The organism is Flavobacterium sp. MMS24-S5 (genome assembly GCF_050320125.1).
Classification (GTDB): Bacteria; Bacteroidota; Bacteroidia; order Flavobacteriales; family Flavobacteriaceae; genus Flavobacterium; species Flavobacterium tyrosinilyticum.
In genome coordinates this window covers 5,481,325-5,538,995 of record NZ_CP190016.1, presented here as the reverse complement: position 1 = coordinate 5,538,995, position 57,671 = coordinate 5,481,325, and the positions used below count along the sequence as shown (strand labels likewise).

Annotated in this window: 50 protein-coding genes and 7 pseudogenes (2 of these 57 only partly in view); 21 read left to right on the top strand and 36 right to left on the bottom strand. The window is 33.0% G+C overall.

Features of this window, described 5'->3' with window-relative positions; all coding sequences use genetic code 11:
* Positions 1-323, top strand: a pseudogene (locus ACPWTF_RS25595) (fasciclin domain-containing protein) (it extends 233 nt beyond the left edge of the window).
* An 83-nt stretch (positions 324-406) separates the two neighbouring features.
* On the opposite strand, the gene ACPWTF_RS25590 reads toward ACPWTF_RS25595, so the two are convergent.
* The 10 genes and pseudogenes from ACPWTF_RS25590 to ACPWTF_RS25545 all read right to left on the bottom strand — a co-directional run bounded on the left by ACPWTF_RS25590 (position 407) and on the right by ACPWTF_RS25545 (position 10,113).
* Positions 407-1,252 (bottom strand): EamA family transporter, encoded by an 846-nt coding sequence (locus ACPWTF_RS25590; RefSeq protein WP_427873845.1) that lies wholly within the window; start codon positions 1,250-1,252, stop codon positions 407-409.
* Positions 1,253-1,311: 59 nt separating this feature from the next.
* Complete coding sequence (locus ACPWTF_RS25585; RefSeq protein ID WP_095931140.1) at positions 1,312-1,455, bottom strand: SsrA-binding protein; 144 nt, start codon at positions 1,453-1,455, stop codon at positions 1,312-1,314.
* 81 nt (positions 1,456-1,536) lie between these two features.
* The gene (locus ACPWTF_RS25580; RefSeq protein ID WP_427873844.1) at positions 1,537-2,970 is read right to left on the bottom strand and encodes a serine hydrolase; all 1,434 of its coding nucleotides are present in this window, start codon (positions 2,968-2,970) and stop codon (positions 1,537-1,539) included.
* Positions 2,971-3,011: 41 nt separating this feature from the next.
* The gene (locus tag ACPWTF_RS25575; protein WP_427873843.1) at positions 3,012-4,451 is read right to left on the bottom strand and encodes a serine hydrolase; all 1,440 of its coding nucleotides are present in this window, start codon (positions 4,449-4,451) and stop codon (positions 3,012-3,014) included.
* 5 nt (positions 4,452-4,456) lie between these two features.
* A complete protein-coding gene (locus ACPWTF_RS25570) occupies positions 4,457-4,936 on the bottom strand; it encodes a hypothetical protein (RefSeq protein ID WP_427873842.1) in 480 nt (159 codons plus the stop codon).
* A 3-nt stretch (positions 4,937-4,939) separates the two neighbouring features.
* Positions 4,940-6,325 carry a M56 family metallopeptidase gene (locus tag ACPWTF_RS25565; RefSeq protein ID WP_427873841.1) on the bottom strand — a complete coding sequence of 462 codons (1,386 nt, stop codon included), beginning with the start codon at positions 6,323-6,325 and terminating at the stop codon, positions 4,940-4,942.
* Between the two features lie 11 nt (positions 6,326-6,336).
* Entirely contained in the window at positions 6,337-6,705 is a 369-nt protein-coding gene (locus ACPWTF_RS25560; protein ID WP_095931144.1) for a BlaI/MecI/CopY family transcriptional regulator, read from the bottom strand.
* 29 nt (positions 6,706-6,734) lie between these two features.
* On the bottom strand, positions 6,735-8,351 hold the full coding sequence (locus ACPWTF_RS25555; protein ID WP_427873840.1) for a M56 family metallopeptidase: 1,617 nt from the start codon (positions 8,349-8,351) through the stop codon (positions 6,735-6,737).
* Between the two features lie 7 nt (positions 8,352-8,358).
* Positions 8,359-8,727 (bottom strand): BlaI/MecI/CopY family transcriptional regulator, encoded by a 369-nt coding sequence (locus tag ACPWTF_RS25550; RefSeq protein ID WP_427873839.1) that lies wholly within the window; start codon positions 8,725-8,727, stop codon positions 8,359-8,361.
* Between the two features lie 169 nt (positions 8,728-8,896).
* Positions 8,897-10,113 (bottom strand): annotated as a pseudogene (locus tag ACPWTF_RS25545) (MDR family MFS transporter).
* A gap of 99 nt (positions 10,114-10,212) precedes the next feature.
* Between ACPWTF_RS25545 and ACPWTF_RS25540 the strand changes: the two are divergent.
* From ACPWTF_RS25540 to ACPWTF_RS25510, 7 genes and pseudogenes are all read left to right on the top strand, one after another.
* Positions 10,213-10,812, top strand: a complete 600-nt coding sequence (locus ACPWTF_RS25540) for a DUF1684 domain-containing protein (RefSeq protein ID WP_250836216.1) — start codon at positions 10,213-10,215, stop codon at positions 10,810-10,812.
* A complete protein-coding gene (locus tag ACPWTF_RS25535) occupies positions 10,812-11,459 on the top strand; it encodes a TatD family hydrolase (RefSeq protein ID WP_427873838.1) in 648 nt (215 codons plus the stop codon). Before ACPWTF_RS25540 ends, ACPWTF_RS25535 begins: the two co-directional genes overlap by 1 nt.
* Before the next feature lie 282 nt (positions 11,460-11,741).
* Positions 11,742-12,455: a tRNA threonylcarbamoyladenosine dehydratase gene (locus ACPWTF_RS25530; protein WP_250836263.1), complete on the top strand. Its 714-nt coding sequence runs from the start codon at positions 11,742-11,744 to the stop codon at positions 12,453-12,455.
* A gap of 188 nt (positions 12,456-12,643) precedes the next feature.
* Positions 12,644-13,306, top strand: a complete 663-nt coding sequence (locus tag ACPWTF_RS25525) for an HAD family hydrolase (RefSeq protein ID WP_427873837.1) — start codon at positions 12,644-12,646, stop codon at positions 13,304-13,306.
* 70 nt (positions 13,307-13,376) lie between these two features.
* A pseudogene (locus ACPWTF_RS25520) lies at positions 13,377-14,220 on the top strand (DUF2911 domain-containing protein).
* 151 nt (positions 14,221-14,371) lie between these two features.
* Positions 14,372-14,893 (top strand): TetR/AcrR family transcriptional regulator, encoded by a 522-nt coding sequence (locus ACPWTF_RS25515; RefSeq protein WP_427873836.1) that lies wholly within the window; start codon positions 14,372-14,374, stop codon positions 14,891-14,893.
* Between the two features lie 5 nt (positions 14,894-14,898).
* A complete protein-coding gene (locus tag ACPWTF_RS25510) occupies positions 14,899-15,309 on the top strand; it encodes a DUF1348 family protein (RefSeq protein WP_427873835.1) in 411 nt (136 codons plus the stop codon).
* Between the two features lie 5 nt (positions 15,310-15,314).
* On the opposite strand, the gene ACPWTF_RS25505 is transcribed toward ACPWTF_RS25510, so the two are convergent.
* From ACPWTF_RS25505 to ACPWTF_RS25440, 14 genes are all read right to left on the bottom strand, one after another.
* Positions 15,315-15,944: an MCP four helix bundle domain-containing protein gene (locus ACPWTF_RS25505; protein ID WP_427873834.1), complete on the bottom strand. Its 630-nt coding sequence runs from the start codon at positions 15,942-15,944 to the stop codon at positions 15,315-15,317.
* Positions 15,945-15,970: 26 nt separating this feature from the next.
* Positions 15,971-16,573: a hypothetical protein gene (locus ACPWTF_RS25500; protein ID WP_427873833.1), complete on the bottom strand. Its 603-nt coding sequence runs from the start codon at positions 16,571-16,573 to the stop codon at positions 15,971-15,973.
* Between the two features lie 204 nt (positions 16,574-16,777).
* Positions 16,778-17,266, bottom strand: coding sequence for a hypothetical protein (locus ACPWTF_RS25495; protein ID WP_427873832.1), 489 nt, complete (start codon positions 17,264-17,266; stop codon positions 16,778-16,780).
* A 3-nt stretch (positions 17,267-17,269) separates the two neighbouring features.
* Positions 17,270-18,994 carry a sodium:solute symporter gene (locus ACPWTF_RS25490; protein WP_095931157.1) on the bottom strand — a complete coding sequence of 575 codons (1,725 nt, stop codon included), beginning with the start codon at positions 18,992-18,994 and terminating at the stop codon, positions 17,270-17,272.
* A 113-nt stretch (positions 18,995-19,107) separates the two neighbouring features.
* On the bottom strand, positions 19,108-21,639 hold the full coding sequence (locus tag ACPWTF_RS25485) for a PIG-L family deacetylase (protein ID WP_427873831.1): 2,532 nt from the start codon (positions 21,637-21,639) through the stop codon (positions 19,108-19,110).
* Positions 21,640-21,817: 178 nt separating this feature from the next.
* Positions 21,818-23,443 (bottom strand): hypothetical protein, encoded by a 1,626-nt coding sequence (locus ACPWTF_RS25480; protein WP_427873830.1) that lies wholly within the window; start codon positions 23,441-23,443, stop codon positions 21,818-21,820.
* A 208-nt stretch (positions 23,444-23,651) separates the two neighbouring features.
* On the bottom strand, positions 23,652-24,173 hold the full coding sequence (locus tag ACPWTF_RS25475; protein ID WP_248726894.1) for a hypothetical protein: 522 nt from the start codon (positions 24,171-24,173) through the stop codon (positions 23,652-23,654).
* Between the two features lie 187 nt (positions 24,174-24,360).
* The gene (locus ACPWTF_RS25470; RefSeq protein ID WP_427873829.1) at positions 24,361-26,193 is read right to left on the bottom strand and encodes a hypothetical protein; all 1,833 of its coding nucleotides are present in this window, start codon (positions 26,191-26,193) and stop codon (positions 24,361-24,363) included.
* A 78-nt stretch (positions 26,194-26,271) separates the two neighbouring features.
* A complete protein-coding gene (locus ACPWTF_RS25465) occupies positions 26,272-27,372 on the bottom strand; it encodes an AI-2E family transporter (protein ID WP_427873828.1) in 1,101 nt (366 codons plus the stop codon).
* A gap of 103 nt (positions 27,373-27,475) precedes the next feature.
* Positions 27,476-28,006 (bottom strand): mechanosensitive ion channel domain-containing protein, encoded by a 531-nt coding sequence (locus ACPWTF_RS25460; RefSeq protein ID WP_427873827.1) that lies wholly within the window; start codon positions 28,004-28,006, stop codon positions 27,476-27,478.
* A 10-nt stretch (positions 28,007-28,016) separates the two neighbouring features.
* Positions 28,017-28,601, bottom strand: coding sequence for a Maf-like protein (locus tag ACPWTF_RS25455; protein ID WP_427873826.1), 585 nt, complete (start codon positions 28,599-28,601; stop codon positions 28,017-28,019).
* Complete coding sequence (locus tag ACPWTF_RS25450; RefSeq protein WP_250836199.1) at positions 28,594-29,520, bottom strand: geranylgeranylglycerol-phosphate geranylgeranyltransferase; 927 nt, start codon at positions 29,518-29,520, stop codon at positions 28,594-28,596. Before ACPWTF_RS25450 ends, ACPWTF_RS25455 begins: the two co-directional genes overlap by 8 nt.
* Positions 29,521-29,604: 84 nt before the next feature.
* Positions 29,605-30,132, bottom strand: a complete 528-nt coding sequence (locus ACPWTF_RS25445; protein ID WP_248726888.1) for a KdsC family phosphatase — start codon at positions 30,130-30,132, stop codon at positions 29,605-29,607.
* On the bottom strand, positions 30,116-30,877 hold the full coding sequence (locus ACPWTF_RS25440; protein ID WP_427873825.1) for a Rossmann-like and DUF2520 domain-containing protein: 762 nt from the start codon (positions 30,875-30,877) through the stop codon (positions 30,116-30,118). Before ACPWTF_RS25440 ends, ACPWTF_RS25445 begins: the two co-directional genes overlap by 17 nt.
* Positions 30,878-31,165: 288 nt before the next feature.
* Here ACPWTF_RS25440 and ccsA point away from each other — a divergent pair, with 288 nt between their 5' ends.
* On the top strand, positions 31,166-34,381 hold the full coding sequence (ccsA, locus tag ACPWTF_RS25435) for a cytochrome c biogenesis protein CcsA (RefSeq protein ID WP_427873824.1): 3,216 nt from the start codon (positions 31,166-31,168) through the stop codon (positions 34,379-34,381).
* 293 nt (positions 34,382-34,674) lie between these two features.
* Here the strand turns inward: ccsA and ACPWTF_RS25430 are convergent, their stop codons facing one another.
* The 3 genes and pseudogenes from ACPWTF_RS25430 to ACPWTF_RS25420 form a co-directional block, all read right to left on the bottom strand.
* Positions 34,675-35,067, bottom strand: a complete 393-nt coding sequence (locus tag ACPWTF_RS25430; protein WP_427873823.1) for a DoxX family protein — start codon at positions 35,065-35,067, stop codon at positions 34,675-34,677.
* A gap of 84 nt (positions 35,068-35,151) precedes the next feature.
* A pseudogene (locus ACPWTF_RS25425) lies at positions 35,152-35,941 on the bottom strand (anti-sigma factor).
* On the bottom strand, positions 35,941-36,471 hold the full coding sequence (locus ACPWTF_RS25420) for an RNA polymerase sigma factor (protein WP_250836192.1): 531 nt from the start codon (positions 36,469-36,471) through the stop codon (positions 35,941-35,943). The pseudogene ACPWTF_RS25425 and the gene ACPWTF_RS25420 overlap by 1 nt, the downstream one beginning before the upstream one ends.
* Before the next feature lie 764 nt (positions 36,472-37,235).
* Here ACPWTF_RS25420 and ACPWTF_RS25415 point away from each other — a divergent pair.
* Entirely contained in the window at positions 37,236-37,823 is a 588-nt protein-coding gene (locus ACPWTF_RS25415) for a glutathione peroxidase (RefSeq protein WP_427873822.1), read from the top strand.
* Positions 37,824-38,029: 206 nt separating this feature from the next.
* Here the strand turns inward: ACPWTF_RS25415 and ACPWTF_RS25410 are convergent, their stop codons facing one another.
* Positions 38,030-38,527: an N-acetyltransferase family protein gene (locus ACPWTF_RS25410; RefSeq protein ID WP_427873821.1), complete on the bottom strand. Its 498-nt coding sequence runs from the start codon at positions 38,525-38,527 to the stop codon at positions 38,030-38,032.
* Positions 38,528-38,543: 16 nt separating this feature from the next.
* Positions 38,544-39,719 carry a thioredoxin family protein gene (locus ACPWTF_RS25405; protein ID WP_427873820.1) on the bottom strand — a complete coding sequence of 392 codons (1,176 nt, stop codon included), beginning with the start codon at positions 39,717-39,719 and terminating at the stop codon, positions 38,544-38,546.
* Between the two features lie 177 nt (positions 39,720-39,896).
* Between ACPWTF_RS25405 and menD the strand changes: the two genes are divergently transcribed.
* The 8 genes and pseudogenes from menD (at position 39,897) to ACPWTF_RS25365 (ending at position 48,958) form a co-directional block, all read left to right on the top strand.
* Positions 39,897-41,558, top strand: a complete 1,662-nt coding sequence (gene menD, locus ACPWTF_RS25400; RefSeq protein WP_427873819.1) for a 2-succinyl-5-enolpyruvyl-6-hydroxy-3-cyclohexene-1-carboxylic-acid synthase — start codon at positions 39,897-39,899, stop codon at positions 41,556-41,558.
* A 90-nt stretch (positions 41,559-41,648) separates the two neighbouring features.
* Positions 41,649-41,990, top strand: a complete 342-nt coding sequence (locus tag ACPWTF_RS25395; protein ID WP_427873818.1) for a DUF2853 family protein — start codon at positions 41,649-41,651, stop codon at positions 41,988-41,990.
* Between the two features lie 171 nt (positions 41,991-42,161).
* A complete protein-coding gene (locus ACPWTF_RS25390) occupies positions 42,162-43,016 on the top strand; it encodes a CvfB family protein (protein WP_427873817.1) in 855 nt (284 codons plus the stop codon).
* Positions 43,017-43,804: 788 nt separating this feature from the next.
* Entirely contained in the window at positions 43,805-44,638 is an 834-nt protein-coding gene (locus ACPWTF_RS25385; RefSeq protein WP_427873816.1) for a 1,4-dihydroxy-2-naphthoyl-CoA synthase, read from the top strand.
* A 114-nt stretch (positions 44,639-44,752) separates the two neighbouring features.
* Positions 44,753-45,716 (top strand): annotated as a pseudogene (gene menA / locus ACPWTF_RS25380) (1,4-dihydroxy-2-naphthoate octaprenyltransferase).
* A gap of 31 nt (positions 45,717-45,747) precedes the next feature.
* A complete protein-coding gene (locus ACPWTF_RS25375) occupies positions 45,748-46,425 on the top strand; it encodes a metal-dependent hydrolase (protein WP_427873815.1) in 678 nt (225 codons plus the stop codon).
* 166 nt (positions 46,426-46,591) lie between these two features.
* Positions 46,592-47,830 carry a tetratricopeptide repeat protein gene (locus ACPWTF_RS25370; protein WP_427873814.1) on the top strand — a complete coding sequence of 413 codons (1,239 nt, stop codon included), beginning with the start codon at positions 46,592-46,594 and terminating at the stop codon, positions 47,828-47,830.
* 83 nt (positions 47,831-47,913) lie between these two features.
* Positions 47,914-48,958, top strand: a pseudogene (locus ACPWTF_RS25365) (o-succinylbenzoate synthase).
* A gap of 51 nt (positions 48,959-49,009) precedes the next feature.
* Here the strand turns inward: ACPWTF_RS25365 and ACPWTF_RS25360 are convergent.
* The 3 genes from ACPWTF_RS25360 to ACPWTF_RS25350 form a co-directional block, all read right to left on the bottom strand.
* Positions 49,010-49,153 carry a hypothetical protein gene (locus ACPWTF_RS25360; protein ID WP_427873813.1) on the bottom strand — a complete coding sequence of 48 codons (144 nt, stop codon included), beginning with the start codon at positions 49,151-49,153 and terminating at the stop codon, positions 49,010-49,012.
* Positions 49,154-49,218: 65 nt separating this feature from the next.
* Positions 49,219-49,551, bottom strand: coding sequence for a hypothetical protein (locus ACPWTF_RS25355; RefSeq protein ID WP_427873812.1), 333 nt, complete (start codon positions 49,549-49,551; stop codon positions 49,219-49,221).
* Positions 49,552-49,641: 90 nt separating this feature from the next.
* Positions 49,642-50,481: an OmpA family protein gene (locus ACPWTF_RS25350; protein WP_427873811.1), complete on the bottom strand. Its 840-nt coding sequence runs from the start codon at positions 50,479-50,481 to the stop codon at positions 49,642-49,644.
* A gap of 183 nt (positions 50,482-50,664) precedes the next feature.
* Here ACPWTF_RS25350 and ACPWTF_RS25345 point away from each other — a divergent pair, with 183 nt between their 5' ends.
* Together ACPWTF_RS25345 and ACPWTF_RS25340 are read left to right on the top strand one after the other, a co-directional pair.
* On the top strand, positions 50,665-51,138 hold the full coding sequence (locus tag ACPWTF_RS25345; protein ID WP_427873810.1) for a CYTH domain-containing protein: 474 nt from the start codon (positions 50,665-50,667) through the stop codon (positions 51,136-51,138).
* A gap of 1 nt (position 51,139) precedes the next feature.
* Positions 51,140-52,108: a YpdA family putative bacillithiol disulfide reductase gene (locus ACPWTF_RS25340; protein ID WP_427873809.1), complete on the top strand. Its 969-nt coding sequence runs from the start codon at positions 51,140-51,142 to the stop codon at positions 52,106-52,108.
* 72 nt (positions 52,109-52,180) lie between these two features.
* On the opposite strand, the gene ACPWTF_RS25335 is transcribed toward ACPWTF_RS25340, so the two are convergent.
* Entirely contained in the window at positions 52,181-53,749 is a 1,569-nt protein-coding gene (locus ACPWTF_RS25335; protein WP_427873808.1) for a protein adenylyltransferase SelO, read from the bottom strand.
* A 192-nt stretch (positions 53,750-53,941) separates the two neighbouring features.
* On the bottom strand, positions 53,942-54,475 hold the full coding sequence (msrA, locus tag ACPWTF_RS25330) for a peptide-methionine (S)-S-oxide reductase MsrA (protein WP_250836174.1): 534 nt from the start codon (positions 54,473-54,475) through the stop codon (positions 53,942-53,944).
* 182 nt (positions 54,476-54,657) lie between these two features.
* Between msrA and ACPWTF_RS25325 the strand changes: the two are divergent.
* Positions 54,658-56,147 (top strand): annotated as a pseudogene (locus ACPWTF_RS25325) (aminotransferase class V-fold PLP-dependent enzyme).
* 173 nt (positions 56,148-56,320) lie between these two features.
* On the opposite strand, the gene ACPWTF_RS25320 reads toward ACPWTF_RS25325, so the two are convergent.
* Together ACPWTF_RS25320 and ACPWTF_RS25315 are read right to left on the bottom strand one after the other, a co-directional pair.
* Complete coding sequence (locus ACPWTF_RS25320; RefSeq protein ID WP_427873807.1) at positions 56,321-56,818, bottom strand: hypothetical protein; 498 nt, start codon at positions 56,816-56,818, stop codon at positions 56,321-56,323.
* Positions 56,815-57,671: the 3' portion of an APC family permease gene (locus ACPWTF_RS25315; RefSeq protein ID WP_427873806.1), read on the bottom strand. The gene runs 391 nt beyond the window's last position; the window shows 857 of its 1,248 coding nt (coding positions 392-1,248); its start codon lies off the right edge, out of view; it ends in the stop codon at positions 56,815-56,817. Before ACPWTF_RS25315 ends, ACPWTF_RS25320 begins: the two co-directional genes overlap by 4 nt.

Genomic DNA, 57,671 nt, shown 5'->3' with positions numbered 1-57,671 from the left:
ATGCCGCTTTTGATAAATTGCCAAAAGGAACTGTAGAGACGTTATTGAAACCAGAGAATAAAAAAATGCTTCAAAATATCCTGACTTATCATGTAGCATCGGGAAAATGGAGTTCTGCTGATATTGCAAAAGCAATAAAAGACGGAAAAGGAAAAGCAACGATTAAAACAGTAAGCGGTGGAACCCTTACGGCATGGATGAAAGGCAAAGACCTATATATTACTGACGAAAATGGCAGTAAAGCCAAAGTAACCATTGCAGATGTTAATCAGTCAAATGGTGTAATTCATGTAATAGATGCTGTTTTGCTTCCAAAAAAATAATTAGCTTCAAATTCCAAAAAAGAAATTCCAAATTCCAATTTAAGCTTGGAATTTGGAATTTTTATTTTGAGATTTTTCTAGTATTATTTTTTAGCGGTCAAAGTACTTCCTGCAGAAGCAATTATAACGCAAACTACAGCTAGAATTTCGTAGAAGTTTAAATTTTCTTGAAGAAATATAAAAGCGCAAATAGAAGCTGCTGCTGGTTCTAGACTCATTAATATACTAAAAGTGCGGGGTGGAAGTTTTCCTAAAGCCTTCATTTCTAAAGTAAACGGAATTGCACTAGACAAAAGCGCAAGAGCAACACCCATTCCGAATAATTTTGGAGTAAGATTGTTTAATCCGCTTTCTAGAAAACCAAAAGGCAAGACTAAAATGGCCGCAAACAACATTCCGGTTGTAACGGCATCTCCATCGTTCATTATTTTCGAAATTTTACCTCCTAAAACAATATAAGCACTCCAGAATGCTCCAGCGAGAAGTGCGCATATAATTCCGATAGGATCTAAGCGATCGTTTGTCCATGGTGCAATTAATAAAATACCAATTGCTGCCAGCATTACCCAACAATAATCAACCAACCGTTTTGAACCTGCTATAGCGAGTATTAAAGGACCAACAAACTCTAAAGTTACGGCTAGGCCAATTGGAATTTTTTCTATTGCGAGGTAAAAAATTAAATTCATGGCCACCAAAGACAGACCATACGGAATTACAATTTTCCATTGTTGAGGAGTTATCGCTTTTAGATTTGGTCTATAAGCGAGTAATAAAATTAACGCCGAAATACCAATACGCATAGATGCCGTACCAGCTGCGCCGATTGTAGGAAATAGTGTTTTGGCAATTGCAGCCCCACATTGAACACTAATAATAGCTAATAATACTGCTGGAACAGGAGGAAGGCTGAATTCTCGGTTTTTCATAAAAAATAGGACAGAATTATAAAAAATAATTGCTGTCGGATAATAAAATGTATTCTAAATTAATTGTCCAATGCTCTTTTTGTAACATAGGCGCGGTAACCAATAATAGCCATTTGCCATTTCGTAGCCTTAGAAATATCTAGACCCTTTTTGGTAAAGCTTGGCAAAAGTAGTTTATTTAGTTTAGCTAATAATTTATACATAGTAGATTTGTTTGTTCAAAGATATAAAAAAAGACTTTGTGTTTGAAGCAAAGTCTTTTGGGTAGTAAAATGTAAAAGTATTTAAATTTTGAGAATCAGATTTTCGTCGCCATCGGTTTCGCGATTTATGGCATTTTTGGGAGCTTCCATCCAGCCCGTTTTATTGATGACAAATTTGAAAAGATGTGTTTTATTTTTTTCAAATTTTGATTTTGGGACCGATAATTCAAATGTATTTTTACTTTTCTGAATCATTTGAAAATTCTGATCATTCGGATTCCATTGGTCAAAAGAACCCGCTATAGAAACACTTTTAACCAAATTTGGATCTAAATTCTTATCATGTTCATAAACAAATACAACATTATCGTTGACGATCTTGTAACCGTAAATACCAGATTGCTTTTTGTTTTCGCTCAATAAATCATTAGAGAGTCTTGTAATGGCTTCACCAAGTGCATTGCCAGTATTTTCATCACTTATATTTACGATGATTGAAATTCCTAATTGGCGTTCTGGATAAACAACCAGCATGTTTTGAGTTCCAAAAGCACCACCGTGTTTCCAGCAGTTTTTTCCATTTTCATCTACTTGAATATAATCCCAGAAATAACCGTTCCAAGTTGTTGGGCTATTTAACAGATTTCGTTGCGATTCCTGAACAATTTTATTTTTTGTATTAAGCTCATAAGCAATAAATTTAGTCAAATCACCTAAAGTAGATTTTAGCATTCCAGCGGCGCCCCAAAGGTTGTCTGAAATGTTAGGCATTAGAACGCCTTTTAGATTATAGCCGTTTGCAATAACAGTATTTGGACTTAAATTTATACCGCTTGATTGCATGTCAAGTTTTGAAAAAATATTTTCTTTCAAAAGCATTTCATAGCTTTTCCCATAAACGTTTTCTAAAATATGAGCCGTAAGATTAAGACTTCCGTTGCTGTATTTGAATTTAGTACCTGGTAAAGTGTCTAATTTTATAGTTTTAAGATCTTCAAAAAACTTCTCACGACTATACGTTTCATCCATTTTTTTAAAAGCCAAATAACTACTGTCGTTTCTGTTTTTTCTTAATTCGGCAGTATCTGGAAGATCTTTATCAAAACCAGTTCTAAAAGAAACCAAATCTTTAATAGTGATTGGAGTTCCGTTATATTCTAAGTTTGGATAAGAGCCCGTAATATATTTTCTAATATCATCGTCTGGATTCAATTTTCCTTCCAAAACTGCTTGAGCAGTCAGTAAACCTGTAAATAGTTTGGTTATAGAGGCAACTTCAAAAACAGTGTTGTTGTTCGCAACGTTTTCTTTTCCCTTATCAATTTCACCGTAATGTCTCGTATAGGTTTTTCCATTCTTAACCACTCCAATTGAAATAGAATTAGCTTTTGACTTTCCTATTAAAAGCGAAGCTGTTTTGTCCATTGCAGTAAAAATACTTTTTTCAGCGGTATTCTTCTGCGCTAGAATTGAAAAGCTAAAACATAAAAACAGGAGTATAATGAGCTTTTTCATTTTCGTAAATATGTTTTTTATTTATTAAAGAGAAGTATAGATTACTTCGCTAACATTGTGTTGATTTTCTCCAGCATTTCTTTTGCATTATTGTTGTCTGGAGAAAGAGATAATGCTTTTTGATAGTTTTCTTTCGAAAGTGCCAATTGATTATTTCTAAAATAGCCATCAGCCAAACTATCAAATGCATTTCCAGATTTTGGATTCTCTTTTGCATTAAGTTCTAAAACTTTTATTCCGTCATGCAATCTTCCGTGATCCATTAATGTATAGCCAATAACATTCAGTCGATATTCAAAGTCCCAATCTGGATGATTCTTTTTTATGGCTAAATAATTCTGTTGCGCCTTTGTAAAATCTAATTTTAAAAAATTCTGATTGATTTTTTCTCCAGCTAGTAAAAATTCATCTGTAAGTGTTTTATCTACAATCGAAGCCACATGATTAATTACTTGACTTTGTACATATAAGCCCGAATATTTATGCCCATTGGATAAAAAGATTATCGTTAAATCACGATCCGTAAATTTTCTAAAAGCAGTTTCATTGCCACCAGTAAAGCCGCATGAAAGGACATTATTAACCGGTACAATTTCCCATCCGAAAGCAAAACGATCTGTGGTGTTGGCAAACGGAAACGGTTTCCACATATTGCTTTTGGTTTCCTTTTGAAGATAAACGCCTTTATCGAGGTTTTCATTCCATAGAATAAAATTCGGCAAAGAAATATTTAAGCCGTTTGCAGAATGAGCGTCGGTTCCAAAGTTTGAGGTGCTTTTAACGTACTTTTTTGTTTGATCATCATAGTTGTATCTAGAAGCACTATTGGGTACCGTTTCGCCAAAATTGGATGAAAAATAAACACCTGATTTTACAGAAGGAAACTGATTTTGTAAAATATATTCTTCAAAAGTCAAACCCGTAATTCTTTCGATAATTTTAGCCAGAAACAAATAATTAGTTTGATTGTAACGATATTGATTTCCTGTTTTAAAATCCATTGTTTTTTGAGACAGTAAAGCTATTTTTTCGTCAAGTGGCGCCGTTATTGGAATTTCTTGAAACCTAACAACATCAGGAAGCCCGGAAGAATGAGAAAGCAAATTTTTAATTTTTACTTCTTGCCATTCTTTTGGAGTGTTTTCTAAATATTTTGAAATAGGGTCTTCGAGTGATAATTTTCCTTGTTCAATAAGTTGAAATATCCCAACATTGGTAATTAATTTGGTAGTCGAAAAAATTTTAAAAGCAGTGTTTTTATCCACTGCTTTATCGTCTTCTATAGAAGCTTTTCCAAAATATTTTTCATAAACAATTTTACCATCTTTTATTACTGCCAATGCCACACCGGGAATTTCATTAATTGCTATTACTTCTTTTATATAATTGTCAATTTTTTGTTCTGTTGATTTGTCAGCGTTTTTTTGACCAAAAGATAAATTAAGAACGAATAGTAAAGAGACAGTAAGTAAGGCTCTCATCAGGATTAAGCTTTTTTATTCTGCTTTTCCATTTCTTTCATCTCTTTTTCACGCTGCTTCATGTCTTTTTCATGCTGTTTCATGTTTTTTTCATGTTGCTTCATATCTTTAGCATGTTGTTTCATATCAAGCTCATACTGTTTCATGTCTTGCTCGTATTGTTTCATGCTATTTTCATAGTCTTTAGAATCGTCTCCGAATTTGAAGTTAAAGTCGTAGTTGAACTTTTCCATGTTTGCGCTGAATTTTTCCATAGCAATTTCATATTTCGCCATTTCTTTTTCATAAACTTCTGCTCTTTGCGACATGATAGCTTCAACTTGCTTTTCGTATTCTTTCATTTGAGGCTCAAACGCTTCCATCTGTTTTCCAAATGCTTCCATGTCTTTTTCAAATTTAGCCATTGCTACTTTATCTTTTGGATTTTTTGGAGCAACAGGAGGTTTTGGCATTTTTGACATATCAATTGCTGGAACAGGAGGCATTGGTCATGAAGGAAATGCTGGCGGAGTAGGAGGTGTAGGAGCTGCAACATCAGATTCTCCATTGCCAAAAGTGCGAACAATAACTTTGTTGTTTTTGATAATCATTGGTGTTTTGAAATTTCCATCGGTATTAATTACAATAGCTTTTGATCCATTTTCGTTTGTTCCAATTGCCAATTCGCAGTCTTTAATAGCTTCGTCTCCGTCAATTCTGATCATTTGTTTTTTACCAGAATCCGATTTTACTTTGATTTGAATCCCAGTCAATTCTTCTTTTGTATTTCTTTTTACATCCGAAATTTCGACATCCAAATTATGATTTGCCTTTAATTGGCCTGGCAATTCATTTAATTCCTTATCAGTCGTGTTTTTAGTAATTTTGATTGTTTGCTCTGTATTCTTAACTGTGTCTCTTTGGATTGTTGCAACTTCAGCTTGTTTCTTTTCTTGTGCAATGGTTCTTATTTGAAATAAAAGAACAAACGCACCAAGAGCAGGTATTACTGCCGAATACTTCCAGTAATTTCTTTTGTTTGATTGATTTTTGTTTAACATGACAATTCGTTTTTTGATTAATGATTGATAAAAATGATTGGTGATTGCAACACAAGTTTCGTGTGTTGTGATTTTTAAAAGTGTGTATTGATACGCTTTTTTGTCGGCAATTTTTTTAGAAGCTTCACTATCTGCAATGAATTCAAGATTTTGAAGAATAGCTTTCTTATAAAGCCAGATAATTGGGTTGAACCAAAATAGAATGCAAAAGATTCTAGAAATCAAAACATCAATGGTATGCTTTTGATCGCTGTGCACTTTTTCGTGCTCCAAAATACTTTCCAATTCCGACGAAGTATATAGTGATGAGTTATATACTATGTAATCGAAATAAGAGAAAGGAGCTATATTTTCATTAACATCGATAAATTTAAAATCTTCCTGCTGTTCAATCTTTTTTCCTTTTAAAACAGAATTCAGACTGTAAAAATCAAGCGCAAATTTGATCATGAAGCCTAAGAAGCCAATTGCGTAAACGACAGCTGCAACCAAAGTCCAATTGATTTCAAAATTTTCTTCTTCAATAACAGAAACAGTTGTAGGCTTATGCTGAGTGTCATAAACAGCAACTTCATGATTTGAAGTTGGAATATTCGATACATCCGTTGTTGTAGTTGTAATTATTGGATCTGGCGCTGGCACTGGAGGCGCTTCAACCCAAATCACTTTCGTATAAACTACAAAAGGCAATACCACAGAAGTGATTAATCCCGCCATTAAAAACCAGCGGCTACTGTTAAAAAAAGTTTCTTTGCGAAGTAAAAAGATGTAAGCAAAATAAAACATTGCTAATAACCCGCTTGATTTTAAGATAAAAATGAAAAGTGCTTCCATAACTATTTTGATTACTTACCTGCTTTTGGATTTTCGATCATGTCTAATATTTCTCGCAATTCGTCGGCCGAGATTTTTTCTTCTTTAGCAAAAAAAGAAACCATGCTTTTGTATGAGCTATTAAAATAATTGTCAATTGCAGTGCTCATGAACCCTTTTCTATAGTCTTCGATGCTTACAGCTGGATAATATTGATGTGTATTTCCAAAAGCATTATGTGCAACATATCCCTTTTCTTCCAGATTGCGAACAATGGTAGACAAAGTATTATAATGTGGCTGATCTTCTAAAATCTCTGCTTGAATTTCTTTTACAAAAGCTTTTTTCAGCTTCCATAAAATATGCATGATTTCTTCTTCTTTATTGGTCAGTTTTTGCATTTCTCAGTGATTTAAAAGATTAAAACTTTTTATTTTTTGGTTTTAATTTCGACAATACCATGCTCGCCTTTTTCACCAAATAAAGCTACAGCATCTAAGCTTTTAAAAACTCTTACCGATTTAATCGTGCTAGGAGGAAGGCTGTTCATATCAAAATCAGCAGGCATATCTTTTCCATCTAAAATGACAAGCGGAAAACCTGTTTTTACATTCGTTTTTACACCATTTGAAACAGCAACAGATGTTCCTTCATCAGAAGAAGTCGTAATAACCGTATTATTGTCTTTATCAATAATTACAGTAGTGCTAGAATTTGCACTACTATTACTGTTAGTTTTTGTACTAGTATTAGAATTAGTGTTAACATTGGTTTCTGTATTAGTAGTTAAATTTTTGCTTACTGCTGTTTTAGAAGTCTTGTTTGTTTTGTCGTTGGCACTTACTTTTTTGCTGGCAGCGGTTTTTTCACTATAAGTCTCAATTCCAGCTTTTACAGTGCCGTTTTTGTTTGTTGTAACAAGAATTCCAAAATCTTTAATGGCTTCATCTCCAGTTTGTAGAGATTGCGATTTTTGCGTACCATTAATTATATCGACTCTAAGAGATGTTAATAGATTTTCGGAGTTTCTTTTGATATCAGAAAACTCTACATCGATATTATAAGTTGATTTTAAATCTTTTTTAATCTCTTTAAATTCGGCATCTGTCGTTTTTTTTGTGATTTTGAAGACATTGACAGATTTAATTTCGTTCGAAACTATTTTCACATTTTCCTGCCTTTCTTTTGCAACTACATCTACTTGAAATAAAAGTACAAAAGCGGCTAGAGCAGGAATTACCGTGTAATACTTCCAGGTATTACTCTTTTTTGATTGATTTTTGTTTAACATGACGATTCGTTTTTTGATTAATGATTGATAAAAATGATTGGTGATTGCAACACAATTTTCGTGTGTTGTTATTTTTAAAAGCGTGTATTGATATGCTTTTTTGTCCGAAAGTTTTTTAGAAGCTTCACTATCAGCAATAAATTCCAAATTTTGAGTGATTGCCTTTTTATAAAGCCATACGATCGGATTGAACCAGAAAATGATGCTGAAGATTCTCGAAATCAATACATCAAAAGTATGATTTTGATCGCTGTGCACTTTTTCATGTTCTAAAATGCTTTCTAATTCTGATGCTGTGTAAAGTGATGAGTTGTACACGATATATTCAAAATAGGAGAAAGGCGCGATGTTCTCGTTAATGTCTACGAATTTGAAATCGGCTTGTTGTTTGATTTTTTTTCCTTTTATAATAGCATTCAAACTATAAAAATCAATTGCCAGTTTTAAAAGAAAAACTAAAAGACCAATCCCATATAAGCCAAGAATAATATAATTCCAATTAAATTCTGCCGATTCGCTGTCTGAGTTATTTATTAATGTTGTTTGGATGTTGGTATCGAAATTAGGAGCGGCATCAATCCATATTACTTTTGTGTAAGTCAATAATGGTAAAATTACTGAGACTATCAAGCCAGATAAAAGAAACCATCTGTTACTGTTGAAAAATGTTTCTTTGCGTAGTAAAAAATAGTATGCACAATAAAACATTAGCATTAAGCTGCTTGATTTGGCGAGGTAAATGAAAACTGCTTCCATAAACTGATTATTTTTTTTCGTTTTTATTTTCGATCATTGATAAAATCTCACGCAATTCATCTGCTGAAATTTTTTCTTCTTTAGCAAAAAAGGAAACCATACTTTTATAAGAACTGTTAAAGTAATTATCGATTGCGGTTTTCATAAATCCTTTTCTGTAATCTTCAATTGCTACAATAGGAAAGTATTGATGTGTATTTCCAAAAGCATTGTGATCAACATATCCTTTTTCCTCCAGATTACGTACAATTGTAGATAATGTGTTGTAATGTGGCTGATCTTCTGTTATTTCGGCTTGGATTTCTTTTACAAAAGCTTTTTTCAGCTTCCATAAAATCATCATAATTTCTTCTTCTTTGTTTGTTAACTTCTGCATCTTCTCTAATTTTAATTCAAACCTACAACTATTTTTTTAGTTACGCAACTATAAAAATAGTTATTTAACTAAAAATTAAGTTTGCTTTCAGTTTTGAACGCAGAAATGCTATTCAAATTTAATGGTAATAAATTGAATGATAAGGTTTTAAAAAGTTAAAAGTTTTTTTTTACGAAATCTTCTCGTTGGTCAAAGCATTCTTAATCCAAATGCAGCAGCCGGTTGCAACAACTCCGATACAGGCCATAAAAAGCCAGTTAATTTGATAGCCGAATCGGGTAATAATTTCAAATCCAAGCTTAGAACTAATAATATGGGCAAGGCTAAAACTCATTGTGTAAAGTGCCATGTATCGGCCTTCTTGTCCGCGAGGTGCTCGGCTTAAAGCAAATGCGTTAGAAAAAGGGAAAGTAAGCACTTCTCCAATCGAAATGCAAACCATGCTCACAACCAAAATTCCGGCCCAGAAATTAACTAGAAGTAAAAAGAAACTGCTCGCCATAACAAACGATCCAACGATGATAATTCTAATCTTTGGAAAAGCTTTTCGCTCTAAAAATCCAACTGTTGGCATTTCTAGAGTAAAGATTAAAAGCCCATTTAAAGTCATCAATAAACCAGTTTGGAATTCGCTTAAGCCAAATTTTTCATTATGATATAAAGGTAAAGTAGTAAATAACTGGAAGAAAATCATTGCTGTAATAAAACTTACAAACAAGAAAACCCAGAAAATTTTATCGTGAAAAACCGATTTTACATCGGTAGCACTTTCTGTTTTATCATCATGCGTTACTTTTTTCTTTTCCTTTACCAATAGAGCAAAAATTGAAATCGAAATAATACAAGAAGCTCCGTCAACCCAAAACAAACCTGAATATCCCATTCCCATAATAATCAAACCTCCAAGCGCTGGTCCGGCTGCAAAACCAAGATTTACCGCAAGGCGCACAAGCGTAAGGGCACGAGTACGATTTTCGGGTTTGGCATAAGCCCCCAGAGACACAAACATAGCAGGACGAAACATATCTGCAATCGTCATAAGAACAAACATGGCGGCACAAAGGCCTAGAAAGTGGTAATATATTGAACAAAAAATAGCGAAACACCACTAGTGAATAAACTAAAAATCATGATTTTATAGAACCCGATCTTATCCGATAATTTACCGCCAAGCCAAGAACCCAACATAGATCCAAAACCAAAAGCCACCATAATCCATCCGACTTGGTTATAGGTAAAATGAAGATCTTCTTTTAAATATTTAGATAAAAAAGGAAGAACCATTGTTCCAGCGCGGTTAATAAAAGTGATGATAGCGAGAATCCAAACTTCTCTGGTAAAACCTCGAAAGTTGTTAATGTAGTGAGTTAAGGCAGTTTTTAGCATTTTGTTTGATAAATTATCGTCACAAAGTTAGGAAACTTTGTCTCGTTAAGTGGTTGGTGTTTTGTTACTTTTGAACTATTTTTGCAGAAAATTTCTAAGATGAAAACTATAAACGCCCTTGCTTTATTGTTGGTATTTAATTTTGGCTTTGCACAAAAAAAGTTCAATAAGACCGATGTTCAAAAATTTCAAAAGAAAATCAATACCGAGTTTGCTGATCCTAAGACTAGTCCGTTGATGGCTGAAGATTTGAAAACCTTTAAAAGCTTAGAATTTTTTCCTATTTCAGAAACTTATTTTGTAACTGCCACTTTGGAAAAAGCCAAAGGGGGAAAAGTTTTTGAAATGAAAACTTCAGGAAATTATACTCCAAAGTATATTAAATACGGTACTTTAAACTTTAAAATAAACGGAAAAGCTTTTAAACTTGCCGTTTATCAAAGTTTAGAACTTATCGTTCAAGAAAAATATAAAAATCATCTTTTCTTGCCTTTTTCAGATTTAACAAGTGGAAAGCAAAGCTACATTGGAGGTCGCTATATTGATTTAGAAATTCCGAAAGGAAATACAATAGCAATCGATTTTAATCAAGCTTATAACCCGTATTGCGCTTATAATTACAAGTATTCTTGTCCGCTTGTACCACAAGAAAATGATTTGAAAATTGAAATTAAAGCAGGAGTAAAAGCGTTTCATTAATGGAATATTTTAATTTTCATACGCATCAATTTACCAATCAATCTAATGTCGTAGAATTGGTTAATCAGTATCCAAAAGATTTTGATGAGACGATTTCGTTTTATTCTATCGGAATTCATCCTTGGTATATTGACGAAAATAGAATTGATGAAGATTTGAGAATTATTGAAGAAAAACTGCAAAATCCAAACTGTTTGGCAATTGGCGAATGCGGTTTAGATAAAAGAATTGAAGTTCCGTTTGATTTGCAAATTTCAGTTTTTGAGAAGCAGTTAGAATTAGCAGAAAAATTCAATAAACCTGTAGTAATTCATTGCGTTGCGGCTTTTCAGGAAGTAATGGCAATCAAGAAAAAAATGAAGATAAGAGTTCCAATGATTATTCATGGCTTTTCAAAAAATAATCAACTGGCAGAGCAATTAATTGCGGCTGGATTTTATCTTTCGTTTGGAAAATATCTATTGAAAAATCCAGATTTGAAAACGGTTTTCCAGAATGTTCCAAATGATCGTTTTTTCTTAGAAACCGATACAATTGAAGAATCGATTCAACAAGTTTATGAATTAGCTTCAGGATATAAATGCTTAAATTTGAAAGAATTACAAGGCGTTATTTTAAGTAATTATAAAAGGTTATTTAAACAATAAAAGGAATAAAGAGTAAAGAATAAAGAGTAAAGAATAAAGAGTATAGAATAAAGAGTATAGAATAAAGAGTATAGAATAAAGAGTATAGAATAAAGAGTATAGAGTAAAGATTTTTTGTGTTCAAAGTTTGTCACCCTGAGCGAAGTCGAAGGGCGTTCCAATTTAGAATAGGGCTTCGACTTCGCTCAGCCTGACAACTGGGAAAAACGTAAAACTTGAAACCTGAAACTTGAAACCTGAAACATCTATAAACCTGAAACAAAAAAATAAAAAAGAGAATATATGGCAGAATGGACAGAAAGAGCAGAGCTTTTGTTTACTAAAGAAGGATTAGAAAATTTACAAAAATCTAATGTTTTAGTCGTTGGACTAGGAGGAGTTGGATCTTTTGCGGCTGAATTTTTAGCAAGAGCAGGAGTGGGCAACATGACAATTGTAGACGGAGATGTTGTAGATATTACGAATATTAACCGTCAATTGCCAGCTTTGCATTCTACAGTTGGACAGCCAAAAATTAAAATTGTAGGCGATCGATTGATGGATATTAATCCGGAATTGAATTTAACTCGTGTTCAGGAATTTCTTTCGCCAGAGCGTGCTTTTGAGATTGTTTCTCCAGAATTTGATTATGTTTTAGATTGTATTGACAGTATTACTCCAAAATTAAACCTGATTATTGCTGCAAAACGCAAAAGAGTAAAAATCATTAGCAGCATGGGAGCAGGAGGAAAAATGTTGGCTTCTAAAGTTAAAGTAGCAGATATTTCAAAAACGATTAACTGCTATTTTTCTAAAACAGTCCGTAAGCGTTTAAAAGAAGTAAAAATCAATAAACTGAAAGTGGTTTTCTCTTCTGAAATTCAAGACGAAAAAAGCTTAAAATTAACAGACGGTAAAAACTTTAAAAAGTCATTCTACGGAACAAACAGCTATATGCCAGGATTATTTGGCTTGCACGCTGCCGAAACAGTGATTAGACATCTGCTTAAAAAATAAGGTTCTAAGATGCTAAGATTCTAAGTTGCTAAGTTTTTTTATTAGCTGAAACATTTGAATCTTAACTTCTTGAATTTATAAATAAAACTTAAAACAACTTTGTCAAAGTTTCAAACTTTGACAAAGTAAAACACAAAAGGAGTAAACCTTTGAACCTTTGTCCCTCAGAACCTTAGTACCTTAAAAAAATGATTAAAACAGTAATTTTTGATATGGATGGCGTAATCGTTGACACGGAGCCAGTTCATCGTTATGCCTACTATTTACAATTTTCAGAATTGAATATCGAAGTTCCAGAAGAGATGTACACCACGTTTACTGGATTTTCGACTCGAAATACATTTCAAACTTTAAAAAGTTATTTTCCAACTGTAGAGCAGGAAGTAGAAGATTTGATTCAGCGAAAAAGAACTATTTTTAATGAAGCTTTTGATACTAAGGAAGATTTGCATCTTTTGGATGGAGTCGAAGATTTGATTAAAGATTTGTACAACAGCGGAATGCAATTAATTTTAGCTTCTTCGGCTTCAAAAGTAACTATCGATCGCGTTTTTACAAGATTCAATTTACACCAGTATTTTACGCATATTGTAAGCGGAGAAGATTTTCCACAATCAAAACCAAATCCAGCGATATTTATTCATGCGGCTTCTCTTTCTGTTGCGCCAAAAGAAGAATGCGTTATTATTGAAGATAGCACAAATGGAATAAAAGCAGCAAAGGGGGCAGGAATTTATTGTATAGGATATAATAGTGAGCATTCTCATCTTCAAGATTTATCTGAAGCTGATTTAGTTATAGAACATTTTAACGAATTGAATGCTGAAAAAATATCACAGCTAAAGGACTGAATTATATTAAATTTAACATTTGTTCCCTAATTGAATTTGTAAATTTGGATAAAAAATAAAACTTAAAATAATGAAGAAACTACTTATTGCTTTAGCCTTGATTTTAGCGCCATTAGCATCAGAAGCGCAAGTAAAAACTCCACAAGCAAGTCCAAAAGGATATATCAAACAAACTGTTGGTTTAACTGATGTTGAAGTTACGTATTCAAGACCAGGAGCAAGAGGAAGAGCTGTGTTCGGAAATTTAGTTCCGTTTGGAAAATTATGGAGAACTGGAGCTAATGAAAATACAATTATTAATTTTAGCGATGATGTTATTATCGACGGAAAAACGCTAAAAAAAGGAAAATATGCAATTTATACAGTTCCTAGAATCGAAAGTTGGGATATCATTTTCTATATTTCTACTGATAACTGGGGATTGCCAGAAAACTGGAGCGATTCGTACGTAGCTTTAAAAACTACAGTTAAAGAAGATGCTTTGCCAACTCCAATTGAAACTTTTACAATAGGAATCAACGGATTAGATCCTAATTTCGGATATTTAGATATCGCTTGGGAAAATTCTCATGTATCTTTAAAATTTGAAGTTCCAACAGCTAAAATTGCTACAGCAAGTATTGAGAAAACTTTGGCTGGTTCGAACTTGGAATGATTATTTTGCAGCATCTCAATATTTATTCCAATCAAACGGAAATATTGAAACGGCTAGAAATTATGTAGACAAAGCGCTTGATATGAGTTCCGATAAGCCCTATTACGTAACAAGATTGAAGTCTCAAATTCAGGCAAAACAAGGTGATAAAAAAGGAGCAATCGAAACAGCAAAAGCTTCTTTAGCATCTGCTGAAGCGGCAAACAACGCCGATTACGTAAAATTGAATAAAGATAGTATCGCTGAATGGAGCAGATAATAATTCTTTCGAATTCTTAAATTCCAATTTTTAAAATATCAAAATCTAAAACTGACGAGTTTTGGATTTTTTTTGTTTTTAAAATAAAATAGACAGACTTGTCTGTTTGTGTGAAATGTTTTTTATATTTGCAGATATAAATTAAGATGTTATGCTGCCAAAAGAAAGAATATTAGAAAAAACATTTACTTTATTTCACACACAGGGTTATAATGCTACGGGCATCAATCAAATTATTGAAGAGGCAAAAGTTGCAAAGGCAAGTTTTTATCAGCATTTTAAATCTAAGGAGGATTTGTGCGTGGCCTTTTTAAATCAGCGTCATTTCTTTTGGTTTGAAGAATTGCAGAAGTTTACATCCAAAGAAGAGGATAGCAAACTAAAAATTTTAGCTTCTTTTGATTTCCTAATTTATATGAATAAAAAGGAAAATTTTAGAGGTTGCAGTTTTCTAAATATTCTATCAGAAATTCAATCCGATAATATTAAAATTTTAGACGTAATTCAAAACCATAAAGCCGATTTACGCGTCTATTTTACCGAAATTTTAAATGATACTCTTTTATCAGATCACGTATATCTACTTTTTGAGAGTTGCATTATAGAAAGTCAACTTTTTAAATCCAATCAACTTATTGAGCAAACTAAGAAAATTATCCAAACTTTAATCTAATTATTATGGAACAGAAATTGCCATTGCCGCCTTTCTCGTATGAAACAGCAATAGAGAAAATTCAATTAGCAGAAGATGCTTGGAACAGTCAGGATCCAGAAAGAGTTTCAAAAGCCTATACCGTTGACAGCGAGTGGAGGAACAGAAATCAATTTGTAAACGGAAGAGAAGAAATTGTACAGTTCTTAACGCAAAAATGGAAAAAGGAGAAAAATTATAAACTTAAAAAAGAATATTGGGCGCATACCGAAAATAGAATTGCGGTTCGATTTGAGTATGAATATCAAGATCTTGAAGGAAACTGGTTTAGAGCCTATGGAAATGAGAACTGGGAGTTTGATGCAAATGGTTTGATGCAAAAACGTTTTGCCAGTATCAATGATCTTTCAATAAAAGAAGAAGAAAGAAAACTTTAAGAAATTTAATTCATAGAGGGCGGTTCAGGAATTTTTACCGTCCTTTTTATTTTCTTTATAATTAATAAATAAAAAGTAATGCCTCCTAAAATAATCAGCAATGCGATTTGAAGTTGGCCAAGTACATTGTTTCTGCTGTACATAGCATTTGCGACAGCAAGTTTTGCTTTTCCTTCTTCAATCTGAATTTGCGAAAGAGATTCGAGAGTTTTTAATGCTTGTGCACTCGAATTGGCTATTTTGTTCCAATCTTTATTTTCAACCTGTTTGTTGATTTCTTTGCATGAAAGTAAAAAAGCATCAAAGTACTGTTTTTCTTTATTTGTTAAAACCGTCTTGGCATACAAATCATCAATATTATGAATAATGTCTAAGGTGTGAATAATTTCATCTTTCTTGATATTGTCACTTAAATCTAATTTTTCAGCTTCAGCTTTTATAAAATGAAGCTCTTTAGAATATTGAAAAATATAATGAGCCACAACCAATCGGTCTTTGTAAATAGCATTGATATTATCATTTACGTTTTTAGAATTTCGCAACGTATTAAAGTTACCAAGCAGAATGATAAGCATCACAACTAGTAATATAAAAGCAGCTTTGGTTTTATTGCTGTATTTTCTGTGATCTTTCATAAAGCTTTTTTTTTAGATAACAATAATTAATCAATCATTCTGTTCTCAACGAGTTCAATGTTTTTTATCGAGGCTAGCGGAGTAATTTTTACTTTTTTATCTCCTTTGACAAAATAAAAGTAGTACAAACTATTGTTTCCAATAACAAATACGTTTTTAGATTCACCTTCGTTAAAATCCATTTGATAGCTGTAATCCAATTTGTTTTCTTTTAGCTTTTTCTTAGTAAAATAACCTCCTGCCATACCATAGCCAAGAAAAAAAGACAACAGAAAAAGTATAAGTGATTTTATGGCAATACCATTGTAGTAGCTTTTAGTTTCTTCTGGAGATAATGCATCAGTCGATTTTAGTTCAAAAGATCTTTTTACAAAGGCCAAATCCTTATTCTTCGCTAAAAAAGAAGGAAGATAAAAATGCACCAAAAAAAGAATTATTATGGCTCCAAGAATAATTGGGTTTGAGGTAAATTCAGCAATCGGACTAATTAAAACGTCCATAATAGTAGAATACCTTAAGATATTAATTCCGAATTGATAATAATAAATACTGTCTTTTAGTATTCCCATTACAATCAAAAAGAGATAGCCAAATGGCAATAGTTTTTCTAAATCGTCTGAAATCTTCATTTTTTCAGCTTAAAATTGGTTAGTTTTTGGTCAGTTTTACAACTTACTAAAATAGTCTTTTTTACTTACAATAAATGAAGAATTGTATTGGAAGAAAATAGTTATCCGAATTTTAAGCAGCTATTTCCTGCTGTCCGCTGTATCTTTTGTGGCGAACCCCGCCACAAAAGGATGCCGCTTCCATCAGGGCTAGGGCATCAGGCTTTATTTGAGATATTTTTGTTTAGTTAATGTATCAGTCTGTTGGTTTACAATTTCTGCCACTTTTCTTAAAAATGCTGGACTGATACACTCGGAATAGCTAATATAAACAATGTGATTGTCATCTTCTAAGTTTTCATTTTTCTTAGCTGCTTCAAAAGAACTATCTAAACCGCTAATTAAATAAACTGGATTTCCTTCTTTAAATAATTGAGTGGCAATGCCAATTAATCTTTGCTCGCCAGCAATTTGTAAATCAGCTTCTTTGTATGAAAGAAGGAAAGAACAAGTGATTAATGAACAAAACTTTGAACTTTGAAATCCTGGATATTTCAAGAAAATTTCATTTCCTTGATTTAAATTCTCAAAACATTTTGTGTACAATTGAGACGAACTTGAAGTGTCTACAACTATATTAGAAGTATCAATATTCTGACTTTCTATCTGAAAGAATGACAAAAATAATAGCACTAAAAACAGTTTTCGAATCATCTTTTATTCAAGCATTAACTCATTATCATCCGATTTTCCTTTAAAGAACAAAAACTGAAGTAAAAGCGCCAATACAATAGTCAAAATAGCTCCAATAAAATTAAGCCATAAATAACCCAGTTTCTCCTGTCTGTAAACCATAAAATAATAAATTACAAAAATCGTAAACTGACTTATGAGAGCACTGATAAACATTGGTTTTGCTTGAACTCTTTTGGTATAAAAAGCTACAAGGAAGATTCCTAAAACAGTTCCGTAAAAAATAGAACCAATAATGTTTACAAGCTGAATTAAATTTTCAAACAAAGTTCCAACGCAGGCAAAAAGTATTGCTATAACTCCCCAAAAAAGAGTAAAAAACTTGGTAACATGCAAATAATGTTTCTCCGACTTTTCTTCTTTCTGATTTCGTTTGTAAATATCTATTGCTGTTGTAGAAGCCAGTGCAGTTAATCCAGAAGCAGTAGAAGACATGGCAGCCGAAATAATAACGGCCAATAACAATCCGATTAGACCTTTTGGCAAATAATGCAGAATAAAATGAAAAAACACATAATCTTTATCGTTGGTTTCTGAATTACTATCGGCTCTCGAAATTATTTCCTTGGCTTTATCGCGAAGATCCTTTTCTTTATTGGATAGCGCAACCAATTCTTTACGCAAAATCGGATTGTCATAATCTTGATTCAGCTGATCGATGTACAATAAATTAATAACTTTTTTATCTTCAGAAAGTTTCACTAGTTTTTCTTCTAAAACATGATATTCTTGTTTATAAGCCGACTTCTCAATTGCAATTTTATTATTCGGATTAAAATTTAAAGGAACCGGATTGAATTGAAAAAATACAAAAACCATAACTCCTGTAAGAAGAATAAAGAACTGCATTGGCACTTTTAGAAGTCCGTTCATGATTAATCCCATTTGACTTTCGCGAACTGATTTTCCAGATAAATAACGTCCCACCTGTGATTGGTCTGTACCAAAATAGGCAAGTGCCAAAAAGAAACCTCCTGTAATACCACTCCAAAAAGTATATTTTTCTTCGGGATTAAAAGAAAAGTCAACAATATTCATTTTGTCATTTGCTCCAGCAATATGCAGCGCACTATTAAAAGTCATATCGTTTGGAAGATAATGCAGAATCAAGAAAAACGTGATAAACATTCCAGACATAATGACAAACATCTGCTGTTTTTGCGTAACGTTTACCGCCTTTGTTCCTCCAGAAAAGGTATAAATGATTACCAAAACTCCGATAATGATATTCATTACAGTTAAATTCCATCCTAAAAGTGCAGACAAGATAATTGCTGGAGCATAGATAGTTAAACCAGTTCCTAGACCTCTTTGCACTAAAAATAAAATTGCGGCAAGCGAACGGGTTTTTACATCAAATCTTTTTTCTAAAAATTCATAAGCCGTATAAACTTTGCTTTTATGATAGAGCGGAATAAAAGTCAAACAAATAACAATCATTGCAATTGGCAATCCAAAATAAAATTGCACAAAACCCATTCCGTCGTGATAAGCCTGTCCTGGAGTCGATAAAAATGTAATTGCACTCGCTTGCGTCGCCATTACAGAAAGACCTACAGTATACCAAGGCGTTTCGTTGTTTCCTAAAATAAAATCTTCTACGTTTTTACTTCCTCGGGTTTTCCAAGAGCCGTATCCAACAATAAATAAAAGTGTGACAATAAGTACAATCCAGTCAAATAGCTGCATAGGTTATGAGTATAATTGCATGATTAAGAAAAAGATAGCAATATAGATTGCATTTGCTACTAAAACATAAGTGTAGCTTTTTTTCCATTTTTTTGTTTTTTTAGCTTCCATATTTATTGCTTTAAATCTTGTTTAGGAGCTTCAATTGGCTGTTTTAGAGAAATAATGTTCGATAATAATCGATAGGCTCCAGAAACACCTTCTGGCAATTCCCTAAAGAAACTTAAACCCGTGTAAATGTAATATCCTTTTCCGTAAGGTGCGACAAGAAGAGCTCCATCTTTTGGAGATTCTCCTTTATCGTGCGACGAAATAATAGGAGTGAAGGCAGGATCATATTCGTTTGGGTAATATAGACCTTGTTCTTGTGTCCATCCTTGAAAATCTTTTTCAGATATTTTATTAGGCGTATTTAAAACAGGATGATTGGGTGCTAAGAATGTAATTTTAGCATTTTCTTCTGTTACACGATCGTTTGATAATTTCAACGGATAAGGAGCAATTTTGTCTGTCACTAATTTTCCGTTTGTGTTGTATTGAACAATCATGTTTTTACCGCTTTTTACAAAATTGAAAAGTATATTTTGCTTGTTTGCCAAAGCATTTACGGTATTGTAAGCACGAATTCCTGTAATTACAGTACTGAAAGAATCTAATTTTTCTGGCGTAATTTCTTCGGGTTTTAAGATCGAAACTTTATATCCCATTTGAGTCAAACTTTCCGGAACTTCGTCTCCAGCGCCCATAATATAAGCAATGGCATCGCCAGAGATTTTCAAATCAATTCTAATGCATTTTGATTCAGCTGGTTTTAAAACCATTTGTTTGGTAATATGGCTAAAATCAATAATAGTTTGGTCTTTATCAAATCGTTTTTTGTCTACAATTGCGACACTTTTTACTGTCGCTTCCTCTGCATTCACTGGAGGCGTAACTTCAAAATAGAAGATTTGCTCGTTGCCTTTTTTGTCTAAAACAAACGGGATTTCTTTTGGAGAAACAGACCAGCTTTTAGGCAACTCTAATTGGAGATTTCCTTTTATATCATCTTTTCCAGCGCGAACTTTTACCGGAACCATTTTGCTTTTAGTATTTCCAAAAATTAAAACTTTTTCTAAAATTGAAGTTGTAACTTCTGGAACGATATCAAGAAAATTGTACATTTCGCCTTTTACGCCATCATTGTACTTGTATACAACAGTACGCTCAAACGGAATCTCTACCTCATTGATTTTGATGTTAAAAACCACTTTTGTATCTCTAATAATATCTGGTATACCAATAATTTCCTGATTAGAAACAGTGTACATTCCAACTGTCGCTTTTTCTTTTAACCAATAAGGCTGGGTATATTCTATATTGTTTGGAAGCTGTAGCTGCAGATTAATTTTGTTTTCGTTATTGTTCTTCAATACAACGTTTTGGGCTGTTGTTTGATTGCCTGGAAGCGTAGTTACACTAATTAATTGCATTCCGATAGAACATCTATTAATAGCTTCAAGAGTTAATTTTATTGTACTTTCTGGCGTTGCTTCTTGTTCACTGGCAACCGCTTCAAGATATAAACCAGAACAAGATGCGATAATGTTTTTTATAGCAGCAAGTTTAATCTCTTTCCAATGGGTATCGTCTAAAGCTTGAATCATTGCATAGGCTTTGACTAAATCTGGAATACTTGCAGAAGGATGGCTAAAATCGTATTTTGAAATGATGGAAGAAATCAAATCTCCAACTGGTTTTCCGTTTTTAACACGGTTCCAGCTTGTATCTATACCGTCAAATAAATTATCACGTTCTTTTGGGGTTTCGCCATTAATTAGCTCTAAATATTCGGTTTCTTCACCACGAACACCAGTACTTCCAAAACCTTGTGACTGATGACGGCTTCGGCTTAAAGCAGCGATTTCCTGATTTGATTTTCCTATTCCTGTGTAGTAAACACCTGTTTCTAGTTTGGTGAATTTAGATTTATTGGCAGCATCAAATTTTTCTTGGCTTCCGTAGAACCACCAAGACGGATTAAAGAATTGGCGTTTTACCTGCCAAGGAGAAACATATTTTAATTGTTCAGGATAAACTTTAGGATCGTTTGTTAATTTGAAACTTTCGACACTCAGCATTGCAGAAGAGGTATGATGCCCGTGTGTTGTACCAGGAGAACGATGATCAAATCTATTAATAATAATGTCTGGCTGAAATTTTCTAATGGTCCAAACTACATCAGCAAGCACTTTGTTTTTGTCCCAAATATCTAAAGTTTCAGATGGATTTTTTGAAAAACCAAAATCGTTTGCTCTAGAAAAAAATTGTTCGCCACCATCTATTTTTCGAGCTTCAATTAATTCTTGAGTTCTAATAACACCTAGTAATTCACGCAATTGCGGGCCAATTAAGTTTTGTCCTCCATCTCCGCGAGTAAGTGATAAATAACCCGTTCTGGCATTCATTTCATTGGCTAAATACGAAATCATTCTAGTGTTTTCATCATCAGGATGCGCGGCAACGTACAATACAGATCCTAAAAAGTTTAGTTTTTTGATTTGATTGTAAATTTCAACTGAATTTGGTTTTTGCGGCTGTTGTGCAAATGAAATCTGAAAACCTATAAAAAATAGAAGAAAGATTTGAATCTGTATTTTTCGCATGGTGAGTGTTAGGTGTTTTTTGAAATTATTCCAAAAATAGTAATTATTTTATGGAAGATTATTTAAATGAAATGTTAACGCTCAATAATTATACCTTTCTTTAAGATGATGAAACAAAAAAGCTGCCAGATTGATTCTGACAGCTTCTTAAAAATATATATTTGATGCCGTTTACTGCTTATTTCAATTTGTTTTCTGTATCAACGTAGTTTCCTGTAATAGTTACGCCAGTACCTTTTGTAACTTTTCCATAAATAGTGATAGAAGAAGTATTGCCAATGAAATTGATTTTAGCGCCACTATTCAATCTTAAATCTCCCCAAATTACAACAGATCCTTCAACTTGCAATGTAGCATTGCTATTGATAATTAATTCTGTAGGAGATGATTGCTGGTATTTACCTTGAGATAAACTTCCTCTCATGTTAAAAGTACCACCGCTATTTAGTGTTAAGTTGCTAAGAACGGTAATAGAACCACAATGTGTTAGAACTGCACCAGAATTAATGATTGCCGAATTAATAGCTGTTGCTCCTTGGTACGATTTTACTTCATTAGAATTTAAAATCAAATCTCTCCCTTGATTGTACAAACCATAAGTTAGACAGCTCGCAAAAGTAGTATTTGGTTTCTCCATTTTAATGATTTTCAAACCTCCAGTTCCGCTTGCTACATAAATGTAATTTCCGCTTGATTTTACATAGTTTGAAGAACCTGCAATTCCAACCGAACCTAATAAATTAAGCTGTGTTGCAGATTGATACACATTAAGTCCTAATGCACCGTTAGCAACAAAAGCATAGCCATCATTAAAAGAAACGGCATTGGTTACATTATCCTCACCTGCAGTTGCAATTCCGATAGTTTGTAATTTTGATCCACTGTTGATGTCGTATACACCAAGACCGTTTGGACCTTCAGAAACAAAAAGTTTTGTTCCGTCGATATCCATTGTTCTTTTTGCCCCACTAACGTCTACAGAAGTTGTAAAGCTTTTTTGCAACGCAAGAGTCGATTGATTGTAAATGTTAACTCCTTTAGTTCCACTTAAAGTAACTACCTTATCACTTGTTAAAGCAATAGAACGCAAATCGGCCATAGCAGCTTTTCCTGCAATTACTTTTGTAGAACTGTTTACTTTAAACAAACTTCCGTTGTCTCCCGTTACAGCAAAATAATTAGAAGCATTAGCAGCTACGTCTGTTGTAACTCTACTTTCTAAGTAATTTGTTTTCAATTTATCTGTAAGCAATCCTGAACTTAACTCCATATTAAACACAATTGCCGGATTCCCTGCTAGTTGAGTGTCTTTGTCCACATCTTTAGCAGCTCCAATAATTAAATTTGATCCTGAAAAAGTCAGAGAGGTAATATCTGTGCTTGGAATTAGGGCAGAAGTGACCAATTTTGGTTTGTAAGGATCAGAAACATCAATCACGTCAATAGCTCCAGAATAAGCATCGCCTCTCATAATATAAGAAACATAGGCGTAATTTCCGTTTACAGTAACGTGACTAGCTTGTAACGTTCTTCCGTTTGCATCAACTGGTGGTTTTACTTCGGCAATTTGAACAAGAGGAAAAGAAGTGTTGGTAGTCTCTGCAGATTTTCCTGCCAAAGAACCATTTTCGATCGAGATTACCCCAGAATTAGTTAAGTCAAGTCTTTGGTTTAATGTAGATTGATCTGAGGTAATGGTAATGTTATTTGACGATTGTCCATCGTTTTTGTTGTCATTGTTATCGTCACAACCTATTAATAGTGAAATTGCTAAAAATGAAAGCAAATAAACATTCTTTTTCATAAATTTCTTTTTGGATTTTAAAATTCGGCGCAAATATATATTATAAATATATTACAGATCAGCTTTTTAAGCGAAACTTGTTGTAATACAGTTATTTATATTGAATATACAACATTTTAACAAAAGATCCCATTAAACAAATCATAAAAAAAAGAGAGTATCATTTTTTTGATACTCTCTTGTATTGATCGCTAGTAATTTAGCATTATTATCTTCTACCATGTCCATGGCCACGATCGTGATCATCGTGATCGTGTCTGTCATGGTGCTTATCATGTTTGTCGTGTTTATCGTAATGTTTGTAATCTTTACGATCGTAATGACGGCGCTCACTATAGCCATATACTGGTCTTGGCTTGTATGGTCTTTGTGGAGCTCCGTGGTATCCTTTGTAATATTTCACTCTATGACGGTCAAAATAAGTATAAGGAGTTCTACCATGATAATCTGTCAAAACTACTTTGTAACCTCCATACAAATCATAGTTTCTATATTGTCTAGGTAAGTACGTTGCTCTTACCCATTTTCCTCCTCCGAAATAGATAAATTGAGCAGCACGAACATCGTAGTAAGCCTCAACATCTGGAAGATAGTAATATTCCATTTCTGTATATCCTACTGGTCCCCAAGCTGGCGGAGCACCAATATTTACGTTAACCGATACTTGAGCTTGTGTGGCGTTTGCAACCATTAGAAATAATCCGGCGATTGCTAATTTTATCGTTTTCATCTTTTTTTAATTTTATAATGTTAATCTTGAATAGGGATATTCATATACTGTGCCAAAAAATAAAAACAGATGTATTTTGTCGAGTAAAAATGCATTTCGACGAGTAATTTAGAAGCGTGTATGCTCTTAAAATATTGATTTATAGTGGTTTTGTTTATGCTTAAAAGTTTCTTAAGAAAAATAAAAATTATTTGTAATTGACAACTCTAGGCTTTGCAAGTTCGAAACTTTGAAGTCCGTAATCGGTAGTTTCAAAAGTATTTGTTTTGAAAACATTATCGCCTTGCTGCGGAATACTTGGATAATAAGATAACGATAGCTGGAATGAACTGAAAACCAAATAGTCATTACTAATTAATAATCCCACAGTAAGTTTAGAATAGGTTTTGCTCTTTGTCATTGCCATTTCTGGACTGCCCAATACCGCAATGGAATAATTGAAAAATGGATTTAAACGAAACCCCAGTAAAGAGTGTGGAGAATAGGTTTGTGTCTGCAATGATAAAACGGCTTTGCTAGTTCCGTATAGATAGGAATTAAAACCTGCGATTCCATTTTCTTCATTTATATTCAGTTGATCTCCAATTATATCATCGCGATTTACTCCAATTACCACTTTCGGATTTACGAATTGTCTGATTTTCCAATTTCCGACGCTAAATAATTTCGTAAAATAATTGGATTCAAACAGAAATGAAGTTTGGTAAGTTTTGGATTGATGAAAAAAAGTTCCTGCTTCAAAATTCATACTTAAAAATCCTAAACGGTAATAATTTCCAAAAGAGAATTGAGCCCCGACATAAGGCCGCCAAAAAGTGTTTTTATACTGATATCCTAAAGTAATGCCATAAATTCTTCCTATCGGTACGTCTTCTGTCTGTCCATTTCTAAATATATAGCTGTCTTTGATAAATTTTCTTGTATTCAATCCAATTCCGCTCAGAATTAGCTTTTCAGAAGAATAAAAATGATTTGGGTCGTAAAGATCAGATGGCGACTCGCTGTAATTGACATTCAAAAAACGAGCAGTAGTAACAAGGTTGGTTATGGCTTTGTGATTGTCTTCAAATACTTTAAAAGCGCGCCCCGCCCAAACATCTTGCGAGGTATATTTTTTGGGCTGATAAGCAAATGTAGAATCTGGAGCCTGAAGCGTATCTTTTCTAAAACTTTCATCCATATAAAATCCGCCCGCCCATTTGGTCAGGGGAGAGTAGAAGTCTCGTTCGATATCGATGCTTTTAATGTAATTGTTATCTAAATCCATTTTGTAATGCAGAACAGTTCCTATATAAGTATTCTTAATATTGGGTACAGTATACGTTACTTCATTGGCATTTTGACCGTCATCAAAACGGTTGGTAAAACGATATTCAAGCTGTTGTCCGCTTCCGAAAAAATCTTTTTCTTTAAAACCTATCGAAACTTGATTGCTCGAAATAGAAAACCTCGGAATTGTACTCCAGGAATCTAAAACACGAATGGTAACATCTACAGAATCTGAAGCTTGCCCAACTGTCTGATTGGAAATTCTAACTGCTGTAACATATCTCTGCGCACGAATCAAACGCTCAGACTCTAGAACTTTATAGGTGTTGTATGGAGTATTTCGCTTAAAAAGCAACAAGTTGTAAACGGCTATTTTCTTTGTTTTTAAGTGCAGTCTGTTACCCATTCTTTCTCCCCAATTTTTAGGAGTTAGGGTAGTATCGGCAACAGAATACCCAAAAGGGTCGAGAGTAACAATATTGATTTTTCGAATAATTTTGCCATCATAATTTGTTGAATCAATCGGAACAAGCAATTCCTCTTTTTTCTTCGACTTTTTAGATCTAAAGAATAATTTATGCATGGTCTGCGTAAATTTATTTTTCTTAGAATAATTTCTAATCTTAGTGTAGATTTCCGTAGTGTCTTTATCTTTTTTGGACTCTTTTTTATTTTCATTTACCTGCGCATACCCGCTTTGTAAACAAAAGCACAGCAAAATAAAAAACAGTATTTTATTGTTTAAAGACATTCGGTAATTTTTTTCTAATAGTTTTAAGTTTTATGAATTTAAGGAATAAACAGATGCTATGCTAGCATAACGTTATTTTTAATTTTCTGTTGTAATTTTTCTTTTTCTCCAAGCAAATTTCCGCGGAACATGATTCCCCATAAGATAACCCCAAGCAGAAAGCGAATCAATACGATCAAAAATAATTTTCAAAATAGCCAGAAGAGGAATAGCTAAAAACATTCCGGCAATTCCAGCTGCGGCACCTCCAACAATAATTCCCATAATAGACACAAAAGCATTTATTTCTACTTTAGAATTAATAATTAACGGCACAAGGAGATTATTATCAATAAACTGAACAATAACGTTTACAATTAGAATTCCGAGGATTACTGAAATTTCTCCAGATCCTGTTAATGATGCCAAAACGGTAATAATTCCAGCAATAAAAATTCCGATATAAGGAATCAAGTTCAAAATTCCTGTAATCAATCCGAGAAGGACGAAGTATTTCACGCCAATGATCCACAAACCTAAACTCGTCAATACCGAAACCACAATCATTTCGATAATTAAACTGACGATATAATTGTTGATTGAAACTTTTATCTGAGACAAAATATCTTGCAGAATACCATGATTTTCCTGTTTGATTAATTTGGCAAAAAACAGTTTAAAATGTTCTTTATAAATCAAAAACAAAAAAGTGTAAATGATCATAATGGTACTATCCAAAAGAACATCACTTATAGAAATTATAAACGAACCAAGTTTAGCCTGACCCGTTTTGACCGAATCTTTTGTAACAGAATCCAAATATTTTTTCTGTTCCCCAATGCTTACCTGAAAATTTTCTCTTATAAACTTATGAATTTCGACAATAAAGGAGTTTGCATTTTTCTTTATAGTATCAAAATCATTTGCCATGTAAGTGACTTGGTAGGAGATAAATACTAGAATTCCGACCACAATAGAAATGAAAATAGCAAGACAGACTATAGCAGCGAGGTGCCTAGGAAACTTAAGTTTGGTCTTTAGAAAAGTAAAAATTGGAAGGAGTAAAACGGCAAACAAAAATGCCATTAAAATGGGCGTAAGAATATCTTTTCCGAGGCAAAAAATGAATGCAAAACATATTAGAGTTATAAGAATAAAAGCAAGTTTTGCATAAAAGGGTAATGTTATAGGCAGAGTCATTTTTTATTTTATTTAGCTGAATTTATAAAACAAATATTACACTTTATTTGTCTTTTTACGTTCTAGCTTTTTTCGCGCCCGTTATAAAATTCCCATTACATACTTAGTCAAAAAACTCTCGCTCTTCGTACTTTGCAGGAATAATCGATATTCCTTTTTGAAGCAGTAAATTGTTCGGGAAAACAATTTTTTCTCCTTCCTTTGTTTTTAAGCTCACGTGGAAAGTATTAATATCTTCGATTTCAGCTTCAATTGGAAAATCTTTATCATGAATTTTAATAGTATCTCCAATTCTAAAAGGAAAAGAGAAGAATAAAACCATTCCGGAAGTGATATTGCTTAAAATAGACCATTGGGCAAACATAGCAACACCAATTACAGTTGCAATAGAAGAAATGGTGATAAAAATATCTTCTGTTTGAACTCCCCAGATTACAATTAAAGTGGTTACAACAAGTATATTCATTAAAATGTTAATATACTTGATAATCAAATTGGTACGATGTTCAAATAATTGGCTTGTAGTCGCAAATTGCTTTATTAGTTTAGCAATTACTATACGTAGTACAATCAAAACACCAATAAGAATGATTGTTGCGATTATTTCTCGGCTATACTCTTTAAAAGAAAACATAAATAAATTTTTACACTAATGTAGTCAAAAAATCGTAAACTTTGGCTGTCGGAAGCCCCATTACATTGGTATAAGAGCCTTCTACTTTTGCAACTGCCATAAAACCAAACCATTCTTGAATGCCATAAGCGCCAGCTTTATCGTAAGGTTTGTAGTTTTCTATATAATATAAAATAGCTTCGTCTGACAAATCGTTGAAGGTTACTTTGGTAATATCGTGCAAAAGAGTAGAGGAGTCTGAAGTTTTAAAACAAACAGAAGTAATGACTTCATGCGTTGCATTAGACATCGATTTAATCATTTCAAATGCTTCTTCGGCACTTTTAGGCTTTCCTAAAGCTTTATTCTGGTGCCAAACAATGGTATCGCTTGTAACCAAGATTTCATTTTCTTTCAATTCTCCTTCAAAAGCGTTGGCCTTTAATTCGGCTAGATAATCGGTAATTTCAACCGCTTTTAATTCTGGCGGATAAATTTCTTCAACGTCTTTTAAGCGAATTTCAAAATCAAGATCTAAATCCTTAAAAAATTGCTGTCTGCGAGGAGAACCCGAAGCTAAAATGATTTTATATTTTTTTAGTTTTTCTTTAAGCATTGTATTTGATATTTAAGGCAATAACCAAGATTGATAAGATTCCGAAGAATAAGATAAGTTTTAAGATGTTGCTTAAATGATGAAATTCCTTTTGAGATTTTGCACTGAATATTTTTACTATAAAATAAAGCAAAGGCGCTAAAACAGTGGCAAAAGCATAAAATACTGAAATGTAAAGCTTGTTTTGCATGAAGTACGTATTGCAATAAAGCGCACACATAATGAATGCAACAACAGCAAAACCTAAAGCGATTTTAGCGGCTCTATTAACTCCTATTGCAACAGGTAAAGTATTCATTCCCATATTGTAATCGCCATTTACATCTTCGATATCTTTTATAATTTCGCGAATAAAATTAATCATAAAAGCAAATAAGGCATAGTCTATTAGAATAGAAAAAAGACTTGCCATTTGGGCTTGATTCTCGCCTGTTGTAGCAGGAAAAAGATCAAAAACACCAATGATCAAAACGCTTACAGCCAAAAGCAATGCCACTACAAAATTGCCTAAAATCATAATTTGTTTTAGACTCGTAGAATAAAAATATAGAAGCGAAGCAATTAAAATAAAGAGTGATGCAAAAGTCGGCCTCATAATAATATTCGACAGAATAAAACCAATTGCAACACCAGAAATATTTAAACCTATATAAATGTTATAAGCAGCCGTTTCTGTAATTCCTTTTCCAACAACAACATTTTGCGGTTTGTTGATGCTATCTGTACCCACATCGTAAATATTATTGATTACATAACCTGCAGCGGCCAATAGAACAGTACTTAAAACGAGCAAACCGTATTGCCAATCGGCCAATGCCAACGGAACTTGCTGTTGTTTTAAAAAGGCATAGCGAAAAAGCAGCTGCATAAAAGCAAGCATTAAAAGGTTTTTATAACGAATAAGTTTTAGGAATTTCATATTCTAAGGTTCTGAGAGGCTAAGATTCTAAGGTACTGAGTTTTTTTTAATGGATACTGGGAACTGAAAACTGTGACTGATTATTTAATCGTGTTTTCCGTTAAAATAATCCATCCATTTTCCTTGCACTTTCATCACTTGCTCGATAACGTCTCTCGCAGCGCCGCGTCCGCCTTTTACGTGTGAGATATAACGGCATAGCGTTTTAATTTCTGGACTAGCATCTTGCGGACAAGTTGGAAGTCCAACTAATTTCATTACATGAAAATCAGGGATATCGTCTCCCATATACAACACATTTTCGGGTTTAATATTGTTGCTTTCGCAGTAAGCTTTAAACGTTTTTACTTTATCTGGAGTTCCTAAATGAATGTCATTAACACCCAGATTGCGAAGACGAACACGAACGCCTTCATTGCTTCCGCCAGAAATAATGCATACATGGTAACCACTTTCAATAGCCGCTTTCATTGCATAGCCATCACGAATGTTCATTGTTCTTAACATTTCGCCTTCATTGGTTACAAAAACAGAACCGTCTGTAAGTACGCCATCTACATCAAAAACAAACGTTGTGATGTCATTCATTATTTCTTTATAACTTTTTCCCATTATGCTGTATAGATTGTGTTAGGATTTTATAGATATTTTTTTTGTTTTCGTCTTGTAAAAAGGCCATATGCGCGTTGGTTGTGTTAGAATCGTGTCGTATGGCTGGGCCTGTTTGTGCATCAATAGGATCGAGTGTATTGATTTTATCTGCTGTTTCCTGAATTAAAGGTTTTAAAACAGCAAAAGGAACTTGGTTTTCTTCACATATTTCGTGTCCGATCTGGTACAAATGATTCGTAAAATTGCTCACAAATACTGCAGCAACATGAAGTGCCTTGCGCTGTTCTGAACTTATAGAATAAACTGCGGTTGAAACACTTTTTGCAATGGTTTCTAAAAGTTTGAAATCGGCTGTATTCTCTGCTTCTAGACAGAAAGGAATAACAGAATAATCTAATTCTTTATTTTTAGAAAACGTCTGAAGCGGGTAAAAAACACCACGTCTGTTTTTAGGATCTAAAAGTTCAATGGAAGATGTTCCAGAAGTATGAACCACCAATTGATTGTTAAACGGAAGCTGTTCTGAAACTTCTGTAATGGCATTATCTGAAACTGAAATAATATGTAAATCAGTAGGTTCTAATGCTTGAAAATCGGTTACAATCTTTTCAGAATCAATAAGATGAAGTAAGGCTTCTTTCTTTCGTGAAAAAACCTGTTTAATTTCAACAATTTTGCTGGCAGAAAAAGCCTTTATCAAATGCTGTGCAACATTGCCGGAACCGATTATTGTTATCTGAATCATGAAAGCAAAATTAGTATTATTTTTTTTAATGCAGGAGACTATTGAATATTGATAATGCTTTTTTGAAGTTTTTATTGTCTTCTGGTTTTGGTTAGAATTCTAACACTTTTTAGCTAAAAACAATTATTCAAAAAAAGCACATCTGTTTTGTAGGTTTAAACTTTCCTTATTACCAATTCGTTTAAAAAATAGTCCTTATTTTTGGTTTTTATTAACAAAAGGCAAAGCCTGCTAATCAACATTTTTAAGTACTTTTGTCGCACTTTTATACAATGTAATTCCTAAGAAATGGATAAAAAAATATTCTCTTTTTTGTTTTCTACACGATTAATGGCCGTTCTTTTTTTAACATTCGCAATTGCAATGGGCATTGGAACTTTTATCGAAAGTAAATACAATACCGATACGGCTAGAATACTAATTTACAATACTTGGTGGTTTGAGGCAATTATGGCCATCTTTATGCTTAATTTCTTCGGAAATATCAAAAAATACCAATTGCATAAAAAAGAAAAATGGGCAACTCTTTTATTACACCTTGCTTTTGTTTTCATCATTTTAGGAGCTTTTATTACAAGATATATTAGCTACGAAGGAATGATGCCAATTCGCGAAGGCGCGGCAGAAAACCAAGTATATTCAGATAAAACCTTTTTAACCATTTTTGCTGATGGTGAATATAAAGGGGAAATGAAAAGAAGGGTTTTTGAAAAAAATCTTTTACTTTCTCCTGTTACCAATAATGACTTTAGCATTTCAGGAAAATTTGACGAAACTCCTTTTGAAGTTACCTATTCGAACTATATCATGGGAGCAAAAGAAGTGGTTAAGCCAAATCCAAACGGAACTTTGTATCTTAAATTAGTTGAAGCCGGAGCGGGTGGGCGAGAAGAACATTACTTAAAAGAAGGTGAAGTTCAGAACATTCACAATGTTTTATTTGCTTTAAATAAGCAGACAGACGGTGCCATTAACATTAATACAACTGGAAAAGAATATACAATCCAGACTCCTTTTGAGGGTGAATTTATGCGAATGGCTGATCAATTTAAAGGAAAAGTTACAAAAGATAATGTACAGCCTTTAATGATGCGTTCATTATATAGCATTGGAGATATTAGAATTGTATTTCCAGAGCCTCCATTGAAAGGAAAAGTGGATTATGAATCGAATAATGATTTTAAAGCAAAATCTCATTCTGACGCTTTAGTAGTTAAAGTAAAAGCAGAAGGACAAGAAAAAGAAGTGATGCTTTTTGGTTCTAAAGGACAAGTTGGAGAAGCTAAAACAGTTAAAATTGGCAACATAGAATATTCTTTATTCTACGGAAGTAAAGCTTATATTTTGCCATTTAAAGTTCGTTTGAACGATTTTATTGCAGAGAAATATCCTGGAACAGAAAAAAGTTATTCTTCATACAAAAGTAAAGTAACCGTTCAGGATTCTACAGAAACTTTTGATGCTGATATTTTTATGAACCACGTTTTAGATTATAAAGGATTCCGTTTCTTCCAATCTTCATTTGATCCAGACGAAAAAGGAACTGTTCTATCTGTAAATCATGATTTCTGGGGAACAAACATTACTTATTTTGGTTATTATCTATTATACATTGGTTTAATGGCAATTATGTTTACTAAACATTCTCGTTTTGGTGATTTGAAACGTAAGTTAGACGCTATTCAAAAGAAAAAAGAAAAACTAATTACGATTCTGATTCTGATGATTAGTTTAACTGGTTTTGCACAGCAGAGTCCACATGTTCACTCTCATGATCACGATCACGCGCATTCTGCAGATCCAAACGATCATGCGAACCACGTAACGGCACCACCAAGTCAAAAACAGTTAGATTCTTTATTGAATATTTATAAAGCGCCAGAGGCACACGCGGCAAAATTTGGTCGTTTGATTATTCAGGATGCTGGAGGAAGAATGAAGCCAATCAATACATTTTCATCTGAATTACTTCGTAAAGTAAGTCATAATGATAAGTATAACGAAATGAATTCTGATCAGGTTTTCTTATCTATGACGCAGTATGCACAGGTTTGGATTCAGATTCCATTAATTTACATTAAATCTGGAAATGACAGTATCCGTAAAATTATCGGAATCGATTCTAAAGATCAATACGCTCCATTTGTGAAATTCTTTGACGAACAAGGAAACTATAAATTATCTCCATATTTAGATGCAGCTTATAAAGCAGCAAATCCAAATAATTTTGAGAAAGATTTTGTTGAAACCGATAAAAAAGTAAACTTAATGGAATCGGCATTAAGTGGAAGTATTTTAAGAATTTTTCCAATTCCAAATGATCCAAATCACAAATGGGTTTCTTATTTAGAGCGTGAAAGTGCTGGTTTTAAAGGAATGGATTCTACTTACGTAAAACAAATTCTACCATTATACTTTAGTGCATTAAATAATGGATCTATTCAGAAAAACTTTGATACGGCCGATAACTTGGTTGAAAGTATTAATGGTTTCCAAAAGAAATTTGGAGCTAAAGTAAGGCCAAGTGAAGATAAAATTGATGCCGAGATTGCATATAATAAATATGATGTTTTTAAAGTATTGCCATATTGGTACATTACAGCATCTATCATTATGCTGATGTTTACGATTCTTAATATTTTCTTTGAGAAGAAATGGTTAAGATTTACTGTAAATGGCTTTCATATTATTATCGGATTATTGTTTGCGCTTCATACCGTTGGATTAATTGCGCGCTGGTATATTTCGGGTCACGCACCTTGGAGTAACGCATACGAATCTATTGTATATGTAGCTTGGTCTACGATGTTCTTTGGATTGGCTTTTGATAGAAAATCGAAACTTACAATTGCTTCATCTGCATTTGTTACAGCTATGATCTTAATGGCGGCATACATGAACTGGATCGATCCAGAAATTGCAAACTTACAGCCAGTTCTTAATTCGTATTGGTTAATGATTCACGTAGCAGTTATCGTAGCAAGTTATGGTCCGACTGCGTTAGGAATGATTTTAGGTTTTGTTGCTTTACTATTGATTTTCTTTACCAATGATAAAAATAAAGCCAAAATGGATTTACATATTAAAGAAGTAAGTTACATTAACGAAATGGCTTTGACTATTGGTCTTATCATGCTAACGATTGGAAACTTCTTAGGAGGACAATGGGCAAATGAAAGTTGGGGACGTTACTGGGGATGGGATCCAAAAGAAACTTGGGCCTTAATCTCAATTATGGTTTATGCATTTGTAATTCATGCTCGTTTTGTTCCTGCTCTAAGAGGAAAATGGTTCTTTAATTTAATGAGTATGTTTGCTTTTGTTTCGATCTTGTTTACCTACTATGGAGTAAATTTCCACTTGGTTGGTTTACACTCTTACGCAAGCGGAGAAGCACATTCATTAAGCTGGATTTACTATTGCTTAATTACAATTAGTATTATTGGAGCAATTACGTATCCAAAATACCATAAATACTACAAAACCAAAAAAGTAAAGAAATAAATAATTTGCAATAATTATTAATTCATAAAAAAGGTTCAGCAAATGTTGAACCTTTTTTTTATGTCTAATCTGAAAATTTACCCGAGAGAAGAATTACAATCGCAGTTATTATTAAAAAGCAAACCAAAAAGATAAGGTGGCTTAATATGGATAAGAAAAATGCTTTTGTTTTAGATATTTTATTGAAGAACTGAATATTGGTTCAGAAAATTAAAACAATTATTGCAATAATGACCTTTAAAAACCTGATGGCAATTTTTGCACATTATTTCCATTTCAGTTCCATATTTGGTTTAAGAATTACTTTTTTGCTTTCTTAAGATTCCATTAGGATACATAATTGCCAATAATACTATTATGAGCAGAAAATTATATTCAACACCGTTTCTTCCACCTCCTACAACAAACCAGCCTTCTTTAAAATGCACTAGAATGATTCCCATTATAAGAACAAAAATAGTTACAAATCCTGCAAGTTTAATGTATTTATTTGCTAATAAAAGAATTGCAGCAACAACATGAGATAATTTTATGCTCCAGGCTAGAAATACGCCATAGGGAGCAAAACCAATTTGATTTAGAAAAAGATTTCCAAAATCATTAATACCATTATTGAACATTCCGAAAATGGAATGGGTCAGGAGGATAATGGCCGTAGCAATTCTTAAGAGCAAGGTTGAATTCATAAATTGGTTTTTGGTAAATTAAAAGTAATAAAAAAACGCATATTGCTCTGAATATGCGTTTTAGCTTTTTATGAAAAATAAGTTTTAAACTTTTCCTAAAGTATAAAGCTGTTCCATTGTTGGCGTTAGACTTCCGCCGGCTGGCTCCAAAGTAATTCCAAAAGCCTCAGCCGAATCGGTTTGGTTTACAGCAAAGATTTTTTGTTTGTTTCCTTCAAAATCATCCAGTAAACCAATACTTGTCGGCGTAAGAACAGGACTTAACTTTAAAGACCAAACCTGATAAACCATTCCTTTTGGAGGATTCTGGTAAACCTGCAGCATCAATATAAGTCGTTTTAGTCTGCTTATTCCAGTATACTTTTGCAAAAGAAGCTGGAGAAACGGCTTGACCGCCAAGAGTCACTCCTGTATTTTTGATATCTCTTACAATACTTAGATTTTTCTCCGTTTGCTTATTCTGCTGATCTAAGAAAGCATATTCGCGCTGAATTTTATTTTTCTCATTTCCAACAGTCGAAATTGCTTCTTTAGTTTTTGTTAATTCTAAAGTCTGATATCCCAAACCTAGCAATAATAGTACTGCAGCGGCCCAGCCTACATATTGAGACCAGTTTGAAGTTGGTTTCAGTTCGACTACTTTCCCGTGTTTAAGTTCCAGACGAGCTTTAATTTTTTCAAAATTTTCCACAGAATGGAAAGGAGAGAAGCTCGACGAAAGGGCAATTATAGCTTTTTCTATCGAAATGATTTCTTGATCAACTTCGGGTGATTTTTTTGCTAGTTCTGCTATTTCTAAATTTTCTTTTTCGCTCAGTAAGCCATAAACGTATAGCTCTAAAATTCCTGATTCTATATATTCTTGTGCTTCCATTATACTTTCAAATAATTACGTAAATCGTTAATACAGTTTCTGTTTTGTGTCTTGATAGTCCCAAGTGGCATTGCCAATTCTTCTGAAGCTTCTTGTTGGGTATATCCTTTAAAGAATAATAGGTTAATTATTTCGATACATTTTGGTTTCAGTTTCTTTACGAATTCTTGAATTCCAATTGCATCGAGTTTGTGGCTTAATTTATTACTCTCATCTAACAGATTTACGAAATTATCTGAGGAAAGGTTTTTTTGTGTGTTATTATAGTCTTTAGAACGAAGTTTATCGATCGACGTGTTTCTGGCAATATTAATGATCCAGGTGTAAAAGCGACCTTTACTTTCGTTATAAGAATCGATGTTTTTCCAGATTTTGACAAAAACATCTTGCAGAACATCTTCTGCTTCTTCTCGATTTTTGATTAGGACATGAATGACAGAAAATAAGCTTTTTGAATACATATCATACAAATGGGTAAAAGCTTTTTCGTCCTTTTTGTAAATTAAGACTAGCAGTTCTTCTTGACTCATAAAATAGAAATTTTAAGTTTAAACATTAGAAATTGAAGCATTATATGTTAACCTGTTATAAAGTTAAATTATTTTTCTCTCACTTTTATATTTTTTTTTAATAGCGAAAAACCTAAGAAAATAAAGGCTTCAAGAAAAAAATGCATTTTTTTTGATTTTTTTTAAAACCAAAAACAATCCAATTACGTAAATGTATTTATAAGGCAGGAAAAATCTTAATAGAGTTACATAAAATCGAAAAAACTGTTGTTATAATAGCATTATAGACATATGGATAGCAAAATATTAGTCAGAATATTAATAGTTGGATTAACAACAGTTTTGACCCTCATTAGTTTTTCTGAAAGTGAATTTTTGAAAGATGTTTTAACGAGCTTTATTACTAATAAGAATTGATAACGAAATAGTTTAAAAATATTAAATAGTTGATGCACTCGGACTTCCAAAAGAAGATTTTTTTAATATGTCTCTCGATAATTTTAGGATTTAAGTTTACATCATACAAGCCAATAAGAGATTTTTTTTAAAAGACGTTTGACATATGGGGGTTGAAGAAATTTTCGACATAACCGAGTGTCATCAACTATAATTTATAAAAGATTGCATAATAATTAATTCATGGTTTGATTTGTTTGTATGGGGAAGCCTAACGTCTGATTAACGTTAGGCTTCAATTTTTTATTTAACTTTTGATTGGCAAAAATTATAGACTTAAAATAGTTTTTGTGAAATGGATTTTAGCTAATTTTATAAAAAATTATCAGATGAAAAAAATAATATTAATGCTATTTGGAGCAGCTCTTTTGTCAGCAACAGGATTAAATGCTCAAACTAATACAAACAAGTTATCTAAAAAAGATAAAACCATGGCTAAAGAAACAATTTATCAATTTAAAGTAGAAGATTTATCAGGTGATACTTTTGACTTTGCTTCTTTAAAAGGCAAAAAGATCATGATTGTTAACACAGCTTCAAAATGTGGTTTAACTCCGCAATACAAAGATTTGGAAGCGGTTTACAAAGAATATAAAGATAAAGGTTTTGTAATTGTTGGGTTTCCAGCAAATAATTTTGCTTCACAAGAACCTGGAACGGCTAAAGAAATTGAAACATTCTGCCAGCAAAATTACGGTGTAACTTTCCCGATGATGAACAAAGTTTCAGTTAAAGGAAGTGATATGTGTGAAGTGTATAAATTCTTAACCGAGAAATCAAGAAACGGTTTGCAAGACTCTGAAGTAGAATGGAATTTTCAAAAATACCTAATCAACGAAAAAGGGGAATTGGTTAAAGTAATTAAACCAAAAACTTTAGTTACAGAACCTGAAGTAATCAATTGGATTAAAAGCTAAAAAAAAACTCAAATTTGAAATTTTCAAATTTGAGTTTTTTTTTAGTTTCAAAGGGACAAAGATACAAAGGGACAGAGTTTTTAAATGCTTTGCGTACTTTAGGTTAATAAACCAAAAACTTTAGTTCCAAAATGATAAAAAGAGGCAAAGGAATAGAGTTTTTAAATACTTTGCGAACTTTGCGTAATGCTTCGCGAACTTTGCGGTTAAACTAAAATAAGCTGCATAAAAACCAAGTCCAGCCAATGGTCAAATTTGTAGCCAACTTCGCGAATCGTGCCCGTAGCGACAAATCCAAATTTTTCATGAAAAGCAATACTTCCTGCATTATTAGCATCAATTGCGCCAATCATAACATGATAACCTTGTTCTTTTGCTAAACGAATTAATTCTGTCAAAAGTTTAGAACCAATTCCTTTTCCAATAATATTGTCCACTACATAGACAGAATGTTCTACGGTATATTGATACCCTATTTTCTCTCTAAATTGACCATAACTTCCAAAACCAACTACTTCGCCATCTAAATCGGCTACAATTATAGGAAGATTTTTAGCTTTTTTGTCTTCAAACCATTTGGTCTGAACTTCCAAAGTTTGAATTTCGTAGCTATAATTAGCTGTAGTATGTAAAATAGAGTGATTTACAATTTCCAGTATCTTTTGCAAATCGTTTGTGGTTGCAGGTCTTAAAATAATGCTCATTGGTAATTATTTCGATTTATTTGGTATTCAGTTCAGCCAATAGAACGTCTACTTCTTTAGAGTTCCAATCCATTTCCTTAGCAATGGCTTTGGCATTTTTGGCGTATTCCAAAGCTTTTTTCTTATTCTTTATTTTATTGTAAAGTTTAGCTTCAAGTAAATTGCCGTCGTAGGAATCATTTAATTCTAAAGAGCGATCTACCCAAGAAATAGCTTTTTTTAAACTTTCAGTATCTTTAATATGCTTAAAGTAAGTATTTCCAATATCCTTTAAAAAACTCGCATCGTTCCAAACTAATTTCTGAGTGTCTTCAAGAGTAACTTTTTTATAGAAATTCCATTTTTCAGTTCTTTCCGCTAATGTCAAATCGTATTTAAAAACCAAAGAATCTGTTTTCTGCAATCGGATAGATTTGGCAATTTCTCTTTGTTTGTAATAGTTTACCGTATCTAAATTATCAACCAAAGGACGAAGCAATTCGTTTACGATACTTTCAATTTTACGGTCAACACGATTTTGAGACGCTACAGCAGCAAATTCTTTCTGATGGTTTAAAACAAACTGAAATTCTCTAGATTTAATATCCGTGACACCGTTGGCTATAACTCTCCAGTTTAATTCGCTAACCAATTGATTATCCGATTGAGTATTCAAATACACGTGGGTTGGTATTGATAACTCAGTTCTATCTTTTCCTTTTTTTAGAGTATTTAAATACGTGAAGAACTTATCTGAATTGCTTGGATCGGCAAGAAACTCCTTTTCTAAATAGGGCAATTGCATTTTCGGATTTAAAGCATAACGCAATTCATTTTGAAACTCCGCTTTTTTCATTTCTCCTTTCAGAGCATAAATTAACGTTTCATTGCTGTCAAGAAATAAAAAAGTAGGAAGTGATTTTGTATTGAATTTATTCTTTAAAGCAATTCCTTCTTCTTTTTCAATATTTTTATAAGTGCATACAAAATTCTTATTCAAAAAATCAATGATTGCAGGATCACTTAAAACTTCGGTTTTCATTAAATTACAATGCGGACACCAATCGGCATAAAGCATTACAAAAAGCGGTTTTCCTTCTTTTTTTGCATTTTCTAAAGCCGTTTTGTAAGGAACATCAACAGGAACAAATTGATTCTGAGAAGTTATGGTTTGAAAAGTAACAGATAAAAAAAGTATAAATAAGAAACGCATAGTAAGGCTGGCTTTTATTAATTATTCGATTTTACAAATATATCCCCTTTTTTGAGAAAGAGCCTTAATATATTCCTAATTATAATATAAATCAAGTGCGAAGTTTGTAACTTTGTAAGCAAGAGAAAGAAAGATTAAATAAGGATTTTTCTTTGAAAAAAGTAATACACGACCGGAATGATTTACCCCAAAATAGCGCTTGCACAAAGCATTATCGAAATTTTATCTGCCAAAGGCATTGTTAATATTATAATTTCTCCAGGATCTAGAAATGCACCTCTAACTATCGGATTTGCTCAAAATTCAAATTTCATCTGTTATAGTATTGCAGACGAGCGATGTGCCGCTTTTTTTGCTCTAGGAATTGCACAGCAAACTAAACAGCCAACTGCAATTGTTTGTACTTCAGGATCGGCTTTATTGAATTATTATCCCGCTTTCGCGGAAGCGTTTTACAGCCAAATTCCCTTAATTGTAATTTCTGCTGATCGTCCGCAGAGTAAAATTGATATTGGTGACGGACAAACGATTCGTCAAGAAAATGTTTTCTCTAATCATTCTGTTTTTAATGCAAATTTGACCGAAGAAGCTTCAGAAGAAAATGATTTGAAAATCAATTTGGCCATTGAAATTGCAATTCAAAAGAAAGGCCCAGTTCATATTAATGCACCTTTTGAAGAACCTTTATACGAAACAACAGAAGAACTTTCTGTACAGCCTATAATTACAAATCCTGAGCCAGAAGCTTTTCCTTTAGCAATAGAAAATAGCGACGACATAGTTTCTATTTGGAATACTGCCAAGCGAAAATTAGTCTTAGTTGGGGTTAATGAAGCAAATGCAATTGATCAAGAAGTTATAGAAAATTTAGCTTCAGATCCGTCAATTGTGGTGCTGACAGAAACAACATCAAATCTGCATCATCCTAGTTTTATCAATTCAATAGATACTTTAATTACTCCTTTTGATGATTTTGATTTTAAGAAATTTAACCCTGAAGTTTTAATCACTTTTGGAGGAATGGTTGTCTCAAAAAGAATTAAAGGGTTTTTAAGAAAATACAAACCAGAACACCATTGGCATATTGATACTTTAAGAGCCTATGATACATTTGGAGCACTTACAAAACATTTTGAGATGCAGCCAAATGATTTCTTTAAAGACTTGCTCTCAAAAACATCTTTTGTAAAAAGCAACTATTTTAATAATGTAGATACCGTTTACCAAACAAGGCTAGAAAGAAGAAAAGAATATTTAAGTAAAATTGAATTTTCTGATTTTAAGGTTTTCGAAAAAGTAATAGAATCACTTCCTAAAAACAGTCTGCTCCAAATTAGCAATAGTTCTGCAATTCGCTATGCACAATTAATCGATATTGATAATTCTATCGAAGTTTTTTGCAACCGCGGAACAAGCGGAATTGATGGAAGTACTTCTACAGCAATTGGTGCAGCGGTTGGAAATAAAAAGCAAACTGTTTTTGTAACTGGAGACATCAGTTTCTTGTACGATAGCAATGCTTTGTGGAATTCATACATTCCGAAAAACTTCAAGATTATTTTAATAAATAATGGAGGAGGAGGAATCTTTAGGATTTTGCCAGGACATCAAGAAAAACCTGTTTTCAATACGTATTTTGAAACCTCTCATAATCTTACAGCGGAGTATTTGGCTAAGATGTATAATTTTAATTATTATGCAGCAAAAGACAATGAATCTTTAGAAAACGGAATAAAATCACTGTATAGTTCAGATGATAAACCGGCAATTTTAGAGGTATTTACGCCAACATTGGAGAATGATCAGATTTTGAAACAGTACTTTAAATACCTGTATTGATTTTGAAAGAAAAATTTTGTTAAATTTTTTGATTTATTGCTTCTTTAGCTATAGATTTGGTGCATTATTCACCAAATTAAATTTATAGTTATGAGCAAGAGAGAAGAATTAATTAAAAAGTACACTACTGATTTAAAAGAGAAATGTGGTATTACAGCTGATGCAGATTTATTAACAAAAGTTACAATTGCTTGCGGTCCGTCAATTTACAATGATGATGCTTCTACGGTAGCTTCTTCACAACAATCAGAATTGGATACTGTAAAAAACAACTTTTTAATTAAGAAATTAGGTTTAACTAGTGGTCCAGATTTAGATAAAGGAATTGATGCCGTTATGGAAAAATATGGAAAATCTAATAAACACAAATATAGAGCGGTAGTTTATTATTTACTGACTGTACATTTTAAGAAAGAAAGCATCTTCAAATAATCTAAGTTTGATATAATTCAAAATCCCTTTGTAACTTCTACTTATAAAGGGATTTTCTGTTTTTTACCTACAAATTAAGTTTTGTTAAATTAATTTCTTTGTACGATGCCAAACTTCGTACCTTTGCACCTCACAAACTTAGTTGTATAATCAACTTAGAATATTTAGAAAATGCTAGAAATAGGAAAATACAATACCCTAACTATATTGCGTGACACCAAAGTTGGTTTGTTTTTAGGAGATCCTGAAAACGATCCAGATGGCGTTCACGATGTTTTGCTTCCCAATAAATATGTACCAAAAGTATTTGAAATTGGCGAAGAATTAATCGTTTTTGTTTACTTAGATCATGAACAGCGACCAGTTGCGACAACTTTGGTTCCGTACATTTTACTTAATGAGTTTGCTCTTTTGAGAGTAAATTACATTAATAACGTTGGTGCGTTTATGGACTGGGGAATGGAAAAAGATATCTTGGTTCCGTTTAAAGAACAAGCGCGTCCGATGGAAAAAGGAAAACGCTATTTGGTTTATTTATATTTAGACAAACAGACCAATCGTTTGGTGGCTTCAAGCAAAACCAATCAATTTTTGAGTAATGAAAAGTTAACGGTTGAAAAAGGCGAAGAAGTAGATTTAATCGTGTCTCATATTACCGATATGGGAATTAATGTTATTATAAACGAACGTCATAAAGGTCTTTTGTACAAAGATGAAGTTTATGATGATTCGATAAGAACCGGCGACAGAATGCGTGGTTATATCAAAAACATTCGTCCTGATAACAAAATTGATGTTGCGCTTCAGCCTCAAGGTGTTGAGAGTATAGAACCCAATGCAGATAAGATTTTAAGTGAATTGAGAGCCAGTAGAGGTTTCCTTCGTTTAAACGATAATTCTCATCCAGAAGACATTAAAACCGTTTTGAAAATGAGTAAAAAGTCTTTCAAAAAAGCAATTGGCTCATTATACAAAGAAAAACTGATCGAAATTAAAGAAGACGGAATTTATCTTGTAAAAGAATAGAAATTCCAATTAAAAAATTCCAAATTCCAATTGAGACTTGGAGTTTGGAATTTAAAATTTGGAATTTATTTTGCGCTAGCAAAATTATTATAACACGAAAGGCTGCTCATTACAAGCAGCCTTTCGCTTTTTATTCAGTTTTAAAAAAAATTGTAATTAAAAAAAAACAGAAATAAAATAATTCGAATTCATCTCAGGACAATGGCTTTACGTATTTTAGAGATCGTCCCATCGATGGTATGTCTTTTAAATAATCAATGCACCTATCTTAAAAGCAAAAAAGAGAATTTCACGGCTCATCCATTGGTTTTATAAAATAACTTTTAGAAAGTTGTGAATTAGTACTTTTTTCCTCTTTTCGTTATCATTCCTATACTAATTAATAGACAATTCTAACATTTAACCTTAGGTGTTACTTTTTTCTTTTTGAAGTTTCGACAAACACATAAATCATTTGCTCCTTTAATTGAGGTTTGTTACTTAAAACCCTAAAAAAATGAGCGACAAATTTTTTAAATTTTCTCAAAAAAATCATTTTTTAGGTTAATAAATCAGTGAAAGAAAATCAATCTGAAATCTTTGAAATGTTTTGTATCTCATTGATTTCTAGGGTGTAAAATTAATTATTATTTTTCTAAACTAATGTTAAAAAATGTTATTTTTTGTAAGTAAATACTAATTGTTAACATTAGAAGTCAATTTAGCAAAGACTTAAGAGCGATTGAGTAGGTAAAGTAGTAAAAATGATTTATTTTTACCCTATAATTATTTTTAAACAAAAAATCAAAATGGATTGGATTACAGCCAGAGAATTTGAAGATATAACTTATAAAAAATGCAATGGAGTAGCGAGAATAGCTTTTAACAGACCTAATGTTAGAAATGCATTCCGTCCTAAAACTACTTCAGAATTATACCAAGCTTTTTATGATGCACAAGAAGATACTTCGATTGGTGTAGTTTTACTTTCAGCTGAAGGGCCTTCAACAAAAGACGGAGTTTATTCTTTCTGCAGCGGTGGAGATCAAAATGCACGTGGACACCAAGGATACGTTGGAGACGACGGACAACACCGTTTAAATATCTTAGAAGTACAGCGTTTAATTCGTTTTATGCCTAAAGTAGTAATTGCAGTGGTTCCAGGATGGGCTGTAGGTGGCGGACACAGTTTGCACGTAGTTTGCGACATGACGCTTGCAAGTAAAGAACATGCCATTTTTAAACAAACTGATGCAGACGTAACAAGTTTTGACGGTGGTTACGGATTGGCATATTTGGCTAAAATGGTGGGTCAGAAAAAAGCTCGTGAAATCTTCTTTTTAGGTAGAAATTATTCTGCTCAAGAAGCTTTTGAAATGGGAATGGTAAATGCTGTAATTCCACATGACGAGTTAGAAGCTACTGCTTACGAGTGGGCACAGGAAATTCTTCAAAAATCACCAACATCTATAAAAATGCTAAAATTCGCAATGAATTTGACAGACGACGGAATGGTCGGACAACAAGTTTTTGCAGGAGAAGCAACTCGTTTAGCTTACATGACCGAAGAAGCAAAAGAAGGAAGAAACGCTTTCTTGGAAAAAAGAAAACCAAACTTCGGTGAAAATAAGTGGTTACCTTAATAAATTGTAGATTTCTGATTTTAGATTTTAGATTTCATATTTCATATTCAAGCAATCTAAAATCAGAATTTTTAAAAATCTAAAATCTACATTCTAAAATCTAAAATAATAAAAATGAAACATTGGATTGAAGCCGCTAGACTGCGCACATTACCTTTATCAGTTTCCGGAATTATAGTTGGAAGTATTTATGCATTGTCAAATCCAACAGAAACGATTAACACTCCTACAGAAGTATTCAGCTGGAAAGTTTTTGGTTTTGCTCTATTGACAACGTTAGGATTACAGGTTTTATCCAATTTTGCAAACGATTATGGCGATGGAGTAAAAGGTACTGATAATGCAGATCGAGTAATGGCCGCAACGTGCTATTCAGAGTGGTGTTATTACGCCTCAGGCAATGAAAAAAGCCATTATTATTACTTCGCTTTTAACTTTATTGTCTGCCATCATATTAATTTATTTTGCTTTTGGAAAAGACAATTTCGGATATTCAATCTTTTTTCTATTATTAGGAATCGCGGCTATTGTTTCTGCAATTCGCTATACAGTTGGTAATTCTGCTTATGGTTATAGAGGATTTGGAGATTTATTCGTTTTCATTTTCTTCGGATTAGTGAGTACTTTGGGCGTAAACTTTTTGTACGCAAAAGAAGTTGATCCGCTTTTGATTCTTCCAGCCGTTGCAATCGGGTTATTGAGTGTTGGGGTTTTAAATCTAAACAATATGCGCGATCAGGAATCTGATAAAAAATCGGGCAAAAATACAATTGTAGTGCAATTAGGGGCTAAAAAAGCTAAAAACTACCACTTTTTCCTAATTATTACTGCAATGGTATTAGTAGTTGTATTTGCTATTTTAAGCGATTACAACTTCGACCAATACTTATTTTTATTGGCTTATATTCCGTTGACAAAACATTTAATCACGGTTTACAAAAATCAAGATCCAAAATTGTTAGATCCAGAATTAAAGAAACTGGCATTAAGCACGTTCTTACTTTCTATATTACTTACAGTGTGTATGATTTCTTTGATTTCAGATATCATTGTAAACCTCTTTTTGGGAGGTAGATAAAAACAAACGTTTAATTTAAAAGGTAAAAAAAATGAAAATTACATACTACGGACATGCTTCATTGGGAATTGAAGTAGGAGGAAAACATATCATTGTGGATCCATTTATTACCGGAAATCCGCAAGCAGCATCAATCAATCTTAGCACAATAAAAGCCGATTATATCTTATTGACTCATGCACACGCAGATCACGTTTTAGATGTTGAAGCGATTGCTAAAAACACCAATGCAGTTATCGTTTCTAATGCAGAAATTGCAAGCTATTACGCAAAAAAAGGATTCAATTCTCACCCAATGAATCACGGTGGAAGTTGGAAATTTGATTTCGGAAAAGTAAAATATGTAAACGCAATTCACTCAAGCAGTTTTCCTGACAGTTCTTACGGAGGAAATCCTGGAGGTTTTGTAATCGAAGGTGAACACAAAAATATCTATATCGCAGGAGATACTGCTTTGACTTACGATATGAAATTAATTCCGCTTCGTACAAAATTAGATTTAGCAATTCTTCCAATTGGAGATAACTTTACAATGGATGTTGAAGATGCTATTATTGCTTCAGATTTTGTAGAATGTGACAAAGTTTTAGGATATCACTTTGACACTTTTGGCTACATTGAAATCAATCATGAAGAAGCAATCCGCAAATTTTTCGATAAAGGAAAAGATTTAATGCTTTTACCAATCGGAGATTCTATTGAATTATAAGAAGCTAATCCCGCTTTCGGCTATATCTTTTTAAGGCAAAGAAAAATTGCCTTAAAAAGGATACCGCCTCTATCGGGGCTAGGGCACTCAATTCTATAAGAAAGTTATTTGGCATAATCTATGTTAATTGAATTAAAGTTTTTTAAAGTAAAAATCATTTTAATCTGTGAAATCTGTGGCAATTAAAGCATCATCACAAAATACAACTTTCAAACCAATCCTATTCTTACTATTTATCGCCATTTCCAGTAATGCGTTTGCACAAAAAGACGGTTATTGGGATAAAGAACGAGCTACAACCAAAGAAATTATGGTTCCAGCGCGCGATAGAATTTCTATACCAACAGAAGATTTACCGGTTGGAACTACAGAAATTGTATATAGAATCACACTTTTAGACAAAAATCAAGAAATGGCCAATAGTTTGGTCTCTTTATTAAAAGCAATTCCAGATCCAACAGGAGTAAGTCAGGGTTCGGCTGGTGCTGTTTTTTTGATGTCAAAAATTTCAGGAGATGACAAATGCACCTACTCGATTTTTACGTCTAATGAAAATGCTAAAAAATATATTGCAGACGGAAAAATTGACAATGCTTGCTATTCTCAGGCAGAACCTGTAAGCAAAGATGCCAAACGTTTGTCTGTGAACAAATCTTCTTGTTTAAAGGAAGATATTAGCACTATTTGGTTTGGCTTTGAAAGCAAAAATTGGATCTTGAGTCAGAAAGTTGTTATAGAAGTGGTGCCTTGGGTTGATACTAAATTAAGCCGTGGTTGGAATCAAGACAATAAAAACGAAATTATAAGTTTGTGCAAAACGTCTACAATGGCACAAAAAATGGCCAATTCAGATGATTTCTGCGTTTGCATTTTAAATAAAATTATGAAGCAATATCGTTACAACGAGTTTCAAAAATTATTAGCCGTAGAAAAGACAAAAGTGTACAAAGATTTTGGAAACAGCTGTTACAAAGATGCGGATATTTCTAAAAATGTATTCAACGATTTGAGAACGCAAGTTGCTTCTTTAATTAAAACTCAAAAATACAACGAGGCAATTCCAAAATTAAACACGATTGTAAGCGAAGGCAAAGCAACTGCATTAGATTACAGTTCTTTAGGCTATTGCTATATTTTGACCAAACAATATGCAAAGGCATTAAAAGTACTTTTGGAAGGCGAAAAAATGGATGACACCGAATTATTGGTAAAATTAAATTTAGCCCATACTTATTTGGTAAGCGATGATTATAGTGCTGCTAAAGCGATTTACAAAAAATATCAAACACAAAATGTAACCGATAGCTTAAGCTGGATTGCCAAAACAAAATTAGACTTTGCAGCATTTGAAAAAGCAGGTTTGCCAACAAAAGATTTTGAAAAAGTCTTAAAATTATACAATTAAGTTTCTGAGCTATGAAGTGCTTTTTAAAGTCTTTTTTTAAGCTTAGCAACTCAGCATCTTAGCGTCCTAGCATCTTAAAAAAAATGAAAGCATCATATCAAAAATATTTATTAGAGTTTAAACGTCCGTCAGGAACTTCAAGAGGAATTATGACCGAGAAAGAAACTTGGTTTATCATTCTGGAAGAAAATGGCAAAAAAGGAATAGGAGAGTGCGGTATACTTCGTGGTTTAAGTGCAGATGACCGTGAGGACTACGAAGAAAAACTAAAATGGGCTTGCGATAATATTCATTTAGGAGAAACGGAGCTTTGGAATACCTTATTAGAATTTCCTTCTATTCAATTTGGCTTAGAAATGGCTTTTTTGTCTCTTAAAAGCGAGAATCCATACATTTTATTTCCTTCAGATTTTACAAAAAACACGAGTTCAATTCCTATAAACGGATTAGTTTGGATGGGGGAAGCTGCTTTTATGAAACAGCAAATAGAAGAGAAATTGGCAGACGGTTTTAACTGCATAAAACTTAAAATTGGTGCTATTGATTTCAATAAAGAATTAGAATTATTGCAATACATTAGAAGCCATTTTTCTGCAGAAGAAATAGAAATCAGAGTAGATGCTAATGGTGCTTTTTCTTCAATAGAAGCTTTAGATAAACTAAATCAATTAAATCAATTTCAGCTTCATAGCATAGAACAACCAATTAAAAAAGGTCATATTTCAGAAATGGCAGAATTGTGCAAACAAACTCCATTTCCAATTGCTTTAGACGAAGAGCTTATTGGAGTGTTTTCATTTGAAGAAAAAGAAAAATTGCTTCAAGAAATTCAACCCCAATACATCATTTTAAAACCAAGCTTTATTGGTGGTTTCCGTGGTACTCAGGAATGGATTACTCTAGCTGAAAAACATAATATAGGTTGGTGGATTACTTCGGCATTAGAAAGCAATATCGGATTGAATGCCATTGCACAATGGAACCTTTATTTTAAATTCAGATATGCCACAAGGTTTAGGAACAGGAGCATTATATACTAATAATATAGATTGCCCACTTGAAGTAAAAAATGGAAAACTTTGGTACAATTCTTCTAGGAATTGGGAAAGGTTCAAAGGTACAGAGTGACAAAGGTAAAATCTCTGAACCTTTGAAAATATGTACCTTTGAACCTATTTTTTACTCTTTCCCGCCCAAAAGATTTTCTTGCCATTCTTTTAAATCCTGCCATTTGCCTTGATAAGCAAAGAGTGCTTGTTTAGCCCATGTGCTCGGATTATGCATGGCGTAATTTTCACCGCCAGCATCTAGAATAGACTGCATTTTTTCGGTAGAAGCTTGTGAAAGCTCGTACCAGGTATTAATTCCTGAGGCATTAAACAGAGCTTCTATTTTATGCCAATTCCTTCTACAATTTTTAAATCATTTTCTTTAATTTTCTTGCCTAAGACATTTGCCGCCAAACCAGCATCAAAAACAATGTCTGCAGGTGCAGTTGCAAAAGATTGTACCGAAGCTTTGGTTTTTGCCGCCAAATCTGCTTCTAGTGTAGCGATTTTTGCATTTAAGTTTCGTGTATTGGCTTTACAGGCATCTAAATCAGCTTGAAGCGATGCTGAAAGCGAATCATCATTTTTAGAATTCATTTTTCCTAGTAAATATCCTAAGATTCCACAAATTAAGCCTATTAGAATAGGTATTAAGATACAAGGTATATTCATGATCATATATTTTTATGTTATTTAATGGTAATTACAGTTCGTCTGTTTGAAGCTTTTCCTTCTGCAGTATTATTATCGCCAATAGGCTCGTCAGGAACCTTTAGATTGTGTTTCAATTCTCGCATTATCGATTCCGTTTTTAGAGAGATAATTTTTTGAGAAATCGGCTCTTTTTTGTCCTAAAACAATATTTGAATCGCGATTACCAACATTATCAGAATGCCCAATAACTACAATTACTGCGTCTTTTACATTCTCGGCATATTTGGCGATGTCAGTAACTTTTTGCTTCTCAATAGCACTTAATTTCTCGCTAGATTTATTTGTATTGAAGTGGAGAATTAACGGATCTGCATTTATTTTGGCCTTCAGTACGCTCCACTCATCATTTGATGTTGCAGTAGAATCTATTGCTTCAAATAAATATTCCGCAGGCCTAAGAAGTGTATCGCCACTCATTTTCCATTTGTCTATAATGATACCCTTAGTAGAAAACTGATTTTCTAACAGTCCTTCAGAAATAAAATAATTTTTAACATCATTTGCCCTTGCCAGACCAAGATTTTCAAAAGTGGTAGAATTTGTTTCGTCCGAAGTCGCGTAACCAGTTATTGTAATTTTTTGTTTCGGATTTGCTTCTAAGAATTTCTTTAAGTTATCAATGCCAGTTGTGACCGAGTCACTTACAGGCATAATAAGCTTTGCACTGTTTTTAAGGAACTTCAAATTATCATTTGTCTGATAATTAAGTCCGGGACCATTTAATACAAACGGAACAAAATTGGGCTCTGTGACAGTAGGAGTAACTGTTTTTGGAGTAATGTCCGTTGTTGTTTTTTCACAGCAATTGCAGCAAAATTTCAGATATAAAAAAGTACCCAAAATGATGGTTATTGCAATGCCTAACAGGTAAAGTGCTTTTTTAGACATATATTTCGGATTAAGATTCTATCAAATTTAATTAAAATAATAATCATAACACATTAATAATCAGTTATTTTAATATTACATGTTTAAAGTAAAGAAAAACAAACTGACTTGTTTTTCGACTTTTACACGTTCAAAGACTTGATTAAAATGAGTAACTTGCATAAAAAATAATCTACAGTTAAAATGGTCGAAATAGAAAGAAAGTTTCTTGTAAAATCAGATGATTTCAAGAGTCAAGCTTTTACTCAGAATAATATTGCTCAAGGTTATTTGAGTTCTGCTCCTGAGCGTACAGTTCGGATTAGAATTAAAGGGCAAAAAGGCTTTATAACCATAAAAGGAATAAGCCATAGTGGAGGTATGTCTCGTTTTGAATGGGAAAATGAAATTCCGCTAGATGAAGCACAAGAGCTATTGAAATTATGCGAAAAGGGTAAAATTGAAAAAACACGTTACGAAATAAAATCTGGAGAGCATATCTTTGAAGTAGATGAGTTTTATGGAGAAAATGAAGGTTTGGTAATGGCTGAAATCGAGTTAAACTCTGAAAATGAAACTTTTGAAAAACCAGAATGGTTGGGCGAAGAAGTAACAAATGACGAAAGATATTACAATGCTTACTTAAGCAAAAATCCATTTAAAGATTGGCAAAAATAAAATGACAGAATCAAAATACGACCTTATTATTGTGGGAGGCGGGCCAATTGGTCTGGCTTGTGCGATAGAAGCTGAAAAGATAAAACTGAAATATTTAATTATAGAAAAAGGTGCGATTGTTAATAGCATTTTCAACTATCCGCTCTACATGACCTTTTTTTCTACGGCCGAAAGATTAGAAATTGGCGAGATTCCGTTTAATTGTTTGGCACCAAAACCAGGACGTCAGGAAGCTTTGGAATATTACAGAAATATTCATCGCTATTTTAAATTCAATATCCATTTATTTGAAAAAGTTCTGAGTGTTGAAAAACAAAACGCAATTTTTAAGATAGCAACAGATAAACGGAATTATGAAGCTCAAAACGTGGTAATCGCGACGGGTTTTTATGATATTCCGATTGAAATGAATATTTTAGGGGAAGCTTTACCCAAAGTACGCCATTATTATAAAGAAGCGCATGAATATGCTTTTAGAAAAGTTTTGGTTGTAGGTGCTAATAATTCGTCTGTAGATGCGGCTTTAGAATGCTGGAGAAAAGGAGCAGAGGTTACCATGGTAATTCGTAAAAACGAAATTAATAGTCGTGTAAAATATTGGGTTAAACCTGATATTGAAAACCGAATTGCAGAAGGAAGTATTAAAGCTTATTTTGAATCTAATATTACTGAAATTAGAGAAAATGAAGTAGAAATTGAAACTCCAAACGGAAAGGTTATAATTGAGAATGATTTCGTTCTAGCTTTAACAGGATATAAACCAGATTTGACTTTTCTAGAAAAAATGGGTATTAAACTTTCTGACGATGAATTAAAAATTCCATTTTATAATCCCGAAACTATGGAAACTAATGTAGAAGGTTTATTTCTTGCCGGAGTAGTTTGCGGCGGAATGCAGACGCATAAATGGTTTATAGAAAATTCTAGAATTCATGCGAGTATGATTGTAGATTATATTACTACAAAATAAAAAAATGCCACAGATTAAAAGGATTTTTAGAATTAACCATTGGAATCTTTTTAATCTGTGGAAAAAAAAACTTTAAGAACTGCAGGACAGCATTGAGCAGCCCACTTTAGTTCTAGCCCAATCTGGACGTTTTGCAAACCATTTTTCAGATTCAGGCTGTTCGTCATATGGATTTTTCAAAAGCTGAAATAATTCATCAACCAGAGCATAATCTTCTTTATCTGCAGCATCAATGGCTAATTGAGCCATATAATTTCGAAGTACATATTTTGGATTAATTTGATTCATTTTTAAAGCTCTTTCTTGATCAGAAAGTACTTCGGCATTTAATCTTTTCAAATAAACCGTAAACCATTTTTGCCAAGCATCAAGAATATTTTCTCTTATTTCTTCTGGAATATAAAATGCGTATTCAATTTTTTCGAATGCTTGTTCTACAGAATCTTCTTTTTTAATTTTGCTCAGATTTCTAAAAAAGATAGTCATATCGGTTTCTGACAACTGCAAAATTTCCTCTAAACCTTTAATGATTTTATCATCAGCTTCACTTGAAGTAAAGATTCCTAATTTTCTTAAAAACATTATTTTGTAATCATTCTCAAACTCTGTCATAAATGAATCTAAGATCTTTTCTAAAGGTGCCGCTTCATTAACCAAAGGATAAAGCGAATTAGCCAATTGAAACAAATTCCATTGAGCTACCTGAGGCTGATTTCCGAAACGATATCTTCTATTTTGACTGTCTGTTGTATTTGGCGTCCAATCTGGATCATAATTTTCAAGCCAGCCATACGAACCATAATCAATTGTAATTCCATGAATCGACATATTGTCGGTATTCATTACACCGTGTACAAATCCGACACGTTGCCAATGCAGAATCATTTCGCGAGTTGTATCGGCAACTTTTTGAAAGAACTGTAAATATTGCTCTTTTGGTTCTCCTTTTATTTCAGGAAAATAGTGCTGAATTGTATATTCTACAAACTGTTTCAAATTTTTCAACTCATTTCTAGCCGTTAGCATTTCAAAACTTCCGAAACGAATAAATGAGGGAGCCACACGACAAACGATTGCACCTTTTTCATAAGCAGGATTTCCGTTATACAAAATATCCCTTAAAACTTGATCTCCAGAAAGAGCAAGAGAAAGCGATCGAGTAGTAGGAACACCCAAATAGTGCATTGCTTCGGCACATAAATACTCTCTTATAGAAGAACGTAAAACAGCTAAACCATCTGCAGTTCTTGAATAGGGAGTTTTTCCAGCGCCCTTCAATTGCAAGGTATAAAACTGATTATTGTTTTCAACTTCCATTAAATTGATGGCACGACCATCGCCTAATTGTCCTGCCCAGTTTCCAAATTGATGTCCTGCATAACACATTGCATAAGGACGTGATTCTGGAAGAATTTCTTTTCCAGAAAAAACATTTAAAAATTCTTCTGATTGAATTTCATCTTTAGAAATCCCAACCAATTCAGCGACTTCTTCAGAGGCATGAATCAATTTTGGATTCGAAGGTTTTACCGGATTTACAAATGAAAACAACGTGTCTTTAACTTGACGAATTTCATTTGTCAAATCTGGATCTGCTGGTAATTCTGCAGTAAAACGATTTTTTATTTTAAGATTTTTCATTTTGTTGATTTTCTTTTTTTTGCCACAGATTGAATGGATTAAAAAGATTTTCTACTTCATCTTTTTGCCACGAAATACACGAATTCCCACGAATGTTTTCAAATTCAACTAAAAAAAATAGTGGAAATTCGTGTATTTCGTGGCAAAACAAAAAATCCTTTTAATCTGTTTAATCTGTGGCTAAAACTAAATTTAGCTGATTAACCTATCAGCGTACATTTTTTTAAGTTTTTGAATTTTTGGATCAATTACAACTTGGCAATATCCAGCTTCTTGATTTTCATTATAATAATTTTGATGATAATCTTCAGCTTCGTAAAAAACTTCAAAAGGTTTTAATTGCGTTACAATTGGATCTGGATATGCAGGCTGAACTTCTTCAAATACTTTTTCTGCAATTTCTTTCTGTTCGTCATTATGATACAGAACGATAGAACGATATTGCGTTCCGCTATCGCCACCTTGACGATTTAAAGTTGTTGGATCATGACTTGTCATGAATATGAAAATTAAGTCATGATATGAAATTATGTCAGGATTGAAAGTTACTTGAATCACTTCAGCATGTCCTGTTCTACCCGTGCATACTTCGCGATAAGCAGGATTCTTTATAAATCCGTCCGAATAACCCGATTTTATAGATTCTACACCTTTTATACGCTGAATTACAGCCTCAATACACCAAAAACATCCGCCACCAAAGGTAGCAACTGATAAATTTCCCATAAATAATGCTTTCTTTAAATTTAATGCCTATTAATTCGATAGGATATTATGATAATTTATTAAAAAAAAGTTCTTTTAACTAAAAATACCAAACGGTTACGTGGTGTTTGAAGTTTAGTATTGATAAATTCGCAATTTTATAAAAAAACTATATATTTGCAGTCAAACACAAGGCACAACTAATGAATAGCAAAAATAGTACCATGACCCTGGAAACGTATTTTCAGGAATTTAGACAAAATATTGTCGGTATAAACCAAGAATTTACGTCACCTTATGGCAGAAAATCAATAATTTACACCGATTGGACTGCCAGCGGAAGATTATATCGCACTATTGAAGAAAAATTATTGAATCAATTTGGGCCATTTGTTGCCAATACACATACAGAAACGACTGTTTCTGGTACTGCCATGACAAAAGCGTATCATCATGCTAGACATATTATTAAGCGTCATGCTAATGCAAATCATGATGATGTGCTAATTACGGATGGAACTGGAATGACGGGAGTTATCAATAAGTTTCAGCGTATTTTAGGATTAAAAATTCCTGAAAACTTGAAAGGTTTTACCAATGTTCCTGCTGAGAAAAAGCCAATTGTCTTTATTTCGCATATGGAGCACCATTCTAACCAGACTTCTTGGTTGGAGACTATTGCAGATGTAGAAATTATTCCTTCTTGCGAGAAAGGGCTTTTCAATTTAGAAAATCTTGAAGTTTTATTAGAAAAATATAAAGATAGAACGATAAAAATCGCTTCTATTACAGCCTGTTCAAATGTTACGGGATTAAGAACTCCTTTTCACGAAGCGGCAAAATTGATGCATCAGTATAATGGTGTTTGTTTTGTTGATTTTGCTTGTTCTGGCAGCTTATGTAGAAATTGACATGCATCCTTCTGATCCAGAAGCCTATTTAGATGCTGTTTTTATGTCTCCACATAAATTTTTAGGACGAACCAGGAACTTCTGGGGTTTTAATTTTTAATAAGAAATTATACAATAATATGATTCCTGATTGCCCTGGAGGAGGAACGGTAAGTTGGACAAATCCTTGGGGTGAACATAAATATATTGATAATATTGAAGATCGTGAAGATGGTGGAACACCAGGATTTCTACAGGTTATTAAAATTGCGCTTGCCATTGAATTGAAAGAAGAAATGGGGATTGAAAACATCATGGAGCGTGAGCACGAAATTGTTGATTATGTTTTCTCTCAATTGGATTCTGTCGAAAATATAAAAATTTTAGCAGGGCAACACAAAGAACGTCTGGGGGTCATTTCATTCTTTATTGATGATCTTCACTTTAATTTGGGCGTTAAAATTTTGAATGATCGTTTCGGAATTCAGACTAGAGGAGGATGCAGCTGTGCGGGAACTTATGGTCATTATTTATTGCACGTTGATCAAGAAACTTCTAATAAGCTGGTTAATGAAATTACAATTGGTGATTTAATCAAAAAACCAGGATGGATTAGAATGTCGATTCACCCAACGACTACAGATGAGGAAATTGCTTTTGTTTGTAAAAGTATAAAAGAGTTGGCAGCAAATCATAAAACTTGGGCTTTGGATTATTCTTACGATAAAATGCGTAATGAGTTTATTCATAAAGATGCAACTTCTTTTGAAGATGAACTAGTGGAAAGCTGGTTTAAATCTTAGATTTATAACTTCAAATAGCTAAAGATTTTTTAGCCACAGATTACACGGATTAGCACTGATTTTTTAAATCTTTTTAATCCGTGTAATCTGTGGCTATTTTTTTTAAAGCAATGATTTTTATAGATTTTGTTTGATAATCTTTATGTAAGATCGCAAAAAAGAAAACCCAATAACTACATAATCAATCGAACACCACCAAGATCGGCTACACGGTAAGAGAATTTGTTTCCTGGAGATCCGATAAACATAAAGTTTTTTGGGATTTTCCATTTTTCAGAAAGCTCATCGATTATTTCATGACCAAATGTACCTTCAATTTCTATGTATTCTATGTCTAGTCCGCCGTATGCGCGATCTAAAACTTCGAGATCTTTTTTAAGCGCTTCGTTGTCTACAGGATCTTTTTTGACATGAACAATTTTTAGTTTCTTTGTAGTTTCGTTGTCTTCAACGTATTGTAAGACTTTGTTCAAGATTGTAATGTCATCTCCTTTTGTAAAGAAAACAAACTCTTGAGAGTTAATTTCGGAACTTAGTTTTTCCAGATAACGATTACTCAGGATAACCATTTTGCGCAATGGCTGATAGAAATATTCTAAAGCTTCTATTAATAGACGAATTAAAATAACGCGATTGAGCATAATTCCAATAAAGAGTAAGGCTGGAATCATATATTGCAAAAAGGTATAAAACGAATTGATGTTGAGAAGCATGTTTCCAAAAAAGCAGCAATTACAGAAACTACAGCGATTACGACTGCAATGCCTCGCGCGCGTTCTGGTCTTGGCAGTTTTCTGCGTTTGTATTTTAAAAGCAGATTTCCAATGCCGAAAAGAGCCATAACGGCTAAAAATGAAAAAGTGTAAACTCCAGCTAGAGATTCTAAATGGCCGCTTGTTGCAAAAAGAACAGAAATGCAAAGAATTAGAAAACTTAAAACAATTCTATAATGAGAACCTCTTTTATTTTGTTTTAGAAAATAATTAGGAAGAATTCGGTCTAATGTCATTCGGTTTAGAAGCCCTGAAACCCCTACAAATGAGGTTAAAACAGCTCCGCAAAGAACCATAACGGCATCTATAGAGATCAGCCAGGCTAACCAAGATCCGCCTGTTGTTTCTCCTAAATGTGCTAAAAGTGATTCTTTGTTTTCTCCAACTTCTGTTAGCGGAATTACGCTGATTAACAAAATAGCAATTACGGGATTGAAGAAACTTACGATTCCCCACATGTTTCGAAGTGTTTTAGGAAAAACACCATGTTCTTGTTCTTCAACAAAATTGGCAGAACTCTCAAAACCTGATATCCCCAACATGGCTGCCGAAAAGCCTAGAAAAAGAGCTGTTTGTATGCTTCCTGACGAAATTGGTGTTTGCCAATTGATGTGAAAAGTATCTAATCCGTGAGTTAAGATAAACCAAGCTGACGCTAAAACCAGCAAAGCCAAGGTGCCTATGTGGGTCATAAAAATAATGACGGCCACAAATGCCGATTCTCCAATTCCTAAAATAGCTAATCCGGTAA

What these genes read in the sequence shown, in the direction of transcription:
- ACPWTF_RS25530 (WP_250836263.1), top strand. Translation starts at nt 11,742, where the DNA reads ATGGCAGAATGGACAGAAAGAGCAGAGCTTTTGTTTACTAAAGAAGGA.
- ACPWTF_RS25505 (WP_427873834.1), bottom strand. Translation starts at nt 15,944, where the DNA reads ATGAAAGATCACAGAAAATACAGCAATAAAACCAAAGCTGCTTTTATA.
- ACPWTF_RS25570 (WP_427873842.1), bottom strand. Translation starts at nt 4,936, where the DNA reads ATGCCTCCTGTTCCAGCAATTGATATGTCAAAAATGCCAAAACCTCCT.
- ACPWTF_RS25405 (WP_427873820.1), bottom strand. Translation starts at nt 39,719, where the DNA reads ATGCGTTTCTTATTTATACTTTTTTTATCTGTTACTTTTCAAACCATA.
- ACPWTF_RS25375 (WP_427873815.1), top strand. Translation starts at nt 45,748, where the DNA reads ATGAAAATTACATACTACGGACATGCTTCATTGGGAATTGAAGTAGGA.
- ACPWTF_RS25500 (WP_427873833.1), bottom strand. Translation starts at nt 16,573, where the DNA reads ATGAAGATTTCAGACGATTTAGAAAAACTATTGCCATTTGGCTATCTC.
- ACPWTF_RS25345 (WP_427873810.1), top strand. Translation starts at nt 50,665, where the DNA reads ATGGTCGAAATAGAAAGAAAGTTTCTTGTAAAATCAGATGATTTCAAG.
- ACPWTF_RS25350 (WP_427873811.1), bottom strand. Translation starts at nt 50,481, where the DNA reads ATGTCTAAAAAAGCACTTTACCTGTTAGGCATTGCAATAACCATCATT.
- ACPWTF_RS25560 (WP_095931144.1), bottom strand. Translation starts at nt 6,705, where the DNA reads ATGCAAAAACTGACCAATAAAGAAGAAGAAATCATGCATATTTTATGG.
- ACPWTF_RS25535 (WP_427873838.1), top strand. Translation starts at nt 10,812, where the DNA reads ATGGAATATTTTAATTTTCATACGCATCAATTTACCAATCAATCTAAT.
- ACPWTF_RS25385 (WP_427873816.1), top strand. Translation starts at nt 43,805, where the DNA reads ATGGATTGGATTACAGCCAGAGAATTTGAAGATATAACTTATAAAAAA.
- ACPWTF_RS25410 (WP_427873821.1), bottom strand. Translation starts at nt 38,527, where the DNA reads ATGAGCATTATTTTAAGACCTGCAACCACAAACGATTTGCAAAAGATA.
- ACPWTF_RS25340 (WP_427873809.1), top strand. Translation starts at nt 51,140, where the DNA reads ATGACAGAATCAAAATACGACCTTATTATTGTGGGAGGCGGGCCAATT.
- menD (WP_427873819.1), top strand. Translation starts at nt 39,897, where the DNA reads ATGATTTACCCCAAAATAGCGCTTGCACAAAGCATTATCGAAATTTTA.
- ACPWTF_RS25585 (WP_095931140.1), bottom strand. Translation starts at nt 1,455, where the DNA reads ATGTATAAATTATTAGCTAAACTAAATAAACTACTTTTGCCAAGCTTT.
- ACPWTF_RS25450 (WP_250836199.1), bottom strand. Translation starts at nt 29,520, where the DNA reads ATGAAATTCCTAAAACTTATTCGTTATAAAAACCTTTTAATGCTTGCT.
- ACPWTF_RS25455 (WP_427873826.1), bottom strand. Translation starts at nt 28,601, where the DNA reads ATGCTTAAAGAAAAACTAAAAAAATATAAAATCATTTTAGCTTCGGGT.
- ACPWTF_RS25495 (WP_427873832.1), bottom strand. Translation starts at nt 17,266, where the DNA reads ATGATTCGAAAACTGTTTTTAGTGCTATTATTTTTGTCATTCTTTCAG.
- ACPWTF_RS25515 (WP_427873836.1), top strand. Translation starts at nt 14,372, where the DNA reads ATGCTGCCAAAAGAAAGAATATTAGAAAAAACATTTACTTTATTTCAC.
- ACPWTF_RS25420 (WP_250836192.1), bottom strand. Translation starts at nt 36,471, where the DNA reads ATGAGTCAAGAAGAACTGCTAGTCTTAATTTACAAAAAGGACGAAAAA.
- ACPWTF_RS25485 (WP_427873831.1), bottom strand. Translation starts at nt 21,639, where the DNA reads ATGCGAAAAATACAGATTCAAATCTTTCTTCTATTTTTTATAGGTTTT.
- ACPWTF_RS25525 (WP_427873837.1), top strand. Translation starts at nt 12,644, where the DNA reads ATGATTAAAACAGTAATTTTTGATATGGATGGCGTAATCGTTGACACG.
- ACPWTF_RS25445 (WP_248726888.1), bottom strand. Translation starts at nt 30,132, where the DNA reads ATGGGAAAAAGTTATAAAGAAATAATGAATGACATCACAACGTTTGTT.
- ACPWTF_RS25335 (WP_427873808.1), bottom strand. Translation starts at nt 53,749, where the DNA reads ATGAAAAATCTTAAAATAAAAAATCGTTTTACTGCAGAATTACCAGCA.
- ACPWTF_RS25575 (WP_427873843.1), bottom strand. Translation starts at nt 4,451, where the DNA reads ATGAGAGCCTTACTTACTGTCTCTTTACTATTCGTTCTTAATTTATCT.
- ACPWTF_RS25510 (WP_427873835.1), top strand. Translation starts at nt 14,899, where the DNA reads ATGGAACAGAAATTGCCATTGCCGCCTTTCTCGTATGAAACAGCAATA.
- ACPWTF_RS25490 (WP_095931157.1), bottom strand. Translation starts at nt 18,994, where the DNA reads ATGCAGCTATTTGACTGGATTGTACTTATTGTCACACTTTTATTTATT.
- ACPWTF_RS25320 (WP_427873807.1), bottom strand. Translation starts at nt 56,818, where the DNA reads ATGATTCCAGCCTTACTCTTTATTGGAATTATGCTCAATCGCGTTATT.
- ACPWTF_RS25470 (WP_427873829.1), bottom strand. Translation starts at nt 26,193, where the DNA reads ATGTCTTTAAACAATAAAATACTGTTTTTTATTTTGCTGTGCTTTTGT.
- ACPWTF_RS25360 (WP_427873813.1), bottom strand. Translation starts at nt 49,153, where the DNA reads ATGCAGTCTATTCTAGATGCTGGCGGTGAAAATTACGCCATGCATAAT.
- ACPWTF_RS25540 (WP_250836216.1), top strand. Translation starts at nt 10,213, where the DNA reads ATGAAAACTATAAACGCCCTTGCTTTATTGTTGGTATTTAATTTTGGC.
- ACPWTF_RS25415 (WP_427873822.1), top strand. Translation starts at nt 37,236, where the DNA reads ATGAAAAAAATAATATTAATGCTATTTGGAGCAGCTCTTTTGTCAGCA.
- ACPWTF_RS25550 (WP_427873839.1), bottom strand. Translation starts at nt 8,727, where the DNA reads ATGCAGAAGTTAACAAACAAAGAAGAAGAAATTATGATGATTTTATGG.
- ACPWTF_RS25565 (WP_427873841.1), bottom strand. Translation starts at nt 6,325, where the DNA reads ATGGAAGCACTTTTCATTTTTATCTTAAAATCAAGCGGGTTATTAGCA.
- ACPWTF_RS25465 (WP_427873828.1), bottom strand. Translation starts at nt 27,372, where the DNA reads ATGACTCTGCCTATAACATTACCCTTTTATGCAAAACTTGCTTTTATT.
- ACPWTF_RS25460 (WP_427873827.1), bottom strand. Translation starts at nt 28,006, where the DNA reads ATGTTTTCTTTTAAAGAGTATAGCCGAGAAATAATCGCAACAATCATT.
- msrA (WP_250836174.1), bottom strand. Translation starts at nt 54,475, where the DNA reads ATGGGAAATTTATCAGTTGCTACCTTTGGTGGCGGATGTTTTTGGTGT.
- ACPWTF_RS25395 (WP_427873818.1), top strand. Translation starts at nt 41,649, where the DNA reads ATGAGCAAGAGAGAAGAATTAATTAAAAAGTACACTACTGATTTAAAA.
- ACPWTF_RS25430 (WP_427873823.1), bottom strand. Translation starts at nt 35,067, where the DNA reads ATGAATTCAACCTTGCTCTTAAGAATTGCTACGGCCATTATCCTCCTG.
- ccsA (WP_427873824.1), top strand. Translation starts at nt 31,166, where the DNA reads ATGGATAAAAAAATATTCTCTTTTTTGTTTTCTACACGATTAATGGCC.
- ACPWTF_RS25580 (WP_427873844.1), bottom strand. Translation starts at nt 2,970, where the DNA reads ATGAAAAAGCTCATTATACTCCTGTTTTTATGTTTTAGCTTTTCAATT.
- ACPWTF_RS25590 (WP_427873845.1), bottom strand. Translation starts at nt 1,252, where the DNA reads ATGAAAAACCGAGAATTCAGCCTTCCTCCTGTTCCAGCAGTATTATTA.
- ACPWTF_RS25475 (WP_248726894.1), bottom strand. Translation starts at nt 24,173, where the DNA reads ATGAAAACGATAAAATTAGCAATCGCCGGATTATTTCTAATGGTTGCA.
- ACPWTF_RS25440 (WP_427873825.1), bottom strand. Translation starts at nt 30,877, where the DNA reads ATGATTCAGATAACAATAATCGGTTCCGGCAATGTTGCACAGCATTTG.
- ACPWTF_RS25480 (WP_427873830.1), bottom strand. Translation starts at nt 23,443, where the DNA reads ATGAAAAAGAATGTTTATTTGCTTTCATTTTTAGCAATTTCACTATTA.
- ACPWTF_RS25355 (WP_427873812.1), bottom strand. Translation starts at nt 49,551, where the DNA reads ATGAATATACCTTGTATCTTAATACCTATTCTAATAGGCTTAATTTGT.
- ACPWTF_RS25390 (WP_427873817.1), top strand. Translation starts at nt 42,162, where the DNA reads ATGCTAGAAATAGGAAAATACAATACCCTAACTATATTGCGTGACACC.
- ACPWTF_RS25555 (WP_427873840.1), bottom strand. Translation starts at nt 8,351, where the DNA reads ATGGAAGCAGTTTTCATTTACCTCGCCAAATCAAGCAGCTTAATGCTA.